A 57,671-nucleotide genomic window follows, 5' to 3' on the forward strand; every position below is an offset into this window, starting at 1 on the left:
AAGATTCGGATGATGACAATTGCAGCCTTGATTTTGGAACGATTGCCGCAGAGGCGATTCATCTTCATGAAAAGCGGGAATGCCCCACTCCTTCCTTTGTATGTGCAAATCAGGGCAGCGCCGACAAATAGCTGAGCCCATACATATTTGGGACGATTGGTACGTTTGGCGTGATCGTGATGCAAACCGACAGACGGGGCCTTTTTGGAGCTGCGAAAACAGAACGTATCGTCTATACCGATTGTAATTTCGTCGGGTGTAAGTACCTCGCAAAGAAGTAATGTCCATTGTTTGATAATGGCCAGCCACGAAAACACACCTTTCTCTATCGCTTTGTAGTAGGTGGTCCAAGTTTTTTCGGGAACGATGGAAAGGAAAGCATCTGTAATATGCCCCGTTCGAGCAATGATGCATCCGAAGATGAGTTCGAGAAAGGTGGGGCGTAATTTGGCCGGAACGGCCAGAAGAATCCTGGTCACCCAGCTGGCGAAAACAGTAAGTACATGACGGCGATCCATTGACTAACCTCCTGAAAAAGTTTTTCTTTTTCAGAAAAGGGCCGCCGAAGGCGGCCGCGCGAATCGCGCGAAATGTCAAGTACTTTTTTGATATTTTTTGCATTTTTTTTTCGCCTTTATGGGGCGCAAACTCTAAACTCTAGACCATCAAGAAAACAGGTCAAAAATTAGGTTTTTTCGACAAGTTGGTATAAAATAATTCTAAAAACCATGAAATAGTGTAGAGGAATATATTTTATGCCAAAGCCAACATCTAATCCAGGCACCAAGGCTCAATCCCTCAACCCTGCGATAATTGCTTCAATTTTGAAACTTAAAGAGAGTTGGCCGAGTGCAATTGTCGCAAGAGATGAGGTTGACAAGTTTTCAGGTGGACTACTGACACCTCGAAACATGTCTAATCTTGACAGTCGGGGGGAAGGTCCTCCGCTTAAGATTAAGTTTAGAGGACGAAAGGTGGCGTATCCAATCGACAGTTTAATTGACTGGATAATTGATCAAGTGGCGTGAACGAATTGAATGCCGTTGAATGTCGTTAAATGCAGATTTGTCGATTTTAGGGGGGAAGGACCAAAAAAACTTGGTACAGTGTTGGTACAGAATGGGTTGGTATAAAAAAAGGACTTACGCTGTTATGACGTAAGTCCTTGTTTTTATTGGTGGGCCACCAAGGAATCGAACCTTGAACCTCCTGATTAAGAGTCAGCTGCTCTGCCAATTGAGCTAGTGGCCCGGAGGGTGTTGAGGGGGGTTCCCTGCAACGAGATCGCTTCTCTAGGTAGTTTGGTCGTGGGTGTCAAGAAAATTATATAAAATTGCATGAGTAAAAAAGATCGAACCGGGGTATCCGTCTGCTGATTCAGGAAATGGGGCAGGAAGTTGATATCCCTGTGTGGTTTTTGAGCCAGCGATTCGGAGGTTATTTGCTCCACAAGGCACGACCGGCCAGGACGATGAAAAAGGTCACTGTGGCAACGGCGATGATGGTCGCTCCGGTGGTCAGATCGAATTGGTAGGAGAGGATCAGACCTGCTGTACAAAAGATCATGCTCCACAGGGATGCCATGAGCATCATGGAAAAAAGGGATCTGGCCCGTTGTCCGGCCAGGTAGGGGGGGATGCTCAAAAGGGCGATGACCAGGATGAGTCCGACCACCTGGATGATCATGACCACGGAGACCGCGACCATGGCCAATTGTATGAAATGGAGCAGCGGGACGGGCACTCCCTGGGTGCGGGCGAATTCCGGTTCAAAGGAGAGGAGCAGGAATTGGCGGTAGAACAGGGTGATGATCAGCGCAATGACCGCGATCAGCACGAGCATGATCCAGAGATCATGACGGGGAACCGTTAAAATGCTCCCAAAGAGATAGCTCATCAGATCGACATTATACCCGGGGGTAATGTCCATGAGAATGATCCCCGTGGCCATGCCCGCGGCCCAAAGGACCCCGATGACGGTATCGCTTTGCTGGGGTTTTTTCAGGGTGATCGCGGCCATGATGCCTGCCGCGACCAGCGTGAATCCAAGGGTGGTCGGGAGTACCGGAAGGCCGAGAAAAAAGGCCAGTCCGATTCCCCCATAGGCCGAATGAGCAATGCCTCCGGCAAGAAAGACCTGGCGGTTGACCACGACCAGGGAGCCGATCATGCCGCAGGCAATGGATGCCAGGATGCCTGCGAACAAGGCATTCTGCATGAATTCAAGGGAAAAGGCTTCAATCATCGGTGAGTTCCGTGGTCGGAATGTTGAGTACGGTGGAGACATCGTGGATGTAATCGGCCATGGGGCAGGTGTGTTCGTGGGCTCCGTACAATAACGAAAGCATTTCCTTGGTGAAGATGCCCTTGTTGCTGTGGATGAGCCGTCTGTTCACGCAGGCGATGTCAGTGACCCGGGATGCGACAATGCTCAGGTCGTGGCTGACAACAATGATTGTCAGTGATTTTTTGAGTGTGTCCATGAGCTCGAAAAAGCAGAACCGCCCTTCGGGATCGATGTTGGATGTGGGTTCGTCAAAGACCAGCAGGTCCGGATTGCCCACAAGGGCTCTGGCAATGAGTACCCGTTGTCGTTGACCACCGGACAGTCGGTCCATGCGACGTGTGAACAGGGCTTCCTCGATTCCTGCCTTGTGCAGGGCTGCTGCGGCCCGGTCACGTTCCTTTTTCGTATATACAAAACCGCGCAGGCCCGGTCGAAGCCCCATGAGCACGACCTCCATGACCGTGACCGGAAAATCCGGTCGGGATACCGTGTATTGGGGAACATAGCCGATGGGGAGTGTGCCGTGTCCGGCCCGTTTTCCAAAGACTTCCACGATACCCGTATCCGGGGTGAGCAGGCCGAGGATGAGGCGAAGCAGGGTGGTCTTGCCGCTGCCGTTGGGGCCGACAATGGCGGTAAACGATCCCTTTGTCAGGGTCAGGTGCACGTTGGTCAGAATGGGACGGACCCCGTCATAGGAAAAGTTGAGGTCGCGGATGGTCACGGCCGGGAATGTTTCAAGGGAATGTACCGCGTTCACCGTAATGCCTCCTTGATCCTTTTGGCCGCCTGGAGGAGATTTTCCGGCCAATGTTCGGCCAGGGGATCGAGGCGGACAACCTGGCCGTTGATGGCCCCTGCGATGACCAGGGCGCTTTTTTGAGAGAATTGGGGCTGTACAAAGACGGTGTCGATGTCATGGATGCGGGCCATACTGATCAGCTTGCCCAATTCGCGCGGGCTGGGTGATTTGCCTTCAATTTCCACCGGAATCTGAAACAGACCGTACTCCCTGGCAAAATAGCCCCAGGCCGGATGAAAGACCAGAAAATGGTTTTTAGTCGTGGTATCTCCCAGAATGGTCCGGATGGATGCGTCCAATTGCGTCAATTCCGTCTCAAAAGCAGCCAGGTTGGTTTCGTACGTGTCTCTGTTTGCTGGATCGACAGCGACAAGTCCCTTGCAGATGTTTCTGGCCTGAATGGTGACCAGGGCAGGGGAGAGCCAGATATGCGGGTCCAGGATGGTTGTGGACTCGGTTTTGTGATTCTGTCCCTGATCATGGTCTGCTTGGGGTATTTCCGGATGATCGTGAAGATGTCGGGCCATGGGGATTTTGCTCACCCCTTTTTGGGTGGCCACAATGACCATGTCCGGATTGGCCGCATGGATTTTTTCCAGCCAGACGCTCTCAAAGGGTGCCCCAACGGCAAAATAGATGGCCGATGCCGAGAGGGTTTTCATCTGGTTGGGTTTGGGCTCGTAGGTTGCCGGGCTCGCCCCGGGCAGAACCATGACCGAGACATCGGCCAGATCACCGGCGATCTGTTGGACAAAGTAGGCCTGGGGAACAACCGAGACGGTCACCATCAAGGGGGCGGCAGAGAGTGCGGTGGCTGAAAGCAGGATGCAGGCAAGCACAAGGGAGAGCTGGTTCAAAAAACGCATGGGGGTTCTCCGGGGGTGATGATCAATGCGGAGGCAGGAAGCAGGGGCGTGAAGCTCATAGATTCTTCACGCCCCTGCTGGCATGCTCGGAAAAGAATCCGTATTATTGTTTCAGATCGCTGCTTATAAAGCCGATTTTGCGGATGGCCGCATGGATCGTTTCCTCATCAACAGGTGATTTGGAGGCGAATTCGGCCTGTTTCTTCTCCAGACTGACATGGACGTTAGTAATGCCCGGAATCGCTTCCAGGGCCTTGGTCACGGCGTTTACGCAATGCTGGCAGCTCATACCTTCAATGGTGATCGTGGGCATGATTTCCTCCCGGTTCGTTGTGATCGCAAAAAAATAAAATAGGACCGGAAGGTCCTCAAGTCAACGATTGCGGGGATTTTGTCGAGGGCCTTGATTTCAGGCACTGCAGAAGATCGGTGCAGGAGGGCGAGAGATTCAGGAAATGTCCGCTGGTGGTGCGGGCGGGACGCCCACGCTCCCAGGAGGAGTGTCATTGTCTTTCATGCGGGTGAAGTATTTTTTGCGCTTGACCAGGGCCACTCGGATGCTTTTCGGCACAAGCCGGCTTTGACGGGATTTTCGTGAATGTAGGCAATGGTTTGAACAAAATGACGTTCATCGCGAATGAACCGGTCAAAATATTCATTTTGCCATGTCTTGGAACCTTTCCCGGGAGCGCGGGCGTCTCGCCCGCTATTTTTCAGGTAGCTCTCAATTTTGTGCCCGGTAAACGATTTCCATGAATGAATTACTCCGGATAATGGAAATCCCACGTATGTTTTGATGAGTACATGCACGTGATTGGGCATCACGACATAGGCCACCAGGTCGTAACGCTTTCCGTCAAAATGTTTCCACGCATTCACAACGATCGTTGCAATGTTGGGGTTTCGAAGGACGCATGAACCATACCCCTTATCGAGTTCCTGTTGGATGTGTTTGCGGCGATCTATTTTTTCTTTCTCGTTTTGATGAAGAAGCGGGCGGGACGCCCGCGCTCCCGGGAGAGAATCTGCCAAGCGATAGGTAATGGCCTGGTAGACTCCGTTTATGTCGAAATGTGGCAAGTATCCTCGGGAATGCCATCCTTCGAGCGAAGGGTGTGTTTGTGGGCTTGGAAAGGTGTCTTGGACTTTGAATCTGATGGCTTTCATGGAACACTCACCGGTGGGGGGAGATAAAGGACCATAGGGTGACAGACTGGTAACCTTCTGATCCATATCCTGCAAGCGATTGGGAAAAAAAGGCTGGGAGCACGGGCGGGACGCCCACGCTCCCGGGAGGGTGGTAATGGAGAGGCGGGTGGGACGCCCGCCTCTCGGTGATTGGCTTATCTTCCTATCTTTTCGCATTTCTTTAAAAATGCGGCAACACCCTTTTTCCCTTCCTTTTCATACACATTGATCACATGACTGCCAATCACGGCCACGTCGGTTTTGCCGATGAGTTTTTCTACATGTTCCGGCGAACTGATGCCGAAACCTGCTGCTATGGGCAGGTCGCTCAGGGAGCGGATGCGGTTCAAAAAACCGATGCCCTGGTCGTCGACATCTGCGCCCGCCCCGGTGATGCCCACCTTGAGGGTGGCATAGATGAATCCCTCGGCAAGGGCGCAGACCCTGGCCAGGCGTTGTTCACCCGTTGAGGGCGAGGTCACCTGGATGACCTTGAGCCCTGCATCGTGGGCCAGATCCAGATGATCATCGGTTTCCTCGTCAAAGGGGAGATCCGGGATGATCAAACCCTGGATGCCCGCGTCCGCGCTGCGACGCATGAACCGTTCCATGCCCATGGCAAAGGGGATGTTGCCGTAGGTCATGAACAAAAGGGGAATGTCCACGGTTTTGGCCACTTCCTCGGCCAGGCGGAAACAGTCTTTTGTGGTGATTCCGTTATCCAGAGCGTGCTGCGATGCACGCATGATGGTCGGACCGTCGGCCAGGGGGTCGGAAAAGGGGATCTGGATCTCCACGAGATCCACACCCGAATCCGCCATGAGCCGGATAAGCTCGGCCGTGGCCGTGAGATCCGGGTACCCGGCCACCACATGGGTCATCAGCCCGATTTTTTTATTTGTTGAAAATACTTGATCAATTGTCTTCAATGTCCCTGACCTCCGATTTGAGAAATTCGACCCACCGTGTTTCGTCGAGATATTTGGCCGTGATGAAGATGTCCTTGTCCCCCCGTCCCGAGATATTGACCACCATGATGTGATCTTTGGGCAGACCGGGTGCGAGCTGCATGGCCCGGGCAACGGCATGGGCCGATTCCAGGGCCGGGATGATTCCTTCCTCTTTGCAGAGGATCTGAAAGGCCTCCAGCACCTCGGAGTCCAGGACGCTGGAAAAGTGGATCCGTCCCTGATCATGCAGTTCGGCCAGTTCCGGGCCGATGCCCGCGTAATCAAGGCCCGCGCTGATGGAATGGGTCTGCTGGACCTGGCCGTCACTGTTTTGCAGAAAATAACTCTTGTATCCCTGAACAATGCCTATTTGAGGATTCTTCCCGAACCGGGCCGCGTTTTCTCCGGGTTCGGGCCCGGTTCCGCCGGCCTCGGTGCCGAAGCACTGCACAAAGGGTTCGTCAACAAACGGGGCAAAGAGGCCCAGGGAATTGGACCCCCCGCCCACGCAGGCCACCAGGGAGTCGGGAAGCCTGCCCTCGGCCTCCATGAGCTGGGATCTGACCTCTCTTCCGATGACCGACTGGAAATCCCGGACCATGACCGGATAGGGAGCGGGTCCCAGGGCCGAGCCGATGAGGTAGTGGGTGTCGTCCAGGTGCTCGATCCAATGCTTCAGGGCCGCGTTGACCGCATCCTTGAGCGTTTTGGTACCAAAGGTCACCGGGACGACCTCGGCCCCCAGAAGACGCATGGCATAGACGTTGGGGTACTGGCGTTTGATATCCACCTCGCCCATGAACACGGTGCATTCCATGCCCAGCTTGGCGGCCACTGTGGCCGTGGCCACGCCGTGCTGGCCCGCGCCGGTCTCGGCGATGAGTCGGGTTTTGCCCATTTTTCTGGCCACCAGCCCCTGACCCAGGGCGTTGGTGATCTTGTGGGCACCGGTGTGGTTCAATCCTTCCATTTTCAAGTAGATCTTGCAGCCGCCAAGGCGTCTGGTCAGGTTGGCCGCATAGGTCAGAGGGGTTGGACGGCCTGAATAGGTCGTGAACAGATCGGAAAGTTCCTGCTGGAAACCGGGGTCATCCCGGAGTTGTTCATAGGCCTCGGTCAATTCGTCCAGGGCCGGAATGAGCATCTCGGGCACATACCGGCCGCCGTAGGGACCGAAGCGGTGTTTGATGGAATTGGTTGTCATGGGAAGTCCTTTATTCAAGATGTAAGATGGATGAAAGAAGGAGACCGGTTAGAGTACGCAGTACGCAGTACGCAGTGCGCAGATCGAAACATGCCGTTATTCCGGACTTGATCCGGGATCTCGGGAAAACGGGCGGGCACACGGGTCCGCCCGTTGGATGTCGGATTGTTTGCCAATGATGTGCATGACCTGTTTGATTTTTTCTGGGTCCTTGATGCCCGGGGCGGATTCCACGCCGGAATTGAGGTCGAATCCATCCGGGTTGCAACCACGGGCTTGAGCAATGTTTGCCGGGCCGAGTCCTCCTGCCAGGAGCCAGGGGCGGGGCGGGTTCAGGTCTATGAGGTTGGTGAAATCGAGGCTTGTGCCATGCCCTCCGGATTTCATGCCCGCATCGAGCAGAAAGGCCGCGCACACCGGGGCGAAGCGGTCCATGTCCTTGTGCAGATCATCCATTCGTTCATAGCGCATGGGCCAGAAGACCTTGATGACCCGGGAAGGACCGAGGGTTCGGCATGTCTCCACCGAATGGTCCCCATGCAGCTGGGCGAGATCCAGTCCGGCCGCTTCCATGATCTGGGCGATCTCGTCGGGTCCCTGGTTCACGAATACCCCGACCTTGTTCACGGGAAAAGTGGAAAGGTCGGGCACGTCACGGGCAAGGATGTTTCGCGGGCTTCTGGGATGGAAGATGAATCCCAGAAGATCCACGCCCAGATCGATGCAGGTCCTGATGTCCTGTGTTCGGGTCATGCCGCAGACCTTGACCACGGGTTTGCGCGAAAAAAGCGGGAGCAGGTTCGAGTCGGGTGTGTTCATGGTCGTTATCAGATGTTCGGGGTGGACGGATTATCGCAGGGGCGTCTGGTGAATGTTTCAATCATGGCTCCCGGGTCATCCTCCTGCATCAATGCCGTGCCGATGAGCAGGGCATCGAATCCCGCCCGGAAGAGTTCCTGACCCGTTTTCGGGGTGGTGATACCGCTGGCGCTGATCCAGATCTCCTGGTCCTGTTTTTTTTCGATCAGGTCATGGGACCGGTTCAGGTCGATGTCCAGGGTAGCCAGATCGCGGTTGTTGATCTGGATGATCGGGGCACCCAGATCCTGCGCCCGGTAAAGATCCTGGGCGTCAAAGGCCTCTACCACCGGTTCCAGGCCGAAGTTGCTGCATGCCTCGAGCACTCTTTTGAGTTCCCGGTCCGTTTGAAAGAGCCGGACAATGACCAGGATGGCCGAGGCCGGGGTGGTTGCGGTCATGGCCACCTGCAGGGGATCGGTGATGAAATCCTTGCGCAGCAGGGGCAGACCGGTTCGGGCCATGGGCTCGAGAAAGGCGAGATCGCCCTTGAAATAGGTCGCTTCCGTAAGCACGGAGATGGCCGAGGCCCCGGACCGGGCGTACATCCTTCCCGCCTCTCCAGGAGAGCGGGTCAGATTGATCTTCCCTCTGGACGGGGAGGCACGCTTGTATTCAGCGATGATCGCGGTGTTCTCGTGATCGCGGATGGCCCGGGCGAATCCGGGACGGGGCCCCTGATACGGCCTGGGGAGATCCTTCATTGACCGGAGCATTTGCAGCTCTTCCTGCTTGGCCCGGACGAATCGGCTAAGAGGCATGGGAGAGTACCTCCCTGACCCCTTCCTGGACCTTGATCCGGGCCTGCTGCATGGCCTCGGCCAGGGTGACCCCCTCTTCCAGGATGTGGATGGCCATGCCCAGGTTCAGGGCGACCATGTCCTGGATGGCCCTGGGACCTGTTCCGGCGAGGATGAATTTCTGTTTTTCCACGGCGTCCTCGAGGCCGCTGCATTGCAGGGCTTCCGGGTCGCATCGTTCAAATCCCAGAGGCTGGGGATCGAATGCCGATGTGGTTGTCTTGCCGTCCTCAACCATAATGACCTGGCAGACCCCGCAGGGGGTAAGTTCATCAAATCCTCCGGCCCCGTGAACAACCGCGGCCTTGATCCCGCGTTTGGCCAGGACGGTGGCCATGAGCGGGGCGAACTCTGCGGAAGGAACCCCCATGAGCTGGTGCGTGGGCAGGGCCGGATTGATGAGCGGACCCACGAGGTTGAACAGGGTCCTGATGCCCAGGGCCTGGCGGATGGGGGCCACATGTTTGAACGCGGGGTGGAATTGGGGGGCGAACAAAAACACGAAGTTGCATCTGGCCAGTTCCGTGTGCGCCTCTTCCGGAGAACCCACAAAGGGAAAGCCCAGGGCCTTGACGATATCCGCGCTCCCGCATGTACTCGAGACGCCCTTGTTGCCGTGCTTGAACACCTTGTAGCCCATGTCGGCCAGAAACAGGGAGACTGCGGTGGAACAATTGAAGCTGTTTCGGCCGTCCCCGCCCGTGCCGCAGGTGTCGATCCGTTTTTCCGTCAGCCCGGGAATGATGCGCGCCTGTTCCAGGGCCATGTTCACGGCCTCTCCAAGTTCCTCGGCGGTTTCTCCCTTCATGCTCAGTCCCAGAAGCAGCGCCCCTGCCTGGGCCGGTTCGAGTTCACCCGTGAGCAGTGAGCCAAAAGCCTGTTTGCCCATTTCCGAGGTAAGGTCCCGACCCTTTTTCAGATGATTAAGTATGCTATTTATGGTATGCATGATTTTTTTCCTCTCTGTGAAAAATGTCCCTGTTGTATTTCTTCTATTCGGGTTTCCCGGGGGTGGTCACAAGGGCGCGGCGCGCCGTGCCCCTACGGTTTCCCGCCTCCCGTTCAGCTTTGCATAAGATCTGCTAAGGCTCGCAAGCTCGCCAAACATTCACTTTTCCCGTCTCCCTTCTTTTCACGCCACATTCTTTGCTTCGCCCATCTCCCCCTCACAGATTTTGATGAAATTGTGCAGCAGTTTCGGTCCCTCCGGGGTGAGAATGGATTCGGGGTGAAATTGAACCCCCATCCAGGGGCGGTCCGTATAGGCAAGGCCCATGATCGTTCCGTCTTTGCTCCGAGCGGTCACAGTGAATCCGTGGTCGCTGTCGTCCTCGAACACGGCCAGGGAGTGGTATCGGCCGATGACCATCTCCTTGGGCATGCCGGCGAAAATACCCGTGCCCGTGTGCTCGATGATCGAGGTCTTGCCGTGCATGATCTGTGCGGCCCTGCCTACGAGGGCCCCAGCAAAACGCCCCAGAATCTGATGGCCCAGGCAGACTCCTAGAACCGGGATGTGCGGGGGAAGTTGTTGTAAAAAATCCAGACACAGACCGGCATTTTCCGGATGGCTGGGACCAGGAGAGAGAATCACCCCTTGCAATTGCGGATGTACGGCCAGATCCAAAATCTTTGGCTCGTTGTTGCGCATCACTCTGGGATGACACCCCTTGGTCTGAAAGGTCTGGACCAGGTTGAAGGTAAAGGAATCAAAATTGTCTATGAGTAAAATCATCACCGCCTCCCTTGGTTTCTATGGCTGCGAACAGGGCCTTTGCCTTGTTCTGACACTCTTCCCACTCTTTGACCGGATCGGAATCGAACACGATCCCCGCTCCGGTCTGCCAGGCAAGTATCCCGTCTTTGATCCACATGGTTCTGATGGTCAGTCCCATGTCCAGATTGACCGGCCCCCTGCCCACCCCGATCCAGCCGATGGACCCGGCATAGGGACCGCGCTCAAGGGGTTCCATCTCTGAGATGATCTGCATGGCCCGGATCTTTGGGGCTCCGCTGACCGTACCCGCCGGAAAAGTGGCTGCCAGGACATCGAAGCCGTCTTTTTCCGGAAGAAGATCCGCCGTTATGGTCGAAGTGAGATGCATGACGTGGGAGAACCGTTCCACATCCATGAACCGGGTCACGGTGACACTGCCGGTGGTGGCAATGCGCCCGAGGTCGTTTCTGCCCAGGTCCACGAGCATGACGTGTTCGGCCCGTTCCTTGGGGTCTTCGAGCATTTCCTTTGCCAGTTGGTTGTCTTCTTCTTCGTTCCTGCCCCGGTGGCGGGTGCCTGCGATGGGACGGAGCAAAAGATCATTGTTTGTACTTTTGACCAGAAGTTCCGGGGATGATCCGATCAGGGTGATCTCGGGAAAATGGATATAAAAGGTGTATGGGGAAGGATTGATCTGTCTGAGTCGGCGGTACAGGGTGAAGGAGGATCCGGAAAATGGACATTGCCGCTTGGAAGAGAGCACGATCTGGATGGCCTCTCCTTGGGTGATCAACTCCTTGGCTTTTTTCACGGAATTGATGAAGGTTTCCCGGTCCGGAGTGGCCGTGATTTTACCGCACACGGGTTTATTTTCTTCCGGGGGTGCAGCAAGTGGCCCTGGGTCGAGATCATCGGTAAGGGTCAGATAGCAGCACTTGGAATAAAGGTGATCAAAAAGAAGCAGTTTTCCGGGAAGGGCGCATTGTACCTCGCCTTGAGCCGGGGGCAGTTCTTTGGCCAGCGCGGGCTCGAGGATGCCGCCCATGGTGTACCCGAAGTATCCGCAAAGGGATCGGGTCATGGGGGGGAGTTCTCCGAGTTCTGCAGCAGGGACGATAGTCAGTTCCCGTGTCAAGGCCTTGATGCCCTCGAGAAACGGGGTGCCGTGAAATGCCTTCAAGGGAGCGAAACGATCGTCCTCACTTGTTACATTGAGATTGCCGTCATTGCAGGTGAGGATGAGTCTGAAATCCCACCCGATCAGGCTGTAGCGACCGAGCCGGCCGTCCACCTCGGTACTTTCCAAAAGGATGCCCGGGTTATTGCCTACCAGGCTGACATAAAGGGATACCGGGGTCTGGGTGTCCGCCTGCATCCATTTGCCGTGTTGGGTAAGATCGATCATTGGGTCTCCGGAAAAAAAAATTGAGAAATTGAAGAAATTTTAGAGAGTTAAGAAAGGTCGGTTTGGAATGATGGCCAAAAAAGAAGCCGCCGGATTTTTCCTGGAAAAATCCGGCGGCTTGCATGGTAGTGGACTCATAGTCGTCACAATGCGGCAGGATCTCCCCTGATACAAAAAACAAGCCACCACCACAGCCAAAAGGTGCGTCCCGGCAGAGCCATTTCTTCAACCTGGTTTGCGGTCAGGGAGCCAAGGGGGTGCACAGGTGCAAGGGAGATGTAAGAAAGAGGCATGGTCATGATTTCGGTGTCTGCATGTTGATTCGTGAAGGATGAAGGATACAAAAAAGGGCCGCAGGATTGTCTCCTGCGGCCCTTTTGGGTGTGTGGTTGTATATCACAGCGATCAGGTCGCTGCGCTCACAGGAGATCCATATGATAGACCACACCACCACCAGATGCTGGAAGCTGTAAGCTTGGAAAGAGGGCGGATGGATGCGGTCATTGTGTAGGTTCCTGTGAAAAATGAATGTGTCGTGAAATTGTCCCTAGATAATCCAGCGGGTCCTGTCAAGACATCTCAAAAGATTTTTCAGCCATCCGGTTTCAGCGGCTCACAGGCCAGACATGAAATTCGGGTCCGGGTTTCCACCCTACGCCTACGGCACCCTTGTGCAGGTAGAGCACATGGGCCCAGTCGGGTTCGAAAAAACTCGAGGTCGAGGACCAGTAGGCCTGTTGGGGAGCGGTAAAGGGATGATTCTCGGGCAGGGCCGGACTGAAGGTCGAAGCATCCACCAGGGATTCCAGTTCGTTGATGGTCGGCAGTCGCCAGGATCGATCCGCCATGGTAAGATCAGTCACAGCCCCAAGTGCCTCTTCCCAGGTCATGGTCCGCTCGAAGGTATTGGCATGGCCGAGCCATCTCAGACCGGTCAGTTCGTCACGGACAACGGGGCCCTGGACCGTGAACCGGGGTTCGGGCCATGGTTCGCCCCTGCGCAATTCTCCATCCTGGCCCGTGTCGCTGCAGGCGATGGTCTGCCCCGTGAGACCGTGACAGGTTGTCTGTCCGGTTCTTGGAAGATGGATCGAGGTGCCGCGTACCGGCCAGACCAGGGCGAATTGATCCTTTTTGCCGTAGAACATGCGCCCACCCTCGAGGTGCACATACCAGGCATACCCCGGTGAGATGGCCGCGGTGGTCGAGGTCCAGTACCAGCCCAGAAAGGCCTCTTCAAACGGGTGAAAAGCGGGCAGGGCGGGTTTTTTGGACCCATAGCTGATCAGGCTGCGCAGCTCCCTGCGGTTGGGAAGCCGCCAGTCGTGGTGGCCACCGTACCCTTCCCGGTTCATCGCTCTGACGCGGGCGAGTGCGTCGGCCCAGGTCAGGGGGAACTCACCGAAATTGGTTGTTTTTGTCCACACAAGGCGGGTGAGCCGGTCACGCACGAGGTTCGATCCTTCCCGTTCGAAGCGGTCGTCAAAGCTGTGTCCGGTCCATATTTCACCATCCTGTCCCGAACCAGGGCAATCCATGGGATTACCCTGGGCATCGTAACAAAGATCTTGTCCGGTCCAAAGAATATTGCGCATAAAGGTAGCAGTGGCTTATCCGTGATGATCGGTCAAGGGACACAAATCGAATATGACGCGTCCACGAGCACAAAAAAAAGGCCGGGTTTCCTACGTGCAGGAAACCCGGCCTTTTTGAGCTGGTACCTGCAATCTATTGTGTGGCCGATCCGGTAAAGGTCACGGCGATGATTTCGTATTCAATCCTGCCCCGCGGTGCCTCCACAAGGATTTCATCGCCCTCTTCCTTGCCCAGAAGGGCCTGGCCTACGGGAGAGAGTACAGAGATAATACCCTTTTTGACATCGGATTCATCAGGACCCATGAGCGTGTATGTTTTCTCTTCGTCGGTATCCATGTCTTTGAGGGTGACCGTGGCCCCGAAGGTGATCACGTCTCCGCCGAGCGTACTCATGTCAATGACATTGTAAAGGGGAATGCGCGATTCAATGTAGTTGATCTTGGCCTCGAGCATTCCTTGGCGTTCCTTGGCTGCATCATACCCTGCATTTTCTCGCAGGTCGCCTTCTTCGCGAGCCTCCTTGATAGCCTGAACAACAAGGGGACGTTCTTTTTTGAGCTCTTCGAGCTCCTGGTGAACCTTTTCCAGTCCTTGAACAGAAATGGGGATGCTCTCCATGTTTTTTTCCTCGGTTTTCTGAACCTTACTGAATTTATGAAAATAGAGAGCCGCTCCTTGGCCGGTAGAGCCAGGGAGCGGCAGATTCTTGAAAATGCTGCGGTAATGTTAAGTAAGCTATAGGTGATTGGTTTGCATTGGTCAAGGGATGAATGAGCGATTTGTTTTCATGGCCGGCTCACCCCGTTCCGGTCGGTCTGAAACGTTCTTGCCGGCCTTGTACCATTGAATATTGCTCAATAAAAGCAAGACGTTTCAGTAAGAAGCCGGGCAATCACATAATGGGCGATGCCTGGCTCTGTGAGTCAGACAAACCCTCCGGAACAAGGCAGGCCGGCCATGATATTTCAGGAGGGGGGTTAGTACCTTACTCAGAATGTTCTGTTATAAAAAACAAGAAAATTTTATAACCGCTTGAACCTAAAACTTAAAACTGCGGCTTGGCCGCATTAGATCGTTTCTTTCCTGACCCGAAATTCGATCACCGAATCAGTGACGTTGCTTTTCCCGGTGTATAAGAAACTGAAGATCCATAGGATCTGCAGCCCTAAAATGATTCCCGGCGACCACAGGGAGGCGAGGCCCGCGACAATGTCCGGTGCCGGCAAGACAGTCTCGGAGAAAAGCAGCGGAAGAGCGAGAACATAGCCTGCTCCGACCAGAGCCATGATCTGATAGGCGGAGATAACCCCCTCTCCCCGGTAATCGTTGCGTAGAAATTCCGAGAGAAAGCGCCAGATTTGTGTGACAAGGATGTTCAGGATCAGGGCTGCAGAAAAATATCCTTCCAGAAACAGGTACATGCCGATGAGTGCACATCCGCAGGAGAGCACTGCCGTCATGCCCTGGATGGGAATCACGGGCTGACCGTCCAGGTGGTGGGCGTAGGAAATTTTTTTTGTTCTGCCCTGAAAGACAAAGGCATACCTGGTGAGCAGCTTTTTGAATCTATCCGGAAAATCCGTTACAGGCCGCCCGTAACAACAGCCAAAACTGATGCAGGCCATTCTGCCAAGCCCTTCTCCCATGGCATAGGCCAGTGCCACGACACTCAGAACGGGGATGACCGGCATGGGATTGAGCGTGAACAGGTTGATACCCTGAATGAGCCACGGACTGACTATGATTCCGACGAAAGTTGCCCCGCCTACGCTGAAGGTATGCGGCTTTTTTTCCACGACCGCGGCAATGATCTTGGAGGCCGGCATGCAGATACCAAGGACCCCGACGATCATGGTGAACAGGGGAATGAAAGCGATATCAACGGATTTGAAAAGGACAATGGCCAGCATGGTTGCCGTTACATAGGCGACTGCGTTGAATACTCCGTAAAAGGTGAGGTTGATACCCCGCCACGTGGAGTCATTCTCCTGAATCAGTGGTATGGCCCCGAGCATCTGCCACCTGGCCCTGGGAAGATGTTTGAATCCCCAGGCAAAAAGAACGATCAGGGGAAGGGCGAGGCAGAGAACGAAAAAAAGGTTCATGGATGACTCCTGAAATGATATATCGTTGGTTGGAGAACACAGAGGATCGCCTTGGAATGGATCAGCTCGCGGGCAAGGCGAATCCAATGGTTGATCGTACCTGGACGTCCGTTTCCACCAGAGGCTGGCCGAATCCTTGGCTCAGGCGACTTTTGACCCCGGGATGGAAACGGTTGGCCAGGATGTCCTCGCAAAAGTGCATCCGGCCGTGTTCAAAAAAGAGGACATCCAGTGAACTGCCGGGATGGTAGAGGCTTTTGGGCTGTCCCTTGCGAACGAACATCCCCGGTGTGACGGATCGGGGCGTGTCATAGTGCTCATGGCTGTAGCATTGCTCGATGCCGCCGATCATCAGGGCCACGACCTCGATCATGGCCACGAGACCGCACCCTGTTCCATCTGGTACATCCGTGTCGATAATCGTGACCACCCGTTTGTTCTTGGAATACGGGGTGACCATCTCGACCACTGCCTCGGGATTGCAGGAATGGTATCGACCCCGGATTTCGTAGATGTCCCTGACTTCTCCACTCACGGGAAAATGGTTGTAATGGTACTTGTCCGGGGTGAGTCTGAAGGTGGCGAAATGGCCTTTGGCAAAGGTGTCCAGCCACGTTTTTTTGTCCACACCGATGAGTTCCTCGAATTCGAAGAATTTTCCCTTGAGCAGCAGCATGGACCCCGGAAGAAGGGAACCCGGCAGCATCCTCGAATCCGCCGGGGCCACAATGGATTCGACTGCCTCGTCCATCTTTCGGCATTCCCAGAATCGTATCTGCCGCTCAAAGAGGCGGCGATGGGTTGTGTAGTATGCCTCGGGCTGCACGCATTCCGACAGGTCGATGCCCATGCGTTTCAAAAAGTTCCGGGCTCCGGTCAGGGTGTCCGCAAAGGGAAGGTCGTAGTTTAAAAATCCTAGAAGGGCGGAACTTCGGGAAGATGTGAGCAGATTGAACACAAAGGGAACCTGTTCCCGGATGTCCGAGTAGATGATTTGTATCAGCTTGTCGTTAAAGAGCTTTTCGTTTTTTATCTGCCCGGTACGTCGGCAGATATACTGGTGGTTTGATCCCGGCATCGCATGTAATCCTGTAATGGTTTGTCCGCATCGTATAGTCGGCAATGACATGTAAAAGTACGATGGTTGTGCTGATCAATTCATCGAGGGTGATAGTGTCCGTGCACAGTTTGTGTTCCATATCCACCATGAAGGCACTTGCATTGTAGAGGTTGTTGTTCTGCGTCGCATGAATCAGTAAAGGGGGAAGGGGGGTCTTTTTCAGATCTTCCTGGAGATCTTGGAAACCTTCTCTGATATAGGCGATGCGCAGATCGTCCCGGTAATAGGCCTCCGCGGCCGTGTTGAACGTATCGGCCTTGACTCCCAAAGGGGTTTTGGCACCGGCCCGATCGAGAATGGCGTCCGTCAGTCTGGCTGCAGCCGAGGTGGTGGTGCCTGGTTCGATCCGTGTTTGCAGATCCTTCATGTTGTGTTCAAGACCCATCAATTCAACCAGATCCTGTCCCTGTGTTGAGATCATCTCCAGGACGCTGCGACGATAGGCCGCGTTGTACACCCTGAAATATCCCTTGTATCTGCGGCTTGTTCTGAGTCCCCTGGTCGTTCGGATCAGATCCAGAAGAAAGCGGTTCTTGGTTTTTTTGCGTACGTAAAAAGTAGGGATGCCTATGGCCGAACCAAAGAAAATCTGCCTTCGTTCGCTTTCCGTCGAAGGGGTATCCGGAATATGTGCGTGGGTGATCTTTCCGGACAAAACGAGTTTGTACGCCAGGGCGGTGATCAGGGCCTGGATGGCCGTGGCCTCGGTCATGTCCTTGTTCAGGGAGGGGAAAAGGCTGTAGTACCGGCCCTCGAATCCTGAGAAGCCCATCTGGCTGTGATGACGGATCTTGTACAGAAGATAGGTCGAAAGGGCAGGGTGAAAAACGCCCAGTTCGGCCAGATCCTTCTTGAGCCGGACATCGTTGTCCACATTTCCGTCAAGACCCGGGCAGGTATGGGTGCTCATGAGACAGGCCAGATAGTCGATGAGTCTGAAATCCGGTACATGGTCTCCCTGAAGGCGAAGGATTGTGCTGATGCCATTGTCCAGAAGTTCAGGACCAAAGGGGGTGAGTCGGCGGCCGCAAAAGCGCAGACTCGCCTTTTTTTTCCATCGTCTCCAGATCATGCGCAGGTGGGTGAAGTCGAGTTCATGAGGGAGGAATCCAAGGGCTGTTTCCGGATGAAAATCCTTGAAATCCATTCGGTATGGGGCCGCGCTGTAGGTCCCGACAAAGAGCGGAAGCATGTGCTCGACGATTTTGATGACCAGATCACCAACGTATTTTTCGTCCGCCAGGGTGAGACCCCGGGAGCCATCTTTCATGAGAGATGTCAGAATGCTGCTCCCCAGGCTGATATGGGTGCCGTTATTGGCCAGACTGATATTCGACGTGTTTGGAAGCACGATCAGATTTCTGGTGATGATTCCGGACTCTTTGAGCTTGGGCAGGGCATTCATCTGGCTGAGGGAGAGAACCCTGTGGCAGAGGCCCATGTAGGCGTGTTTATCCTCGCCCTTGTCCCATCCTGAGAGGCAGGGGCTCATGAAAATCTGCCGGTAGAAAGAGTCTGAAATGCAGGTATTCAGACGTTTCTGTCTGATGGGTGGGTGCGGGGCCGCGTACACGACCACCCGTTGTCCCAAGGCTTCGAGATTGAATTTTTTGTTGGCATAGGCCACCAGACATTGGCATAAAAGAAATCTCTGTCCGGTTTCACGGGCAATGGCCTGTGCATTGCCAAACGGCTCGGACAAGAAGGGGACATAAAAGGAAAATGTTTCCGGCGAGGTATTGTCACTGAGAAAATGGTCGAGAAATCGTGTTGCGGTTTCATGCAGCTCGGCAGATAGGGTTCGCGACGTGATCACGTCAGCCAGGGCGAGTTTGAGCAGATAGCTCACCGGTATCCTGATCCAGATTTCTTTGTCCTGTTCAAAGACGAATCGGCCATAATCCAGACGCTTGGGACTTTCGGGTTCGGATTTGTCCCTGACCAAGTCGTTTTCCAGGATGGTGTCCGCCTCTTGGGAGAGATAACGACGCGGGAATCGAACCCAGCTGTTTTCCCAGACATTGCCGGGATTATCCCGTAAATACTCGTCCAGATCAGTGATGATTTTTCTGGAGGTATCTCCTCTGGCTGTTCTGCGACGGATGTTGCGATAATAACTCGATTGTTTGATGCTCAGAGGGAGATCCACGTCATGCCGGTTGCCGATGACCGCCACCTGAAGTTCATTTTCAGCTCCTGCAGTGGCATCACCGAATACAAAGGGAAGTCTTTCGGCATGTATTTCCCCCCTGGTGGGGGTGATACCGAGCAGGGAGCAGATTCTGGGCAGTGAAGGGATATTCTCGGTTTTGTCTTGATGGGGCATGTGTTCTCCGAAGGATCGTCATGAGAGCTTTCACTCCTCACGCCTGATCGTTACAAGAGAAACAAAAGGGGGGAGTGGGAATCGGCAGGGCCCTGTGCAAGATGAGCCAGACATGATGTACGGTGGTTCGGTGTACCTGTCATGAAGAGATGGTGACATTTGCGTGACATGTGGATGGGCATTGGTTTTCTGCACAAAGGCATTGTTCGCGAATTGTTGACGGGATGTCACCCGATTGTCGTTGTCCTTCTGATACGGAGAGCGTTCTGCTGTGCACGGCAACAAAGGATACGCATGTTCGATGTACAAACGCTCGGAATCTGGGGGCTGGCGGCTGTTTATTTAGGCACCGTCCTGGAAGGCGAAGCGGTTCTTCTCGTTGCAGTATTGCTTGTGGAGCAGGAGGTTTTCTCCCTTCAGGGGATAATCGTTGCCGGCTACCTGGGGGCCATCACCGGCGATCTGTTCTGTTTCTGGGTGGGGCGCAGACATGGTCGAAATCTGCTGGCAAGATGGCCCGAGTTCGGAGGGAGAGTCATGCAGGTTGCCGAGTTGCTCAAGAAACATCGAATTATCGTGATTCTCGGCTACAGGTTTGTCTATGGGGCTCGAAGTGCCGTGCCTGCGGCACTGGGGATGAGCGGGATCAGCAGGACTTTTTTCATCCTTCTCGATCTCTGCGCGGCATGTGTCTGGATCCTTGGTATCACAGTTTTGGGACGGGTCTGTATCCGGAGCATGCGGGTGGACAATCTGCTCGATAGCTATCAGTTCGCTGTTGCGGGCACAGTATTCCTGGTCGTGTCATTATGGATTGCGCGACGGTATATACACAAGAGGAGGCTTGTGTGTGACCGACGACACGAAACCAGATAGAGTGGCCGGCATGATCAACTGGTCGAAATGATTTGAAATTAAAAATTTATATAGAATCGGGAATATATTTTGGCCTGGCCGAAGAGATATCGATGGTTGATTCTTACTGGAATACGGGAGTCAGGATGGAGAAGAAGATGGAGAAGGAGATAAAGCGTGTCGCCTTACGGATCAGAGAATCAGCGCATTGCGTGGTATTTACCGGGGCGGGGGTTTCGGTTGAAAGCGGTATTCCACCCTTTCGGGGCGATCAGGGGCTTTGGTCCCGATACGACCCTGGGTGTCTGGATATCTCGTTTTTTCATAGCCATCCCCAAAAGGCCTGGACGGCTATCCGTGAAATTTTTTACGATTTCATGGGCAAGGCCGAGCCCAATACGGCGCATACCGGGATCGCCCGCTTGGAACACCTGGGCATGGTTAAATCGGTGATCACCCAGAACATCGACAATCTTCACCAGCGGGCCGGGAGCAAAACGGTCTGCGAGTATCATGGAACCACGAGAACGTTGAGCTGTACCGGGTGTTGTGAAACCACCATAGCGGATCGGGTGGATCTGAAAACCCTTCCCCCTTGTTGTCAAGGCTGCGGTGGCGTTTTAAAGCCGGATTTCGTGTTTTTCGGGGAACCCATCCCTGAAGCCACAGCCCGGTTTGCCATGGAACAGGCGAGCAAGGCGGATATCATGCTGGTCATCGGTACCACCGGCGAGGTCATGCCGGCGTCGCTTCTTCCCCGGTTTGCCCATGAAAACGGATGCCTGATCGTGGAAATCAATACGGAACCATCTGCCTATACCAGGGCTGTCACGGATGTGTTTCTTTGCGGCAGAGCGGGTGATGTGGTGACCTGGTTGCTCGAGGCGGTCACAGGGGAAGGAGAATAACAAAAAAACCCCATGTCCATGGACATGGGGTTTCTTCTTAAAAAAGTCGGTGCCGGATTATTCCAGTCCCTCTTTGTGGCGAATAAAATCGTTACCCAGGCTCACCAGGTTCGATCCCAGAGCATTGAAGGTTTTTGGGGATGTGGCCTGGTTGGCCACCCGTCTGTAGGCCCATTTGGCAATGTAGAGGATATCGCCTTCCCCTGTCATCGATGGGTGGGCCTTGGTGACGATGCTTGCCACTAGGGCCTTTTTGCTCTGATCAAAGGCAAGAATGGCCTTTTTGATCGTATTGGCGGCCTGATCGATGTTGTTTTGGTCGGCCTTGCTGTCCTTGAGACCCCAGAAGGTGTAATAGGCCTCGTTGAGCTCCTGGCGCAGGCCTAAATAGTTTTCAACATTGGAAGCGAAGTGATCATTCGAGCTGATGGCCTTGAATATTTCGCCGAGGTCCTGGAGTTTTTTGCCACAGAGCTGGAAGAACTCCCTTTGCTCTGAAGGTGTAAGACGTCTTGATTCATGGTTGTTTGATGTAGCAGGAAACTGCTTGATCGCTGCGCCAATCTGTTCTTCGGCCTTGAGGATGCATTCGTGACCATAGAGTTTGAAAAGAAAGTCCAGGGTCGAGGGACTCAGCACATAGGACAAGATGGTTTGACGGGCCGAAGGCATGTCTTCTTCTCCGTCGTTGATGCCTTCCAGGGAAAGCCCGTAGCGCATGTTCAGGGTCTTGGCGCTGAGATTCAACCGGCCACGGGGTGTTGGATTGGCAACGGATCGGGCAGGATGGTACTGCTCGACAGCCATGGCAATCAGGTCATCGAGAAAATCCAGGGTGACATGGGCGTCTTCCTGCCTGGTTGTGGGGGCGTCTTCCGCCTCGGTCTGGTTGGCTGCTGCGGGGATGCCTTCGGTGGCATTCTCCCATGGTTGAAACGTCAATTCCAGACGTTTTTTCTCGTTTGTTTCTGAGGCGGTATCCGGTGGAATCACGGCAATATGGGATGTCTGTTCTTGGTTTGTGCTGGTTGATTGCTGGGTAAAAAAGAACACTGCTGCGATGATCACCCCGACGACCAGAGTGGAGGCGATGATCAGAATCAATTTTTTCATGTCTACCCCGCTTGATACAATGAAAAGTTTACCCCGATTCAGACTCTGATGGGTTGTTACTCAGGTAGAGGGCATTGTTTCATATATTGTGGCTGTCCCGTGGATTCCAGAACAGAACGCCAGTACATGGATTGGGTGTTGAGCCTGCGCCGTTTCTGGGTGACCAGATTCAAGGGCAGATAGACATAGCGATCCTGCAGTCGCGTCACGACCATGTTCGTTTTGCCGGTTATGCCGGCGTGCACGGCATGCTGACCCAAAAATCCGCAATACACCCGGTCGTGGGCATTGGCCGGAATGGATCTGATGATATAACTGGGATCGATGTATTTCATGGTGATGGGCATTTCTTTTTTCTGGAAATATGTCTTGATCTCCGAACGGAGGATGTCACAGATATCACCAAGAATCGGATTGCCGGATGCGTCCTTTTTCTTGTTCGTGTTGCACAGATTCTGACCTGCGCCCTCTGCAACCACGACAACGGCATGTTTTCGCATGAGCAAGCGATGCTCCAGGGCCTTGAGAAATCCATTGTCTCCCTCGAGATCAAAGGGTTCTTCCGGGATGAGTACGAAATTGACATCCTTGAGGGCCAGGGTGGCCTCTGCTGCAATAAATCCCGATTCCCTACCCATGAGTTTGACCAGTCCGATGCCATAGGGGGCTCCCTGGGCCTCCACATGGGCACACCGGATGGCCTCGGTCGCCTTGGCCACTGCGGAATCGAAACCAAAGGATTTGGACACGAAGTGGATGTCGTTGTCGATTGTTTTGGGGATGCCGATAACAGATATCTTCAGGTTGCGCTCGCCAATGGTCTGATTGAGGATCTTGGCTGCCTGCATGGTTCCGTCGCCTCCGATCATGAACAGGATGTTGATGTTCATCCGTTCGAGGGCATCCACTATTTCGTCAGGGGATTGCGGACCTCTGGAAGAGGCCAGAATGGTTCCCCCGAACTCGTGAATCGAGGTCACGCTTTTGGGGGTCAACTCCATGATGTCGTGGCCGTATTTGGGAATGAATCCCTGCAGCCCGTACCTGATGCCAATGGTTGCAGCTACATTGTAGTGATGATGGGCCTCCATGACGATGGATCTGATGACATCGTTCAGGCCCGGGCAGAGTCCGCCACAGGTTACCAGAGCACATTTGGTCTTGGGAGGATCGAAATAGATTTTTTCCCGTGGCCCAGCCTCCTCAAAGGGAAGGAGCATCTGTTCGTCACCGGCTTCCGCGATCACATCGGGGCCGATATGAATGACGGTTTTCTCCTCGGGATCGACAAAAGGACCAAATGCAAGGGTACTGTCTATTTTGGGGGCTCCGAGGGTATCGATTGACGTGTCGATTTTTGTGGGCATCGCTTTACCACCTGTAACTGATCTCTCTGTTATGTTTGCTCAACCGATTCGGCCGCATTTGTTTGAGTGTACGCTGCCATTTTCTGGCTCACTCGAACATGTCTGCTAGCGGGAATTTTGCAAAAGGTCCATGAAATTGTGCTCAAGATACGTTTGTTTACCAGCTCGGGCCAAAAAAATCGTGCTGCTCTATCCGGCAAACTTTTTTTTGAACAGCATGTCGATCAATTTTCTATGGCTGGTCGGAAATGCAAATTGATCGAGTTCCTCCGGAAGGACCCATCTGCAGTCCTGGGCAGCATGCAGAACCGGTCTGATCGGGGGAGCGGCCGTGCAGAGATAGGCGTGGAGGGTGACTCGGTAGCGGGTGTAGCTGTGTCGTATCTCGGCCACCTTTTCCTGGGCAGAAACCAGAATCTCGGTCTCTTCCAGAAATTCCCTGACCACAGCGCTTCTGGGAGCTTCTCCCGGGATGACGCATCCTCCGGGAAATTCCCAGAGATTGGCCCAGACATCGTCATCCTGTCGTTTCTGAATGAAAATTCTTTCCCGGTGTATCAGAACTCCAGAGGCCATGGTAATGGGAATGATCGAGGGCGGCTTCCGGGTGACCGGGCGTTCGAGCATGTTTCCTTTTGCCAGGGACGCGCACAGCGATCTGAGGGGACATGCCAGACAGGCAGGGGATTTGGTGCAGATCAGACCGCCCAGTTCCATGATCGCCTGGTTGAAATCTCTGGGAGAGGAGCCTGAAAGTAGAGCTGCGGCCTTGTCCTCGAGGACTCTGCGGGTCGAAGATGCGGTAATCAATGTGTCGATATCAAAGATCCGGGAGAGGACCCGGGAAACATTGGCGTCGACCACGGGAACCGGTTGTTCAAAGGCGATGCTCGCAATGGCTGCGGCCGTATAGGGACCGATGCCCGGCAGGGCGGCGAGGTCCCGAGGGGTGTCAGGAAAGATACCCTGATTGTTTGCAACAATGATCCGGGCTGTTTTGTGCAGATTTCTGGCTCGGCGATAATAGCCAAGTCCCTCCCACAAACGCATGATCTCGTCTTCATGGGCCAAGGCCACGCTGTGCACATCCGGAAACCGGGCGATCCACCGGTTGAAATAGTCCACGCCCCGGTCCATCTGGGTCTGCTGGAGCATGATTTCGGAGATCCAGATTTTGTAGGGGGTATAATCCCTGCGCCAGGGAAGATCCCTGCGGTGTTTTGCAAACCAGTCAAGCAGTGCGTTCTGAAAGGCATGTACGAAATTCATGCCCGCCACATCCGGGAAAACCGGGAAAAAGGCAAGGGGAAACGCAGGAGGGGGGGTGGGAGTATCTTGAGCCTGCACTCAAAAGTAGCTGCAATTCTACCGTCACAGGAACCTGTTACCTTCAGCTGCCACCCCCGATCGTGTCGCGCCCCTGACGTCCCTTTTTGATGGTCGAGAATCCCACGATGATGTCCAGGAGTTCCTCGGTGATCTGACTCTGGCGTTCCCTGTGATACTGGCCGGTGAGTTCACCCAGAAGTTCCTCGATGTTTTTTTCCGCTGCCTGCATGGCGGCCAGGCGGACGCTGTTTTCCGCCACCATGGATTCGGCCAGAATTCGGTGCAGGGAGGCGAACAGGTATTGGCTGCTGAATCGGGACAACAGGGTGTCCAGATCGACCGTGGTCAGGGGAAGCTGTCTGGACGGCCATTTTTTGCGGGCAAGTTGATCATACCAGGTCTGGTCGATGGGCAGAAGCCGGGTTGTGGTGGTCTCAAATCCCGTGGGATGGACCGGTTTGTTGTGGACGATGCGAATGGTGGTGATCTGTTTTTCCTGCTGCCAGTTGTTCATGACAGCCAGAATCTCCTGGGTCCTGGCGGTGATCCTTCGTACCTGGGCCGGCAGGGAAAACCTGTGATAGATGGTATCGGTAAAATCGTTGTAGAGCCGTTCTCCTACAGTGAGAACGGTCATTTCCTGTCCTTCTTGTTTTTCCTGCTCCCAATGGGTGTACGCGGTCTCGACGGCCTGTTCGTTGAACGAACCGCACATGCCCTGGTCCGAACCGAAAATGATGTATCCGCAGCCGGTCCGTCCCTGTCTGCTGCCCCCGGCCTTTTTTTTGGGAATCCGGGCAAGAATGGCCTGTAGTCCGGTTTCCACGGTGGCAGCATACTCCCTAAGAGATGCCAGCGCGGTTTCGTACTGGCGCATATTCACCGCAGCCAGGGCCTTCATGGTTTTGACCAGGGAGAAGAGCTCGTCGGCGCTGTGAATTTTTTTCTTCAACGCTTCCATATCGGGTCCGTCATTGTGGCTGCCTGGGGGATTCGATTCCCAGATGCTCGGCCATACGGGTGAGCAAGGCGGTTTGATCTTCCTTTGAAAGAGGCGTGCCTTCCTGAATGGACTGCGTGATTTCGGGAAGTTCGACCAAAAACTCCCGGACTCGGTTTTCCATGGCGGCAATGTTTTCCAGAGGAACTGTGTCGAAAAGGTTGCCGGATACGGCCAGGAGCACGGCCAGCTGTTCCGCCGCGCTCAACGGGGAAAAAGGCGGCTGCTTGAGGATTTCCCGCACCCTGCGGCCATGTTCAAGGGTGGCCCTGGTGGCGTCGTCGAGCCGGGTCCCGAACCTGGAAAAGGCCTCCAATTCCTCGAATTGGGAATAGGAGAGCCTGAGCTGCCCGGCAACGGACCGAAACCCCGGATACTGGGTTTTTCCCCCGACCCGGGAAACGGATTTGCCCACGTCCACCGCTGGGAGCACACCCTTTTGGAAGAGATCCGGGGAGAGATAGATCTGGCCGTCGGTGATGGAGATGAGGTTGGTCGGTATGTACGCGGAAATGTTCTGGGCCTCGGTTTCGATGATCGGCAGACCGGTCAGGGACCCCCCGCCATGCTCCTTGCGCAGGTGAGTGGAACGTTCGAGAAGTCGGGAATGGACATAAAAGATGTCTCCGGGAAAGGCCTCCCGTCCCGGCGGACGCTCCAGGAGCAAAGAGAGCTCTCTGTAGGCCTGGGCGTGCCGGGTGAGATCATCATAGACGATCAGGACATCATGTCCCTGCTGCATGTAAAATTCGGCAATGGATGTGGCTGCATACGGGGCGATGAACTGAAGACCCGGCGGGTCATCTCCCTCGACCACGACCACGGTAGTGTACTCCATGGCCCCGTGGTCACGCAGATGCTGGATAACCATGGCGGTTCCTGCTGTGCGTTGTCCAATGGCGCAGTACACGCAGAGCACATTTTTGCCCTTTTGGTTGATGATCGTATCCACGGCAATGGAGGTTTTGCCGGTCTGGCGATCGCCAAGGATCAGTTCCCGTTGACCCCTTCCGATGGGGATGAGGGCGTCCACCCCCTTGAGTCCTGTCTCCAGAGGGGTGGTCACCGGATCCCTGTGCATGATGGGCGGGGCTTCCCGTTCGATGGGCAGCCGGGTTGTGGTTGTGACGGGGCCCTGATCGTCAAGGGGAAATCCCGTGGGGGTGACGACCCGGCCCAGGAGTTCATTGCCCACGGGCACGTCAACGACCCGCTGGGTTCGTCGGACTTCCTGCCCCGCCTTGAGATGGTCGTAGTCGCCCAAAATGACCACCCCTGTGATGTCCTGATCCACATTGAGTGCCATGCCGTAGAGTTCGCCTGCAAAGAGGAGCAGCTCTTCGGAACGGACACCCGAGAGCCCCTGGACCACGGCCACGCCGCGACCAACCGCGATCACACGACCGACTTCCCGGGGTTCGAGAGTGGGGTGGGCTGCATCGATGGCCCTGTCCACCGTGTTTCGTGTGCTTTCGATGCTTGCCTTGAAATGGTCGTCATGGTTGTCCGACATCATGAATCCTTCTCCAGAAGACCGGTTTTGAGATCTTCGAGATAGCGGTGGAGGGTCCAGTCCAAACGGTGGCCGTTTCCGCTCAGGGCAAGACCTGCCATGAGCTCGGGGTCTCTGCGAAAATCCAGATTTCCCCTGAATCCGAACCGCTTCCTGAGAACGGCATGAAGCCGTGTGCTCGTCTCTGCCTCAAGGTCAAAGGGGGTACTTACAATCAGGGTGTCGTGTCCGGAAAGCAGGTTGTGGAAACGTTTTTCCCAGGATCCGGGATCATTCTCCAGAATGTTCAAAAACCTGTCGACCATGGATGCATGCAGGGAATGTCCGGCCAGATCCTGCAAGGCCGTGTCAGCCATGGCGAAAAGATGTCCGGCCATTTCCCGCTGCAGCTCATCGGCCCTGCGGATTTTTGTCCGCTCAAAGGCCTCGATGAACGCGTGTTCCTTTTCCCTGGCCGAGGATTTGGCCGCGGCAACGAGTTCTTTTTCCAGGTTTGCGGCCCGATTGGTAACATCCTGGAAGAGCCGGTTTTCCTCTTCCTTGAGCTGGGCCTTGCGCTCCTGCATTTTTTTGAGCTCCTCGTCCGCCTCTTCCCGGTCCTTTCTGGCCGCTTCAATCTCCCTGGCAATTCGCTCTTCGCGTTGGTTCATGGCCCGGATAATGGGGCGGAAAAGAAACCGTTTCAAAACCAGGACCAGAATAATGAAATTGAGTACCTGGACGAAAACGGTAAAGGGATCGATGAGCACGGTTCATCCTTGGTTGCGATACAACGGGCGGATTTTGATCATACCCTGGTGCGGACAAAACGCCCGCGCTCCCGGGAATTCACAAAACAATTATGGGCTCTCGTCGGAAAGGTCTGCGCACTGCGTCCTGCGCACTGCGCACTTTTTCCTATTGCACCTGGGAGAGAAAATAATTCCAGAAGGGGTTGGCAAAAAGCAGGATCATGGAGACCACAAAACAATAGATGGCCGTGGATTCGACCATGGCCATGCCCACGAACAGAATGCGGGTGATGGTGTTGCTTTCGTCGGGCTGCTGGGCCAGGGACGCCAGGGCCTGGGCAAGGGCCCGGCCTTCGCCCAGTGCCGAACCAATGGAACCTAAGGCGATGCACAGGCCGGATGCCAGTGCCGAGGCCATGCCAATCAGGGCGAGATCACTCATGGGGACTCCGGGATTTTTAGGTTTTAAGTGTTTGACTTCGGGTGGACTGCTGGGTTTCCATGCCCGAGGCGATATAGACGATGGCCAGGACAGCGAAGATATAGGCCTGGATGACTCCTGTAAGCAGGCCGAGAAGCTGCATGAGGACCGGGAAGATCAGGGGGATGACCAGAAGGAGGATGGCCCCGATCATGGTCCCGCTCATCATGTTTCCGAAAAGACGCACCGCCAGGGCCAGGGTTCGGGAGAGTTCACCGATGATGTTGAAGGGGAGCATGATCCAGGTGGGGCGGAGATAGTTGGCCAGATAGGCCTTCAGCCCGACCTGGGAGATGCCGAACCAGGGCACGGCCACAAAGACGCACAGGGCCAGGGCCGTGGTCGTGGAGAGGGATCCCGTGGGTGTGGTGAACCCCGGAACAACCGAAAGAATGTTCGCCGTGGCCACAAAGACAAAGAGTGAACCCGTGAATATCAGGATGGCCTCCACCCGGTGGCTTGTGGTGTCCTCGATGATTTCCCGGACAAAGACAACGATCACCTCCAGCGCGTTTTGCCAGAAAGAGGCCGGTTTTTCCCTGGAGATATGTTTTCCTGTCCACCAGGCGAGTAATCCCAGCAGGGCCATGATCAGCCAGGTGGAAACAATGGTCTCATTGAGTTTGAACGGCCCGTACTGCCAGAAGATGATTATGTCCGGAGTAATGGTCATGATCTGGTTTCCCTGCTCGGGGAGAAAGGCGTCTTTGTTGTTTTCAGTAGATGCTTGTCCCGGTGGATCAATAGGGTTCGGACAATCAGAAAACCGACCATGGCGAATACCCATCTGATCCATTCATCTCTGCAGACAAGAATGAGCACCGCAAACGTAACGATCTGGCGGACAAGAAAACTCGTCCAGACCAGGGTGTTGGGGCGGGTGTTTCCTGGAATACGCCTGACCGTCCACAACAGCCCTCCGAAAAAGAACAGGCCGAGTCCAAGGCCGGCTAATAGAGGCATGATGATTTCAAGAATGCTTGTCATCTGATTCCTGTTGCTGTCTTTTTCGTTCGTGGTCGTGGATTTCCCGTCGCTGTCTGGAGATCCAGGCCCAGGCCGTGAAGCATCCGGCCATGATCCCCAGGGTCAAGAGAATCAGTGTCCACGAATATCTGCTGGGAAAGTTCTTGTCGATCCATATCCCCAGTCCAATCCCGGCAATCGTCGGGATGGCCACGCTCCAGCCCACGACCCCGAAGGTTCCGAGTCCGAACCATACCGGAGGATCGGGATGTTTCAGGGAAACAAGCCGCTTTCTTTCCTTGCGGGCGATTTCCTTGCGGAACTTGGAGTGAATGTTCATGGTTGTATCGTGTTTTGTTGCCCAGAGGCGCAGAGAGCGGCTTGCTTTTATTTTTCCATGTTCAGGAACTGGCGGATGAATCCGGCCTCGAGCCGGGCCACTGCGGAACGGGCCGTGCGTTCCTTGTCGTCCAGAACGCTGAACTGTTCCTCGACGGTTCGTTCAAGGGTTCCCAGGTCCGGGCCGATGATGGCGTTGCGTACGGCCATGGTGACCTTGTCCATGCATTTGACGAGCACGCCCTGGTCCACCCCCATGTGGACGGTTTTGCCTTCCGAGTCCAAGACGCTGACAATCCCCGGAACCAGGGATGTGACAAAATCCTGATGCCTCGGGAGAAGGCAGAACATGCCATTGTCCCCTTCGGCCGTGATCTTGACGGCTTCCTGGTCGAAAAAGATCTCTGTGGGCAGAAAAATTTGCAGGTGCATGGGGGAAAGGCGGTTTTAGGTTTTAAGTTTTAGGTTTTAGGTTTCATTCCTTGCCCCCTGTGTCAGGGAAGTTGTTGCCTTTGAACCGAATGTCTAACCACTTCAAACTGTCTTTTCTGCGCACTGCGCACTGCGTACTGCGTACTTGACATATCGAGTCTTTTTCAAACTTCATCAATGGTTCCGATCATATAGAGATCCTTTTCCGGACGCTCGGAAAAGTCACCGTTCAGGATGCGTTCGCAGCCGTCCAGGGCTTTTTCCGTGGACACCAGTTTGCCCGAGCGGCCGGTGAAATGTTCGGTGGTGAAAAAGGGCTGGGTCAAAAATCGTTCCAGCCGTCTGGCCTGAAATACGGTTTCCCGATCCTTCCTGGAGAGCTCTTCAAGGCCGAGCATGGCGATGATGTCCTTGAGCTCTTCATAGGTGGCCAGGGTCTTGCGGATCTTCTGGGCAATGTCATAATGACGCTGTCCGACAATCCCTGGAGCAAGCATCTTGGAGTTGGATTGCAGGGGATCGATGGCCGGAAAGAGCCCCTGGCTGGCCCGTTTGCGGGAGAGGACAATGGATGCGGAAAGATGTCCGAAAATGTGCACGGCAGAGGGATCGGTAAAATCATCGGCCGGCACGTAGACCGCCTGAATGGAGGTGATGGCCGCGTCTTTTGTGCTGCTGATGCGTTCCTCGAGCCCTGCCAGCTCCGTGCCCATGGTCGGCTGGTAGCCGAGCCGGGAAGGAATCTGGCCCATGAGCCCGGAGATTTCCGAACCTGCCTGGATGAACCGGAAGATGTTGTCCATGAGCAAAAGGACGTCCTGTTTTTCCTTGTCCCGAAAATACTCGGCCATGGTCATGGCGGTGTGCCCGACCCGAAACCGGGCCCCGGGCGGTTCGTTCATCTGTCCGAAGACCATGACTGTATTTTCCAGAACCCCGGCCTCCTTCATTTCCCGGTATAGTTCCTCGCCTTCGCGGCATCGTTCCCCAATGCCGCAGAAAATGCTGATCCCCTCATGCTGGCCGACCATATTATGGATCAGCTCGGTGATGACCACTGTCTTGCCCACCCCGGCCCCTCCAAAAAGTCCGGCCTTGCCACCCCGTTCCAGGGGAACCAGGATGTCGATTCCCTTGATCCCGGTCTCGAAAACCTCGCTGCCGGTTGTCCGGCTGCCCAGGGCAATGGGCTTGTTGTGAATGCTCGCCCGCTTTTTGGTGGTCATCTCGGGAAGCCCGTCAATGCACTGCCCAAAGACGTTGAGCATCCGGGACCGTGTTTGTTTGCCCACGGGAACGTGCAGAGGTTCTCCCGTGGTCACGACCTCCTGGCCGATGGCCAGCCCCTGGGTCGGTGTCAGGGAAACGGTCCGGGCGATGTGCTCGGTCAGATGCGTGCTCACCTCGAGCACGACATCCGGTTTTTCCCGTGTGGAGGCAATGGACCACAGCGGCGGCAGGGACCCGGAGAACGCGAGGTCCACGATGCTCCCCCGAATGGAGATGACAGTGCCGATCGTTTCAGAGGTCATGATAATATATCGATAAAAAATTAACGTTCCACATGTCTTTTCTGCCCACTGCCCACTGCGTACTGCATACTCTCTATTCTTTCTTATCTACTCACGATCAGGGAAACCTTTTTCAGCGATTTGAAAATGCTCATGCATACCGAACCCATGAAGATGCTCTGCAGATATTTTTGGCCGGCTCCGGTGGTGCCCATGGCAATGGCCGCGTAGTTGTTGGTCAGGGCGTAGTCGAGGATGGTCCTGGCCACATCGCCGCACCTGTCCATCTTTTCGTGGATCTTTTCCTGGGGGAATCCTGCGGCAATCAGGGCTGTCCTGGCTGCATCAAAGGAGATATCGACCTTTTTCTTGTCCTTGTCGCAGACATGAAAAAGGGTCACTTCATGCTGGCTGGACTCGGCGAGCATGAATCCCACATGATCGGCAACGCGCAGGCTTTCTTCGGAGCCGTCAGCGCATAAAAGGACATTCTTTCGACCCGCTTCGGGTTCCTTGCAGATCCAGATGGGAAAATCGATCTCTTTGCGCAGAATATTCTTACTAATGCTGTCATCCACCAGCTCTTCAAACATGGACAACCCTCTGCGGCCCAGGAGCACTGCATCATAATATCCCTTTTCCGCCTCCTGGATGATGTCCATGACCGTGCCGAAATTTTTGAGCTGGAGTTTGGTCTCGATCATTTTTTCGGGAAACCCGCTGTCGATCAGGAGCTTTTTGGCCCGGTCAAGAGCCTGATTGCCCTTGCGTTTGTAGGTTGCCGCCAGGGTATCGGCTTCGTTGATATTGCTCGTGACATCTCGGGTGAGATCCACATTCATGTGCGGATTGGGGGCAACGTAGAAAAGGGTCAGTTTGGTATTGGTGTCACCCTTGAGAAAATAGCTGGCAAAACGGGAGGCGTGTTGATGGCTGTGATAGGCATTGACCGTGAGCAAGAGGTGTCGTTCCATTTACTATCTCCTTGAATCAAAGTCTCTGTTGTGAGTTTGCAGTTTTGATACTAGCCAAAATGGCTTTGTAAAGTAAAGGAAAATCAGGGTTTGAGAAACGAAGACGGGAGAAACGGGGACGGGAGAAACGGAGACGGGAGAAGGGAGACGGGAGAAGGGAGGAGGGAGAAGGGAGGAGGGAGAAGGGAAAAGACAAGTGCGCAGTACGCAGTGCGCAGCGCACAGGGAAAAACCAAAAAATGTGGCTCATCCGGCAAAAGGGTACTTTTCATCTTGAACCCAGCTGCCTGTAGGCATTATGCACATCTTCGGGCGGCACCCAAAGAGAACGAGTACATGGACGCTGTAGCCCCCCTCCCGTAGTTCAGGGAGGGGCTGGGGGAGGGTTTCAAAGAACTGGAGGAACGGACCGATAACACGACCTGTTCAACGCCCCTCGATGGTGTTGCTTCCCAAAAGGGACTGACAATAGATAAGCTGCAAGTACGCTATTCCCGGATGAACCAAAAAAGGTGACAACTTGTTTTCAGGACTGGATATCAGCGCGGTTGGCAGAGGCGCGGAGACAGGATTTGTATGAGATGACCTGTTGTTACGCGGATACCGTCTTCTCGGGGAAATCTCTGTAAAGGTCTTGCAAAGAGGTCAGCATGTCTGTTAGCCGATCCGGACCAGATTTTGCAGATCTAGCACCGGTCCACAATCTCAAGAAGGAGTCAGATCGGTGCTGCAAGCTGCTACACTATCACGACCTCATCGTTATCAAGGAGCAAATTTCACCATGAATATCTGTATCGTGGGTACGGGTTATGTCGGCCTTGTATCCGCTGCCTGTTTTGCGGAAATGGGAAACAATGTCTGCTGCGTGGATGTCAATCCCCGGGTGGTGGAGAAGCTGCGGGCCGGCCAGGTGCATATTTTCGAACCCGGACTCGAGGAGCTGGTCGCCAGGAACTCAGCCGAGGGGCGTCTGCGGTTCACCACGGAGATCGAAGAGGGGCTCGGGGATGCCCTGTTCGTGTTTATCTGCGTAGGAACCCCGCCCAAAGAGGATGGTTCGGCTGATCTCTCCTATGTTTACCAGGTTGCCGCCGCTGTGGGACAGAAGATGACGGGATACAGGATCGTTGTCGATAAATCCACGGTTCCCGTGGGTACCGCAGACAGGGTGCGGGAGATCATTGAAGGGGAATTGGAAAATCGCGGGCAATCCTTTGAGTTCGACGTGGTCTCCAATCCCGAATTTTTGAAGGAAGGGGATGCGATCAACGATTTCATGAAACCCGACCGGGTCATTGTGGGTACAGATAACGTCCGGACCGCCGAGCTGCTCAGAACCCTGTACGGTCCTTTTGCCCGCAGCAGGGACAAGCTCATCATCATGGGTGTTCGCAGCGCGGAGATGACCAAATACGCAGCCAACTGCATGCTGGCCACCAAGATTTCCTTTATCAATGAAGTGGCCAATATCTGCGAACGGGTCGGGGCCGATGTGCGGGATGTACGCATGGGGATCGGCTCTGACCACCGCATCGGATACCAGTTCATCTATCCCGGTGTGGGCTACGGCGGGTCGTGTTTTCCCAAGGATGTCAAGGCCCTTATCAATACTGCCGGAGAATGCGCCTACGAACCCCGGCTGCTCAAGGCCGTGGATGATGTCAACAACAGGCAGAAAACCGTGCTGGTCCGAAAGATCCGGGCATATTTCGCCGATCAGGGCGGGGTGTCAGGCAAGACATTGGCCCTGTGGGGGCTGGCCTTCAAGGCCAACACCGATGACACCCGGGAGGCCTCTTCTTTGGAAATGATCCGGGAATTGACAGCAGAGGGAATGCGCATCAGGACCTTTGATCCGGTGGCCGCAACCAGGGCTGCCGATGAGCTCGGGGACAACGATCTCGTGGAGATCGTTGGTGATGAATATGAGGCGGTCAAGGGCGCCGACGCCCTGGCCGTTGTCACCGAGTGGAACCAGTTCCGCAATCCCGATTTCGACCGGATCAAACGCTCTCTGACCGCCCCCCTCATCTTTGACGGCAGGAACCTGTATTCGCCTTCCCTGATGGCCGGACTGGGATTTGCCTATTTCTGCATTGGTCGACCTGATCCGGAGAAATTGTAGAAAATTGAAGAAATTTGAGAGAGTAGGACATAAAAAAATCCCGGTAGATCCGGGATTTTTTTTATGTCCAGGGAAAACCAGAGACGATCAGAAGGGGCCTCGGTGTTGCTGATACCGGCGCAGTTGGAGCTCCTGAAGGATGACCTGTTCATAGACGGTGGTGGGGACCTGATCCATGGGTGCACCCTCCATGAACGCGTCCACGAACTGGGTCTGTTCCCAGCAATCGAGGAGTTCGTCGTTGGCAAGGGTTTTAACTTCTTCCTGGAAATCGGGTTCCGGACCAAAGGGAAAGGACTGTGCCATGAATCGGGATGCCTCCGCAAAATATAGGTGTGATAACGTGAAAAAAAAGTATGACCCAAGACGATTCCTTTGGCAACAGATTTTCATCCCGTCTTTTATGGCCGGTTTGCCCCGTTCAGGGCGATTTGAAACTCCCTCGCGGGCCACGTACCATCAAGCCGTTGCTCTTTACAACCAAAATACTTTAGTACCTTACTCAGGATGTTCTGTTATAAAAAATAAGAAAATTTCATAACCGCTTGAACTTAAAACTTAAAACATAAAACTTAAAACTGCGGCTTGGCCGCATTGGTAAGGTGTCCGGCAACGGCTTGATGAACGATGCCTCGCTCGGTCAGACAGTCGAACCGCCTAAAACGGGGCAAACCAGCCATGATGTTCCACTCGTTTGGATGAGGACAGGTTTGTCGTAACCTCGTTGGTTGATACGGGTTGCCGGAGTGAGCCACTTTTTTGCGTGTTGCCTAAAACGTGTTTTACTTTTATAGCCCATGATTGTTTGCCGTTATCAATGTGCTAAAAGGAGGAATACTCCATGGCAGAACATGAAGTTCGCAAGGACGAGGAACTGCTCCAGCTGGTCACCTTCAGCATTGGAGAGGAAGAGTTTGGCGTCGAGATTCTCAAGGTCCAGGAAATTATCCGGATGCTCGAGATAACCAGGGTTCCCAAGGCCCCTGATTTCGTCGAAGGGGTCATCAATCTGCGTGGTAAGGTCATACCGGTCATTGACCTGCGGCTCCGTTTCGGCCTCACGGCAAAGGAGCATGACAAGAAAACCAGGATCATTGTCATTGAGATCAATCAGATGATCGTTGGATTTGTGGTTGATTCCGTTTCCGAGGTTCTCCGGATTCCAGCCGGTACCATCGAGCCGCCGCCACCAGTGATTTCAGGCCTTGATTCCGAGTACATCAGCGGGGTCGGCAAGCTCGACGACCGGCTTCTGATCATGCTCGATCTGAACAGGCTGCTTTCCAAGGAAGAGAAGTCGGCCCTGGGAGAAGTTTAAGTCGCAGGGACAGACCTGTATGTCCGCCCGGAGTTCGAACGAGCCGTGACAGGATCATTCGGGACAGGAAGGCGGGAGAGGTTGAGTGCGCAGTACGCAGTACGCAGGAAAAACTCACGAAGTCACAAGTTTTTTCAAGACTCGACATCCGGAATTCTTTTATTTTATCTGCTGGTTATGATGCTTCCTGACTAGCTCCAGTCAGGCCTGACGTACGTTTCAAAAGGCCTGATCCCAGTTTTGGATTTTTCAGGCGTTTTTGAATAAATCCTTCAACTCACTGCATCCAAAGGCCGTCCTTGAATACTTCAAGGCGGCCTTTGCCTGTTTCCTTTTTACAAAAGACTATCGTGTCCACACTACCCATACTCTCCCAGCTTCTCGATCCCACAGGCATTCACAGAGTTTACAAAAGCGGCCCTGCCAGCCAGATTTTCATGGCCCAGGAACTGATCGCCCGGGGCAAGACCGTGGTCATCCTTCTCGGCTCTGTGGCGGAAATGTCCGTGTACAAGGCCCTTATCCAACTCTTTGCGCCTTCAAAGGAGGGTCAGGAGTTCTGGGAAAGGTCATGGGTTGCGTTTCCGCCGGTGACACCCGGCAAGGAAGAACGTCGCTTGTGGGGGGAACGGTGGGCCGGATTTTTTTCCCTGGCCCAGGGTGGACGCGGCAGGGGGATTCTCCTGCCGATGGGAAATCTCCTTCCCAAGTGGCCTGACAAAAATGTGGTCAACGAGCAGCATCTTCATCTTGTTCCCGGAGAAGACCATTCGCCCGAACGACTTCTGGAAAAATTTGCTGACTGGGGATACTCGCGTGTGTCCATGGTTTCCAAGACCGGAGAGATGGCCTTGCGCGGCGATATTTTCGACATTGCCTGCCCGGGGTATGAATTTCCGGTGCGCATGGAATTTTTCGGGGATACCCTGGAAAGTCTGCGTCAGTTCGAACCCCTTTCCCAGCGATCCAAAAAAGAACTTGAACAGCTGGTGATCCTTCCCTGCACCCCGGCGGTGCAGGATTTCACCTATCGGCAGGATGCCCTGGAAAAATGGGAGGATCTCAAGAATTCAGGAGAACTTCCCGGCCCTGTTTTCAAGGGACTGATGAGCGCCCTGGAGACCAATGATCTGCACATTCCACCCGGTCTGTACTACAAGAATCCCGTGGGCATGGATCACTGGCTGGGTGAGGAGACCATCTTTTTTGTCACAGGCGCCACAGATGCCAGATCACGGCTTGAAGAGCAGAAGTGGGCCTGGAAGGAGTATCTGGCGCAGCCTGACCGTGCCTGGCCGTTGCCTTCCATTCTCCAAACCATGGGCCAGGCCAGAGGGACCTGGTTGGAACGTCATCATGTCCTGTTCGAGTCATTGGTCATGGGACAGCGGGAACAAGGGCTCGAGCTTGTCGAGAATCCCATCCTCTCCTTTGACGATATCTTCTGGGAACCTGAAAAAAGGAAGCGTCCTCTTAAAAGTCTCATAGCCGGTCTGGGGGAGTGGAAGCGGACCTACAGACAGGTTCTCGTCTGTTTTCATTCCGAGCATTCCCGCAAACGGTTTCTTTCTTTTGCCGATCAGGAAGGACTCTCCTTTTATCTTGACTACGCACCGGACACAAAGGGGCTGTTCGCCCTGGTTTCTCCGTTGACCAAGGGGATGAAACTGGTCTGGTGCGACATGCTCATCCTGGCCGAGGATGTGCTTCAACCCAGGGAAACCACGAGGATTATTCCGGGCAAGGGCAAAGAGTTCAAAGGCCTGACCAGTTTTGATGAAATCGCGCCCGAGGATTTTCTGGTCCACCGGGATTACGGACTGGCCCGGTTTGGCGGGCTCATCCATATCCAGGCAGGAGCCGTTGCCAACGATTACCTGATCCTGCACTACGCCAACGATGATAAGCTCTATCTTCCTGTGGACCGGATGGGCATGGTCCAGAAGTACAAGGGCCCCGAAGGTAAGAGTGTTGTTTTAGATCATCTTGGCGGCACGGGATGGATGAAGAGTAAGGCCCGGGTGCGCAAGGCCATTGAGAAAATTGCCCGGGATCTTGTGGAAATGTATGCCCTGCGCAAGGTGAACAAAGGGTATTCCTATGGCCCGCGTCCTGAAATTTATTGGGAGTTCGAGGCGAGTTTCGGATTCGAGGAAACCCGGGACCAGGAGCAGGCCATCTACGATGTCATCAGGGATATGGAAGGCTCCATGCCCATGGATCGTCTTGTCTGCGGGGATGTGGGGTTCGGCAAGACCGAAGTGGCCCTGCGCGCAGCTTTTCGGGCCGTGGTCGACGGCAAGCAGGTGGCATTGCTTTGTCCGACAACCGTACTGGCCGAGCAGCATTACCAGAATTTTCGTCAGCGCATGGAGGATTTTTCCGTGCGGGTGGCCATGCTCTCCAGATTCGTACCCAAACTGACCCAGAAACTCATTGTCCAGGCTGCTGCCCGCGGCGAGGTGGATATCCTCATCGGTACCCATCGCATCCTGTCCAAGGATGTTTCTCTGCCCCATCTTTCCCTGCTCATCCTGGACGAAGAACAACGCTTCGGGGTCAAGCACAAGGAGCGACTCAAGAGTCTGAAGCGGGATATCGATGTCCTGACACTCACGGCCACGCCCATTCCCAGAACCCTGCAGCTGTCTTTGTCCGGAATACGAGGGCTGAGCGTCATCGAGACCCCGCCTCTGGAACGTAAAGCCGTTAAAACGGCTCTCATGGAACGGGAAACCCCGGAACTGCAGGCCATTCTCGAGCGGGAGCTCGGACGTCTGGGCCAGGTGTTCTGGGTCTATAACCGGGTTCAGGGGCTTGACCGGGTAAGGGATTATGTCCAGTCTCTGGTTCCCGATGCCCGGGTTGCCTCGGCTCATGGGCAGATGCCGGCCAGGGAGCTTGAAGAGACCATGCACAAATTCTGGCATCAGGAGCTCGATGTCCTGGTCTGCACCTCCATCATCGAATCCGGTCTTGATTTTCCCAAGGCCAATACCCTGATCGTAGATCAGGCCCAGTTGTTCGGACTCGGACAGCTCTATCAATTGCGGGGCCGGGTAGGCCGTTCCCGGGAACAGGCCTATGCCTATTTCGTGATCCCGTCGCTGGAAAATCTTCAGGAAGAGGCCCGCAAGCGGCTCAAGGTCATTTTGGATCTGGATTATCTGGGGGCCGGGTTTCAGGTGGCCATGGAGGATCTCAGACTGCGGGGAGCCGGGAACATTCTTGGCGAGGTCCAGTCCGGAACCATCGGCAAGGTCGGTCTGGATATGTTTCTTGAGATCCTGGAAGAGGAAGTCCAGCGTCTCAAGGGCGAACCGGTTGCCGAGGTCAGGGAACCCGAGCTGCACATTGGTGTTCCGGCACACATCCCGGAGAACTATATCCTCGAGGCCTCGGAACGGCTGCACTATTACCGGGTGCTTTCCATGTGTTCGCGGCCTGCGGATCTCGACGAAATCATTCAGGAGATCCGGGACCGCTTCGGACCGATTCCTGATCCTCTCCAAACCTTTGTGGAAATTTTAAAGCTCAAGTTCGTGATCAAAACGTTGGGCGGGATTCAGGCCGATATCTACGCCAACAAGGTTGTTGTCAGCTGGGATGAGGAGGATGCCCGGATCGATCCCCTGTCGCTGGTTGCCTGGGTGGAGGCCAACGAAGACCGGTCCCGGCTCATTCCTCCCGGAAAATTGGAGTTGCGCTGTGCGGACAATCCATCTATCTCCCTGTCCATGCGTATTTTCAAGGAGAGTCTGGAGGATTTATCCGATACATTCGTCAAGACAAAAGAGGGGTTGTGATCATGCATCCCGGTACATCAGTTTTTTCACGCCCCCTGCCCTTTCCCGGGCTTTTGTTCTGCACGGGTGGTGTCATACTTGCCCTGTTGGTATTCGTCGGATGTGTTTCGGATCCGCCTCCCAGGGGTGTGGTTGCCCGGATAAACGGGGAGCCCATCTATCTTTCCGAGGTTCGTGCCGACCATGATCTGCATTATATGAACTGGTCTTCGGTCAACGATTTTGACGTTCAATCTCTTGGCGCGGAGTACGGTACGGTCCTCGCCAATATCATTCTTCAACGGTTGATCGAGCAGACACTTGCAGCCGAACAGTTTGCAGTGAGCGATGAGGATGTGGCCAGGGAGGAAGCCCTGATTCGGGCGGATTATCCGGACGACAAAGCGTTTGAGCAGACACTTATCGAAGAATATGTCGATCTTGACCAATGGCGTGAGCGGCTACGTTCCCGATTGAGTACGCAGCGGTTTCTTGAGGAGTATCTTCGGCCTCGGGTATCTGTGACCTATGAGGATGCCAAGAGTTATTATCGTGAACACAGAAGTGAGTTCCTGATTCCGGAACGTTTCGTGTTTACCGTGTTCCAGAGCAAGGATCGCGAAGCCCTGATCGCGGCCTTCAAGAAGTATCAGAAGGGTGATCAAGCAGCAGCCCCGCAGGAGGGTCCATCCACTGTGGACATCCATGAAATGGATCTGCCGGGACACAATCTGTCGGCCGCCTGGCATGAACATCTTGTCAATCTTGCCCCGGGTAGTGCAACCAATGTGATCGCCGGTACAAACATGATGACCATATTGTTCCTGCATGAGCGATTGCCCCAGTCTTTTTTGTCTCCTTCTGCCGCCTATTCATTGGTGGAGCAACGACTTGTGGAGGAGGGGATGCAGACGGCTTTTGATGGATGGCTGAACCAGGCCCTTTCCCATGTCACGATCGAGATTACCGGGCTTTTGAACGAGAATGCAATAGATTCGCAGGAAGATGCAGGCGAGCCGCCCGTGCAATGACCCCGGCTTTGTACGGTTCGTTTGCGGCGTGAGAGATCGTATCAACCAGTTGAGATCGCATATCATCAAGACGTAAAAGGATACCCCGTATGAGAGAATCTCTGAAAAGATGTCTCGGAACAAAATGGAGTTATATGCTTGGAATGATCCTGTTTCTTCTGAGCTGTGTCCCTGCGGCCCACGCAGAGGAAATCGTTGACCGCATTGTTGCCGTGGTCAATGGAGAGATCATCACCCTGTTTGATGTCAATCAGCAGATCAAGGGGTATACGCAGCAATTCGAGGGACGCGTCCTGACCCGGGATGAGGAAAAGGCCCTTCAGGACGTCAGAAAAAAGGTGCTCATGCAGATGGTCAACGATCTGCTTCTCGAGGCCGAGGCTGAACGGTTGGAAATGACTGTCTCGGACGTGGAGATCAAGAATCAGGTCGAAGCCCTCAAGCAGCAGAACAACCTGACAGAAGAACAATTCCTCGATCAGCTCAAGCTCCAGGAGATGACCCGCAAGGATTATGAAGAGAAGGTCAAAAAGGATATCATGCGTCAACGTCTCATAGGTGCCATGGTCCGGCGCAAGGTCGTGATTACCGAAGAGGAGATGAAGAGGTATTATGCGGAGCACCAGGATGATTTTTCCGGGGAGAAGAAGGTTGAACTCGCCATGATCCTCGTGGACCCGGGGTTTGACATTCAGGAATTGCGCAATCGTCTCCTGGCTGGAGAGATATCCTTTGGTCAGGCTGCGGCCCAGTATTCTCTTGGTCCCGGTAAAGACCAGGGCGGCGAGATAGGAGAGGTTCGCTGGGCCGATATGCGAGACTCCTGGAAAGAGGTCTTGCGAGGACTCGAGGAAGGGGATATCAGCGAACCTTTCGACTTAAACGGCAACCAGGCCTTTTTGCGTGTTCTGAATCTGACTCCTGGAGATGCCCCTCCTTTCGAGGAGGTCAAGGACAAGATTCGGGATATTTTGTATCGTCCACGAATCGAAGAGCGGTTCCAGGACTACATGGAAGGGCTCAAAACAAAGGCCGTACTCGATATTCGTATGTAACGAGTTGCAACCGGAATCATTGAATCGTTTTGAGGGGGATTGGAGCATGTCGATGCAGGAATTGGGCGAACTGTTCAAGACGGCTCGCCAGGATGCGGGGTTGAGTTTACAGGAGGTCTATGAACGAACCAAGATCAGCTTGTATGTTCTTGAATCCCTTGAAAAGGGGGATGTCGCCCGTTTACCCCACCCCGTTTACACAAAAGGTTTCATTCGTAATTACGCCAATCTGTTGGGGCTCGACCAGGACAAGGTTGTTCATGAGTATCTTGCTGTGGTTGAAGAGCCTGATGATCCTCTTGACATTGATCCCGGAGTCCCTGAGCTCAATGTCCGCAGAAAAACGAAGTCCAGAGCCGGCACATTCCGGCTGATCGTCTTTGGTCTGGCTATTCTCGCAGCAGTCGTCTGGCTGATCGGGTCATATGTTTCTCGCGAGATCAAACCTGTTTCCCCGGTTGTCATGGAGCAGGACGGAAGCAGCGATTTGGAGACGCCGGCTCCCCTGCCCGTCACGGAAGAAGAGGATGAACCGGCTGTTGCTGAAGATGCATCAGAAAAGGGTGCCGGGACGGATCAGATGGTGACTGATGAAGCTGCCGAAGCGGTCGATGACCGTGATGTGTCTTCCTCGCAGCAACCCGAGGCCGCCGGGGTGGATGAAAAAAACAATGATCAGGCGGGAACCGTTTCGGATCAAGCAGTTTCCAGGACCTCTGAGATTTCCCGGGGCAATTCCCTGGATGGCGATCAGAAAGACATGGCTACTCAAGCGGTTTCCCCGGTTACTTCTTCTGTCGGCGAGACCCGGCCCGATGTATCCGCTTCCAAGCCCGAGGTAGTCACCAAGGCGCATGTCATGCGCGTTGAAGCGACGCATGAATGTTGGTTGAGTGCGACTGCCGACAGAAAGACCGCTTTGGACAAGACCGTCCGTCTGCTTAAACCCGGTCAGAGCGTGAATATTCCCTTTAACGAGAATGTGGAACTTCGTCTTGGCAATGCCGGTGGAGTCCGCCTTTTTGTGGATGCTGAACCCTACTTGTTCGAGGGTGATCTTGGTGTCGTCAAGTCGTTGGTAGTCTCGGCTCCTGCCGAGTAGTGCCGCATCTTATGCCATCCGGGAGTTATGCCATGCCCGGCAACTTCGGGATGTTCGTTTATCCGGTGATCTGGCATGGAGTTTACGGAAAAGGTCGTCATTTTGCGGGTGGGAACGTTCCGCGAGAACGATTGCTGGGTCCGCTTCCTTTCGCCTTCCCGGGGTATTGTCACCGGATTCGCCTTTGGCGGTCGCAAGAGCAGGCGGCGGTTCTGCGGCTGTCTCGACCACCTCAACCAGGTGCTGTTCCGGGTCAGTGCGGGTAAGCGCAACCAGTATCTGAGCCTTGAGGAAGGAACCCTTCTTCAGGGCTTTGTGAATTTGAAAAAGGACTTTCAGAAGGTCGGGATGGTGGGGAATTGCCTGCGGTTTTTCGAGGCCGTGCACACGGGTGAGGCCCGGTCGGCCGATGCCTATGCCCTGGTTATGTCCATGCTCGGCGGGTTTGATACCCTTGCCGGACCACCTTCATTGTTTTTCCCGGTTCTTTTCAGGATCGCCCTGGCCTTTGAGCAGGGCTATACCCTCGATGTCGCGCATTGTGCATCGTGCGGTGCGGTTTTGCAGGAACATGGCTGGGCAGGATCTTCTGTTGAGGACGGATATTTTCTGTGTCCCTCGTGCTCGGAGGGGAGGACGATTGCTCGGATCTCCTGGCAGGGGGTGTCTCTTCTGCACCACCTCAAGGAAACCGAGATCGGCAAGTGGGTGAATTGGACACCCGGCAGTCATCTGCGGACAGAGATCTATACCTTTGTGGATCGGTTCATCCGTTATCATCTGGGGATTGCGGACGAAGACAACCGTTTCGTACGCTGTTAGCCGTTTGCTCTACAGGACACACCATACATGCAGGATCGGCGGTATAAGGGGTTCATCCGATATGCCGGACCCTGGTTGCAATCATTTGATTTTCAATGGAGACAAGGATGAATTTTCAGGATGTCATTTTCAAGCTGCAGCAATTCTGGGCTGATTATGGATGTGTGATCCAGCAGCCCTACGATATCGAGACAGGCGCCGGGACCTTCAATCCGGCCACATTTTTCAGGGTTCTTGGTCCGGAACCGTGGAAGGCGGCCTATGTGGAGCCCTCCAGGCGGCCCACGGATGGACGCTACGGGGAAAATCCCAACCGGATGCAGCATTTCTATCAGTATCAGGTGGTCCTGAAGCCCGCGCCCGCGGATGTTCAGGATCTCTATCTCAAAAGTCTCGGTGTTCTGGGGATCGATGCGGCCAGGCACGACATCCGGTTTGTGGAAGACGACTGGGAATCCCCCACCCTCGGGGCCTGGGGCCTTGGCTGGGAGGTCTGGCTCAACGGTATGGAAATCAGTCAGTTTACCTATTTCCAGCAGGTCGGCGGATTGGAACTCGAGCCCATCACCGTGGAGTTGACCTACGGGATGGAACGATTGTGCATGTATCTCCAGGAAAAGGAATCCGTGTACGACATGATGTGGAACGACACCGTGACCTATGGGGATGTCTACCATCAAAACGAGGTCGAACAGTCCAGGTACAATTTTGATGTCAGCGATCAGGACATGCTTTTTGCCACGTTCGAGGCCAGTGAAAAGGAATGCCGACGGGTCTGCGAACTGGGTCTGGCTCTGCCCGCGTATGATCATTGTCTGAAATGCTCGCATGCCTTCAATCTTCTGGACGCCCGGGGAGCCATTTCCATCACCGAGCGCGCCAACTACATCGCCCGGGTCAGAAAGCTGGCTGCCGGGATCGCCCGGGTCTATGTCCAGACCCGTGAGGACATGGCACATCCCCTGCTCCGGCATGACGCATAATTTTTGAACGAACGAGGTTGAAGAGATATGGCCCATTTTGTTTTGGAAATCGGTGTCGAGGAGATGCCGGCCCGGTTTTTACCGATATTGGACAAGGCCTTGAAAGAGGGATTTGAGGAACGTCTTGGTGAGGCCGCATTGGCCCACGGGGAGATAACCACCTTTTCCACGCCCCGCCGACTGGTAGTTGATTGCAGGGATATGGCCGAGGTTCAAAAGCGGGAGGAGGTCGTGGTCACGGGCCCGCCTGCGAAGATTGCCTTTGACGAACAAGGGGCCCCGACCAAGGCCGGACTTGGGTTTGCCCGTTCCCAGCAGGTGGCGATGGAGGAGGTCTTTGTCACTGACACGGGCAAGGGCGAATATCTGGCGGTCAAAAAAATTGTTGGCGGTGAACCGGCCGCCAGGATACTCGGAGAGATCTGCAGAGAGATAATCGCTCATCTTCCCTTTCCCAAAAAGATGCACTGGGAAACATCCCGATTTACCTTTGGCCGTCCTTTACGCTGGTTTCTGGCTCTGCTGGACAAGGAGGTCGTTCCCTTTTCCGTTGCCGGGCTCGATGCCGGAAATACGACACGCGGCCATCGCGTTCTGGGGCCCGGACCCTTTGTGGTGGAGCATGCCGATGCGTATGTTTCCGTGGTTCATGAGCAGGGAAAGGTTGTTTTGTCCCATGAGGACCGTGTTGCCATGATCATTGCCGGGGGAGATGAGCTGGCCCGCAAGGCAGGGGGAACCATCGCCTGGAACGAGGGGCTCATCCATCACGTGGCCAATCTGGTGGAATATCCTGTGCCCGTACTCGGTAATTTCGACGCGGCCTATCTCGAGCTTCCGGCCGAAGTCCTGCTCACAAGCATGGAAGTCCATCAAAAGAGTTTTGGAGTTCATGGTCCAAACGGCCGGCTGCTGCCCTGTTTCCTGACCGTGATCAATCTCGAGCCCCAATCCGTGGATGTGGTCAGAAAAGGGTGGGAGCGGGTGCTCAAGGCCCGGCTCGAAGATGCCATGTTCTTCTGGAAGGCCGATCTTACCAGGGAATTTACTACCTGGCTGGACAAGCTTGAAAACGTCACCTTTCTGGGACCTCTTGGTTCCATGGGAGACAAATCCCGCAGACTCTCCCGACTGGCCGGAGCCATGGCCCGTGATTTCGCCCCTGACCTTGTCCAGGACCTGACCCGGGCCGGTACCTTGGCCAAGGCGGATCTGGTTTCGGAAATGGTCTATGAATTCGATGACCTTCAGGGAATCATGGGGGGCATTTATGCCGCCAAAAAAGGGGAGAGCCCCGTGGTGGCACAGGCCCTTGCCGAGCAGTATCTCCCGAGCGGTCAGGAGAGTTCCTGTCCCTCGACTCTGGCAGGGGGAATCCTGGCCATGGCCGACAAACTCGATACCCTGGCCGGATGTTTCGGCATCGGCAAGATTCCCACAGGGGCTGCCGATCACTTTGCTCTGCGGCGATGTACCCTTGGGATATGCCGGATCATCCTCGAACACGGGATCAGGACCGATGTCGAGGAACTTTTGCGGCTGGCCCTGGAAGGGTATGAAAATGTCACCTGGAAGACAGAGCCCGCAGAGACTCTGGACAACCTCATGGCGTTTTTTGCCCAGCGCCTACGCAATTATTGGGCCGGAAAGGGATTTGGAACCAAGGTCCTGGATGCGGCCATCAACGCCGGAATAAATGATGTCGTGGCCCTGGAAAAACGGGTCCGGGCCCTGTCGGATTTTGCCGAGGCAAAAGATTTTGATCAGGCCGTGCTGACCTTCAAGCGGGCCGACAACATCATTCGCAAGCAGGGTGAAGAGTCCGGGGTGAACCTGACCGGAATTGTCGACCCGAATCTTTTGCAGGAAGAGGCTGAAAAAAGTCTCCACGCCCATCTTGCGGCAAGCCGCGAAAAATGGGACCAGCTCTGGGATGAGGACGATTTTGCCGGGCTGCTGGCTGAATTGTGGACCCTGCGCCCGGTTGTGGACGGGTTCTTCGATTCCGTCATGGTCATGAGCGATGATCTCGATCTGCGGTCCAACCGGTTGAACATGCTCTACGAATTGGTTCGTCGGTTGAGCCGGCTGGCCGATTTTTCGGCCCTTCAGATTTAAGAAGGGGGGGAAGTGCGCAGTGCACAGTGCGCAGTGCGCAGGAAAGGCGGGGAAGGGCCGTTTGAAGTGTTGGGGACCCATGTGCCCGTCCGAAACGAGAACGATTTGTGACAGAATTATTCGTAGTTAGGGGGCATAGAAATACAGAGTTCGCAGTGCGCAGGAAAGGCGGAAACCGATTCGTTGATTTTGTGCTGTTTTCTTGTCCGGGGATTAAAAAATCAGCTTGACAAGAATGGCCGCTCTTGCATAGATACCCTTTTTTTCAAGCAGGTGGTGTACATTCCGGGACCGGGTCAACCCGGTTACTTCAATATAGTTAGGAGGATTTACTTTTGGCTAACCATAAGTCCGCACTGAAAAGACATCGTCAGAGCATCCAGGCCCGCAATCGCAACAGAATGGTCAAGACCAGGATCAAGCACAGCGTCAAGGCTGTTCGTCTGGCCATCGAGAACAAGGACGCTGAAAAGGCTCAGCAGGCCCTGCAGAGTGCCACATCCGTCCTGGACAGCGCCGCTTCCAAGAAGGTTGTCCATTGGCGTACGGCCGCCCGGAAGATTTCCCGGTTGAGCAAGGCAGTCAGCGCCCTGGCCTAGTTCTGATCTCCATACGCAGCACATATAAAGCCCGGCACCTTGGTGCCGGGCTTTTTCATTGCCTTTTCAAGAGGCATTGACTACGCATAATGGGTTCATTTTCCGTGACTATTCAGTCACTGATTGCCGATTATGTTTTGCCACCCGGGAGTGCCGAGCGTCTGCTCGGCACTCCGTCTGCGAACCAACAGGAAACAGGGGCGGACGGCACGCCCGGCACGCCCGGAAATAGTATAACGATACGCCATCTCCATTGCCTGAAAGGCCGAGCAGACGCTCGGCGTTCCCGGGAAAAGACACATTCTTATGCCGAATTATCGTGCTGAATAGTTAGCAATTGCCTTTCTTTTCCTCTAAACAAGCACATTGTACATCTGTCGCAGGCTGATCAACCATGAAACAGCGCCTGATAACCCCGTTTGGTCTTCCCATCTATTTCTTCGCGGTGACCATTGTGATCGGGACCTTTCTTTTACAACTCGAGATCAGCTGGTCCCAACCCGGGAGCATTTCCTGGCTCAACGCCCTGTTCACCGCCACGTCGGCAACCTGCGTGACCGGGTTGATTGTCGTGCCCACCAGTGGATTCTCAACCTTTGGTCAATCAGTGATCCTTTTTCTCATCCAGGTCGGGGGACTCGGGGTCATGACCTATACCAGCCTGGTCTTCTATCTGTGGCACAAACGGGTCAGTATCACGGATCGATTGGCCGTGGGGCAGTCCCTGCTCCATGATCCCTCTTTTCATCTGGGCCGGTTTCTGATTCAGATCGTGCTGCTTTGTTTCTGCATCGAGGCGGCTGGCGCATCCCTGCTTTTTTTGGGGGACCCGGGCGGCTTTCATCCCTTTTCCGCTATGTTTCATGCTGTGTCCGCGTTTTGCAATGCCGGGTTTTCCCTGTTCGATTCGAGTCTGATGCACTGGGATTCCCATGTGGGGGTCAACGGGGTGATCATGGTGCTGATCATTTTCGGAGGGCTCGGGTTTTCCGTACTCATCGATATTGTCAAAACCATACGCTCACGGGCCCGGTCCACGAATGGTGCATCCCAAAGGCTCGCATGGCAGACGAAAATCGTGCTTCGGACCTCCCTTTTTCTCATCCTTTTGGGATGGGTGGTCATCTTTGCGGCTGAATGGTATGATAAGGGTATGAGACTGGATCACATGGGAACCCATCTCTTGACCGCCCTGTTCCAGTCGGTGACCACGCGAACCGCAGGGTTCAATACCGTGGACATCGGGGCAATGACCAATATCGCCCTGGTGATCATGATTCCCCTGATGCTCATCGGCGGGTCGCCGGGGTCCTGCGCCGGCGGAATCAAGACGACCACCTTCAGGACGATCATCGCCTTTGCCAAGGCCCAGTTGCTGGGCCGCAGACAGGTGGTCATTGGCGGGTACGCCCTGGAGGAAAAATCCGTGAACAAGGCGCTCGTTCTGCTCATTCTGGCCTCTGTCGTGGTGGGGGCAGCCACGGTGATTCTGGTCATCAGCGAGGGGGGTGATCTCCCGCATCTGCACCTTCGGGCTCAGGTTGTGGACATCCTTTTCGAGGTGGTCTCGGCCTTTGGCACAGTCGGTCTGAGCACCGGACTCACGCCCAATCTCTCCCCGGTGGGCAAGGGGGTGATCATTGTGCTCATGTTTGTGGGCAGACTCGGTCCCATCGCCTTTCTGGCCTTTTTGCAGGGATGGCAGACCAGAGAGCATTTTTCCTGGCCCGAGCGGGATATGCTCATCGGGTAGGGGGGCGAGTGCGCAGTACACAGTATGCAGTACATAGTGCGCAGTTCGCAGTACGCAGTGCGCAGGAAGGGGCTCGCGAAGAGGGATTTTTTTCGTGCAGGGACGCAGGGACGCAGAGAAAGGCATTTTTGCCGTGAATTCTTTGAATTTAAGAAAGCAAGGTACGTACAGGCTTCAACATCGGAGCGCATGGGACGAAGTGAGGAACTCGAAGAGTTCCTCAAAAAAGTTTTTCTCTGCGTCCCTGCGCCTCTGCGCGAGAATGTCTTTTGTCGTTAATCTTTTGTATTTCAGGTGATCGTCATGGAAATCGGAATCATCGGTTTGGGTAAATTCGGCTTTTTTCTCGGCTCGGCCCTTGTCAGGATGGGGCACCGGGTCATTGGGATCGATTCGGATCAGACCATGGTCCAGGCGGCCCAGGAAACTCTGACCCAGGTGTATCAGGCCAATGCCACGGATGTTGTCGCCCTGACCCAGCTCGGACTCGCTGACCTGAAGCATGTCATCGTCAGCGTGGGCCAGTCCATGGAGGCAAGTATTCTGATCGCCCTGCATCTCAAAGAGCTTGGGGCCGAGGATGTCTGGGTCAAGGCGGTCAGTGAAGACCACGAAAAGATCTTAAAACATATCGGAATCAAACACGTCACGTTTCCCGAGCGCGTGGCAGCCGAGGAATTGGCCCGCAAGCTGGTCGATCCAGGGTTTCTGGACTCCCTTTCTCTTGGCCAGGGGGTGGTTTTGCGCGAACTTGAGGTGGATAAATGGGCGGGCAAGAATCTCGTGGAACTCAACCTGACCAATACGCTCAATATCCAGGTGGTCGCGATCAAGCAGGTGGGAAGAAAGGAGCCTGATTTCATCCCCGATCCTCAAAGACTTCTGGAAAAAGGGGAACATCTGGTGGTCATCGGCAAGGATGAGGATATCGCCGGGGCAGAGGCGTAGATAATAAGTGCGCAGGACACAGTGCGCATAAGTACGCAGTGCGGTGAGTGCGCAGGACGCAGTGCGCAGTGCGCAGAAAAAACCTATAGCTTTTGAAGAGCAAGAAAAAGATCGTTTTGGCCGGAATGACACAACTTTATCTATACATTAACGCGTATAGATGTCGTAAAAACTGCGTACTGCGCACTGTGCTCTGCGTACTTATGCGCACTTAATGCAGTTTTCCCTGAGTAAGACAAAATGCCTCCTGATGGAGGCATTTTTTTATTCGAACCAATTGAGCGCGGGGCAGCCATTGAGCAGACCGAGGCGGGTGCAGTGGTGGGCATAGAGAGTCAGGCTGGCCTGTTCCTGGTCGCCCAGTTCGTAGCTCATGACATGCCAGTACGCGCGGAGCACCTTTCGCGAAAATCCCTTGTCCATGGCCTGATCAAGGAGGGTCTCCAGGTTCTGGGGGACGCTTTCTTTGATCTCCAGCAATCGTTTGGCCAGTTGAAAGAGCTGGGCCTGCTGGTCGGGTGCAAGGTCTCTTCGCACGATCCACAGGGCAAAGACAAAGGGGAGTCCGGTCCAGGTCTTCCAGGCCTCGCCCAGGTCGATGATATGCCACCCTTCGGGACGCTCGCTGAATATGTGCAGGGCCCGGTCGCCGATTTCCAGGAAGGGGAGTCCCCTGCCCAGGCCCTCGCCCGGTTCGACTGTCTTCCATTCGGGTTCGGGAAGATTCCAGGCCAGGGACCAGAGGACCTTGAGCAGGTTGACCGAGGTGGCCGAGGCTGCGGTGACGTGGACCCGGTTGTCGTTTTCGGCCAGAAAGGCGGGCAGTTTGTCAAGTGTGACAGGGCTTACCAGTAGCACGCTCTGGACAGGACCGTTGGAGCTGATGCTCAGTCCGGGGAGGATCTGGTACTTTTCGGCATGGAGGAGGTATTCAAAGGCAGAGGAGGGGGAAACGTCGATGGAGCCCTGTGCCAGGCGGGAATTCAGATACGATGGATGTCCGGGGACGAGTTTGTGTTTCATTTTTTCTGACGGGTCTGCCTCAAGGAGATGGAAGATAGGCCAGACATTAAGATAATCGATTTTTCCAATTTGAAGCGTACACATGATGACCCCGGTTTGAAGGGAAAACCTGCTGGTTGGTTACAAATAAAAAAGGGCGGATACTCCGCCCTTTTTTATTTGTAAACCTGGTGTGGACCGGATCGGTCACAAAGGAATTAATCCAGCTGGGAAATCAGGGTTTCCTTGATGGAATCGATGGTCCCTTCACCGTCGAGTTCAATGTATTTGAAACCGGCCTTGGGAGCCAGATCCTTGTAGAAATAGGCGGCCGCCAGGGTGCCGTCCACGTCGTTATAGTAGATGTCGTGACGCTTGTTGATGGCTTCTTCGTCCTGATCATCGGCCCGGGACTTGAGATCACCGCCGCAGACACGGCACTTGTCACCGTCGGGCTTGATGGCGTCGATGAAGATGTTGTTGGGATGGTTGTTGTCGTTCACGCAGAGACGACGACCCATGATCCGATTCTTGGCGACCTCGCGGGGAAGAAGGATCTCGATGACGTAGTCAAGATTGGCATCGGCCTGCTGCAGGGCGTCCCAGAGCTTCTCGGCCTGAACCTTGTTGCGGGGAAAGCCGTCCAGGAGCCAGCCGTTGGCACCCTTTTCCTGCAGGGTTTCCAGAACCATGGGAATGGTGATCTCATCGGGAACAAGTTCGCCCTTGTCGATGTATTCCTTGGCCTTTTTACCGAGATCAGTGCCCTGGCCGATGTGCTGCCGGAAAATGGCCCCGGATTCGATGTGAGCCACGTTGTATTTGTCTTTTACCAGAGAACCCTGGGTCCCCTTGCCGCTGCCGTTGGGTCCGAAAATCAAGATATTCAATGCGATAACCTCCTTTAGAAAAATTTCACAAAGTCTTATCCCCCAAGGTGGTACCTGTCAATAACAGAGGCGGGGGATGATGGTGGATGGGGGGTGGATGGAGATAATCATTTTGTTCCAAATGTTCACATATCTTTGATTTCCTCCCGGCAAAGAATTTTGGTTTTTAGCTAGATGACATCATCGCATGATGATTCTTCTCAATTGTATGACAAAGTAATAATTAAGAATACACTCTTGTGCTTCATCGAGATCAGATGTATCAATGAGCCATTTGACAAAAAAACCAAGGAAAGTCGTTGTTGGGAGTATTATGAAATACTATGCACATTCGACCGACAATCCGGACAAATCTGATTGGCAGGAGCTTGAAGATCATCTTTGGAAAGTGGCCCGATTCGCTTCAGATTTTGCAGCACCATTCGGTGCAGAAAACTGGGGAATGGCAGCCGGATTGCTGCACGATGCAGGCAAGGCCACAGGTGAGTTTGTCAGACGTCTTGAAGGCTGTTCAAACCGTGTCAACCACTCCATTTTCGGGGCCAGAATCGCCCAGGAAAAAGGTGGGAAATTGGGTCTTCTTTTGTCGTATGTCGTCGCCGGGCATCATGGCGGTCTCTCGGATGGTGGGATTCAGGAGGGACAACTGCATTACCGCCTCAAACATGAACGGATCCCTGGCGATGTAATGTTTCTGCCCGATGTGGAATACTCCTTGGATTTGCGCCTGCCATTTACAAAGCGGCCCAAAAGACCAGGCTTTTCCTTGTCGTTTTTTACCCGGATGATTTTTTCCTGCCTTACGGATGCGGATTTTCTCGACACTGAAGCGTTTTGCGATCCGTGCAAGAGTTCTAGCCGTATCAAAAAGTCCACAAGCGATCTTGGGGCATTGCGAAACGCATTGAATGAGCGACTCGTCGAATTGGAAAAAAATTCCTTGCCGTCCAAAGTCAATACGATACGGCGATCTGTTCTGGCTGATTGTCGCGCTTCATCCGAGCAAGAACCGGGTTTTTTCTCCCTGACCGTGCCCACGGGTGGAGGCAAGACACTTTCTTCCATGGCCTTTTCCCTGGACCATGCAGAGGCGCATGGTCTGCGGAGGATTATCTATGCCATCCCTTTTACTTCCATCATCGAACAGAACGCACAGGTTTTCAGTTCCGTGTTTGGTCGTGAGAATGTGCTGGAGCACCATTGTAACTATAGGGATAAAGATACTCCCGAAGAGCAGGGCTATGACCGGTGGCGAGGATTAGCCGCAGAAAACTGGGACGCGCCAGTGGTCGTCACCACCAACGTGCAATTTTTTGAATCCCTGTTCAGCAACAAGCCGTCTCGGTGTCGCAAGCTGCACAATATTGCCAAAAGTGTCATCGTGCTCGATGAGGCCCAGGCCGTCCCCACGGAATATCTGGAGCCATGCCTTTGTGCTCTGCGCGAATTGGTTGAGCGTTACGGCTGTTCAGTGGTCTTGTGCACGGCAACCCAGCCGGCCTTGGATGACGAAAGCCTTTTTAGTCGTCTTGAGAAGGCGCGGGAAATTATTGCTGACCCGGGCCGTCTCTACGAGGAGCTTAAACGCATTGAGGTTACCTTTGCGGGAAGTCTCACTGATGCTCAACTTTCCGAGCATATTGCCGGTCCGGAGCAAGTATTGTGCATCGTCAGTACCAAAAAACAGGCGAGAAAAATCTTTGATCTACTTCCTGAACGAGACGGCGCATTTCATTTATCCACCAACATGTACTCTGTGCATCGGCGGCGAGTACTGGATACCATTTCCCAACGGTTAAAAGAGGGGCTGCCCTGTCGGGTTATTTCAACTTCGCTTATCGAGGCCGGAGTGGATGTGGATTTTCCCGTGGTCTATCGGGCCATGGCCGGGCTTGATTCCATTGCCCAGGCTGCTGGCCGGTGTAATCGGGAGGGCAGACTGAACGGCCCTGGGCGTGTTGTTGTTTTCGAATCGGAAAATCCACCCAGAATGCCTTGGTTGCAACGTTGTGCCAGTCGTGCCGGTGAAACATTGCGTACTCTAATTGAGGATGATCCCCTCGGGCTTGTGGCCATGCACCGTTATTTTGAGTTGCTTTACGACGTCCAGGACCTGGACAAGAAACAGATTGTCAAACGTTTGGATGCGCCGGTGGATAAATATTTATCTTTTCCTTTCAAGGAAATTGCCAAGGATTTTCGCTTTATCGAGGACGAAGGAACACCTGTGATCATCCCTCATGAACCCGAGGCTGAAACGCTTGTCCAACAACTGCGATTCTCAGAATACCCGCGTCCTATTTTGCGGAAATTACAGCAATTTGTGGTCACCATTAGGGCCAGGGAACTGTTCAAGCTTACGTCGGCTGGATCGATCGAAATGATTCAGGATACCTACCCCGTGTTGCGCAACATGTCTGCCTACAATGAACACGTTGGACTGTGCGTGGATGCAGGCGATGTGTGGCAAGCAGATGAGTTGATTGTTTAAAAAGGAGGAGCCTATGGCATTTGGAATCAAACTGCGGGTCTGGGGGGAGTATGCCTGCTTCACCCGACCGGAAATGAAGGTGGAGCGGGTCTCCTATGACGTCATGACCCCGTCTGCTGCCCGGGGAATTTTGGAGGCCATACATTGGAAACCGGCCATTTCCTGGGTGGTGGATAGAATTCATGTGATGCGGCCCATTGTTTTCGACAATGTGCGACGCAATGAGGTCAGCTCCAAAATTTCAAAACCCAATCCGACCACGGTGATGCGAAACAAAAAACCGCTTTTTTTCTTGGTCGACGAAGGGGGAAACCGGCAACAGCGGGCAGCAAGCCTGCTACGCAATGTCGAATACGTCATCGAGGCCCATTTTGAACTGACCGACAAGGCCGGTCCGGGAGACAATGAAGGCAAGCATCTGGATATTTTTAACCGTCGAGCCCGGGTCGGACAATTTTTCCATCAGCCTTGTCTAGGCTGCAGGGAGTTTCCGGCATTTTTTGAATTGCTGGAAGATGATATCCCTTCGTCCTGCTATTTGGGCGAGAACCGGGAATTGGGGTACATGCTGCTGGACATAGATTTCGAAAACGATATGACCCCGCTTTTCTTCAGAGCTGTCATGAAGGATGGAGTGATAGAACCTCCTTCGCGGTTTTCTTCGGAGGTGCGGGCATGATTCTCCAAGCATTGCACGGATATTATGAACGTATGTGCGAGAACCCGGATTCCGGCATGCCGCCTTATGGCACTAGTATGGAAAACATCTCTTTTGCCCTGGTGCTGGATGGGGATGGGAATTTGCGAAGCATTGAGGATTTGCGGGAACAGGAAGGTAAGAAGCTTCGTGCCCGTAAGATGGCCGTACCTGCATCAGTCACTAGAACCTCTGGTGTAAAGGCCAATTTCTGTTGGGATAAGTCAGCGTATGTTTTGGGTTGCGACAAGAATGGCGTAGCTGCAAATATGAAGCGGTTTGAAGCATTTAAAGAATTATTGGAGAATGAGTGCGGAGATTTCGAGGATGAGGGCTCTCAAGCTGTACTTCGTTTTTTGGATTCATGGGATCCAAGTCAGGCTGAACAGATAGCAGCAAGGTTTCAAGATTGGGATGATATTGCTGCAGCTAATCTGGTATTTCGACTTGAAGGAACCAAGGGGTTTATTCACAATCGATCAGTTATTCAAAAAGCATGGTTTGCGTATTGCGATAAATCTGACAACGCTACTAAAGTTCATTGCCTTATAAGTGGTGAACATAATACGCCTCAGGCACGGGTGCACACACCTATCAAGGGCGTTGTCGGCGGTCAGACTTCGGGTGGGTATATAGTTTCATACAATGCAACTGCATTTGTCTCCTATAACAGAGACAAGGCTGATGTTGGTAAGACATCAGCTTTTGCCTACACCACGGCACTCAATTCGTTATTAACACGCGGAAGCCGTCAGAAAGTCACTGTTGGCGACGCCACTATTGTTTTCTGGGCCGAGCGAATGAGTCCGGCCGAGGATTTTTTAGCCGACCTTTTCGATCCTTTGAGCGAAGCGAATGAAACGGTCACCTCGGCGGATCCTCAAACCACAACCAGGATTCACGATCTGCTTCAGGCTATTCGTTCTGGAAGGCAGGCCGTGGATATTGTGCCGGATCTCGATGAATCCGTTCGTTTTTACCTGCTTGCTCTGGCTCCCAATGCCGCTCGCCTGTCCATTCGTTTCTGGGAAGTCGATACCGTGGGTGGTCTTTTGCAAAAGATCGGCAGGCATTTTCGAGATCTCGAAATCATTCCTCAATATGATAGTGAGCCGAAATTTCCGCCCCTCTGGCTTCTCATGCGTCAGACAGCCGTTTTGAACAAAACGGAAAATGTTTCTCCCGTGATGGCCGGAGGGATGGCGAGAGCCATGCTTGCCGGCGTGAGGTACCCGCAGAGTCTGTTGCCTGTTGTGCTGGGTCGTATTCGTGCCGAGCATAAGGTGACCTATTGCCGTGCAGCGCTCATCAAAGCATTTCTTGTGCGAAACAAACAATTGGAGGTTCCCGTGTCACTCGATCCCACAAGGACTGACCGCCCATATTTACTCGGCAGACTTTTTGCCGTCCTGGAAAGAGCTCAGGAAGATGCAGTTCCCGGAACCAATGCGACCATCAAGGATCGGTATTTAGGCTCTGCGTCCGCTAATCCGGCCCAGGTCTTTCACATGCTGCTCAAGAATTCGGCCAATCATACGGCCAAGTTGCGCAAAGACCCTGAGAAGAAAAGCAGGGCATTCTATTATGACTTCATGATACAGGACATCATGAATGAGTTCAGTGACTTTCCGTCAACCATGTCGCCCGAGGAACAGGGACTCTTCATGATCGGCTATTACCACCAGCGTAAAGATTTTTTTACCAAAAAGAACAAGGAGAACTAATCATGACCGCCATTGCCAACCGATACGAATTTGTGCTGCTTTTTGACGTCGAGAATGGGAATCCCAACGGAGATCCCGATGCGGGTAATATGCCTCGCATCGATCCGGAAACAGGGCATGGTCTGGTCACGGATGTCTGCTTGAAACGCAAGATCCGCAATCATGTGGCGTTAACAAAAGAAGGCGCTGAGGGTTTCAAGATTTATATTCTGGAAAAGGCTGTGCTGAACAGGACGAATAAGGAAGCATATTCAGCGTACGAGTTGGAACCCCAGACCAAGAAACTTCCAAAAAAAGTTGAAGACGCGCTCAAGGTCACAGGTTGGATGTGTTCAAACTTTTACGACATTCGGACCTTTGGGGCAGTCATGACGACGGAAGTCAATTGTGGTCAGGTTCGTGGGCCGGTTCAGCTGGCCTTTGCCAAGAGCGTTGACCCCATTGTTCCCCAGGAAGTGAGTATCACCCGCATGGCAGTGACCAATG

At 54.1% G+C, this 57,671-nt stretch carries 52 protein-coding genes and 1 tRNA gene (1 of these 53 running past the window's edge); 18 read left to right on the forward strand and 35 right to left on the reverse strand.

All coding sequences use genetic code 11. From position 1 onward, the window contains the following. The 19 genes from ACTVJH_RS07425 to ACTVJH_RS07515 all read right to left on the reverse strand — a co-directional run. Positions 1-518, reverse strand: a 518-nt coding sequence (locus ACTVJH_RS07425) for a hypothetical protein (RefSeq protein ID WP_455989017.1), incomplete at its 3' end; no start/stop codon positions are given. A 657-nt stretch (positions 519-1,175) separates the two neighbouring features. After that, positions 1,176-1,251: transfer RNA gene (locus tag ACTVJH_RS07430), tRNA-Lys, on the reverse strand. Positions 1,252-1,437: 186 nt separating this feature from the next. Continuing rightward, positions 1,438-2,244, reverse strand: coding sequence for a metal ABC transporter permease (locus ACTVJH_RS07435; RefSeq protein ID WP_455989018.1), 807 nt, complete (start codon positions 2,242-2,244; stop codon positions 1,438-1,440). After that, positions 2,237-3,046 carry a metal ABC transporter ATP-binding protein gene (locus ACTVJH_RS07440; RefSeq protein WP_455989020.1) on the reverse strand — a complete coding sequence of 270 codons (810 nt, stop codon included), beginning with the start codon at positions 3,044-3,046 and terminating at the stop codon, positions 2,237-2,239. The genes ACTVJH_RS07435 and ACTVJH_RS07440 overlap by 8 nt, the downstream gene beginning before the upstream one ends. Beyond that, positions 3,043-3,954: a metal ABC transporter solute-binding protein, Zn/Mn family gene (locus ACTVJH_RS07445; RefSeq protein ID WP_455989022.1), complete on the reverse strand. Its 912-nt coding sequence runs from the start codon at positions 3,952-3,954 to the stop codon at positions 3,043-3,045. Before ACTVJH_RS07445 ends, ACTVJH_RS07440 begins: the two co-directional genes overlap by 4 nt. Before the next feature lie 103 nt (positions 3,955-4,057). After that, complete coding sequence (locus ACTVJH_RS07450) at positions 4,058-4,267, reverse strand: heavy-metal-associated domain-containing protein (protein WP_455989024.1); 210 nt, start codon at positions 4,265-4,267, stop codon at positions 4,058-4,060. Positions 4,268-4,467: 200 nt separating this feature from the next. Then, the gene (locus ACTVJH_RS07455; protein WP_455989026.1) at positions 4,468-5,121 is read right to left on the reverse strand and encodes an REP-associated tyrosine transposase; all 654 of its coding nucleotides are present in this window, start codon (positions 5,119-5,121) and stop codon (positions 4,468-4,470) included. A 176-nt stretch (positions 5,122-5,297) separates the two neighbouring features. After that, complete coding sequence (trpA, locus tag ACTVJH_RS07460; RefSeq protein WP_455989028.1) at positions 5,298-6,071, reverse strand: tryptophan synthase subunit alpha; 774 nt, start codon at positions 6,069-6,071, stop codon at positions 5,298-5,300. Further along, positions 6,058-7,296 (reverse strand): tryptophan synthase subunit beta, encoded by a 1,239-nt coding sequence (gene trpB / locus ACTVJH_RS07465; protein WP_455989030.1) that lies wholly within the window; start codon positions 7,294-7,296, stop codon positions 6,058-6,060. The genes trpA and trpB overlap by 14 nt, the downstream gene beginning before the upstream one ends. 96 nt (positions 7,297-7,392) lie before the next feature. Continuing rightward, positions 7,393-8,115: a phosphoribosylanthranilate isomerase gene (locus ACTVJH_RS07470; RefSeq protein WP_455989032.1), complete on the reverse strand. Its 723-nt coding sequence runs from the start codon at positions 8,113-8,115 to the stop codon at positions 7,393-7,395. A gap of 8 nt (positions 8,116-8,123) precedes the next feature. After that, on the reverse strand, positions 8,124-8,915 hold the full coding sequence (locus ACTVJH_RS07475; protein ID WP_455989034.1) for an indole-3-glycerol phosphate synthase TrpC: 792 nt from the start codon (positions 8,913-8,915) through the stop codon (positions 8,124-8,126). After that, positions 8,905-9,903, reverse strand: a complete 999-nt coding sequence (trpD, locus tag ACTVJH_RS07480) for an anthranilate phosphoribosyltransferase (RefSeq protein WP_455989036.1) — start codon at positions 9,901-9,903, stop codon at positions 8,905-8,907. The genes ACTVJH_RS07475 and trpD overlap by 11 nt, the downstream gene beginning before the upstream one ends. A gap of 183 nt (positions 9,904-10,086) precedes the next feature. Continuing rightward, positions 10,087-10,689, reverse strand: a complete 603-nt coding sequence (locus ACTVJH_RS07485; protein ID WP_455989038.1) for an anthranilate synthase component II — start codon at positions 10,687-10,689, stop codon at positions 10,087-10,089. Continuing rightward, positions 10,664-12,076 (reverse strand): anthranilate synthase component I family protein, encoded by a 1,413-nt coding sequence (locus ACTVJH_RS07490; RefSeq protein WP_455989040.1) that lies wholly within the window; start codon positions 12,074-12,076, stop codon positions 10,664-10,666. The genes ACTVJH_RS07485 and ACTVJH_RS07490 overlap by 26 nt, the downstream gene beginning before the upstream one ends. 605 nt (positions 12,077-12,681) lie before the next feature. Then, positions 12,682-13,614: an Lcl C-terminal domain-containing protein gene (locus tag ACTVJH_RS07495; RefSeq protein ID WP_455989042.1), complete on the reverse strand. Its 933-nt coding sequence runs from the start codon at positions 13,612-13,614 to the stop codon at positions 12,682-12,684. Between the two features lie 190 nt (positions 13,615-13,804). Then, the gene (greA, locus tag ACTVJH_RS07500) at positions 13,805-14,290 is read right to left on the reverse strand and encodes a transcription elongation factor GreA (protein ID WP_455989044.1); all 486 of its coding nucleotides are present in this window, start codon (positions 14,288-14,290) and stop codon (positions 13,805-13,807) included. Between the two features lie 449 nt (positions 14,291-14,739). Continuing rightward, on the reverse strand, positions 14,740-15,777 hold the full coding sequence (locus tag ACTVJH_RS07505; RefSeq protein WP_455989046.1) for a prolipoprotein diacylglyceryl transferase family protein: 1,038 nt from the start codon (positions 15,775-15,777) through the stop codon (positions 14,740-14,742). A gap of 61 nt (positions 15,778-15,838) precedes the next feature. Beyond that, complete coding sequence (locus ACTVJH_RS07510; protein ID WP_455989048.1) at positions 15,839-16,855, reverse strand: phosphatidylserine decarboxylase; 1,017 nt, start codon at positions 16,853-16,855, stop codon at positions 15,839-15,841. Beyond that, positions 16,788-19,223: a hypothetical protein gene (locus tag ACTVJH_RS07515; RefSeq protein ID WP_455989050.1), complete on the reverse strand. Its 2,436-nt coding sequence runs from the start codon at positions 19,221-19,223 to the stop codon at positions 16,788-16,790. Before ACTVJH_RS07515 ends, ACTVJH_RS07510 begins: the two co-directional genes overlap by 68 nt. 294 nt (positions 19,224-19,517) lie before the next feature. Here ACTVJH_RS07515 and ACTVJH_RS07520 point away from each other — a divergent pair, with 294 nt between their 5' ends. Both ACTVJH_RS07520 and ACTVJH_RS07525 read left to right on the forward strand, forming a co-directional pair. Further along, positions 19,518-20,099, forward strand: coding sequence for a DedA family protein (locus tag ACTVJH_RS07520; protein ID WP_455989052.1), 582 nt, complete (start codon positions 19,518-19,520; stop codon positions 20,097-20,099). A gap of 137 nt (positions 20,100-20,236) precedes the next feature. Next, positions 20,237-20,986 carry an NAD-dependent protein deacylase gene (locus ACTVJH_RS07525; protein WP_455989054.1) on the forward strand — a complete coding sequence of 250 codons (750 nt, stop codon included), beginning with the start codon at positions 20,237-20,239 and terminating at the stop codon, positions 20,984-20,986. 57 nt (positions 20,987-21,043) lie between these two features. Here the strand turns inward: ACTVJH_RS07525 and ACTVJH_RS07530 are convergent, their stop codons facing one another. The 13 genes from ACTVJH_RS07530 to ACTVJH_RS07590 all read right to left on the reverse strand — a co-directional run bounded on the left by ACTVJH_RS07530 (position 21,044) and on the right by ACTVJH_RS07590 (position 32,742). After that, a complete protein-coding gene (locus ACTVJH_RS07530) occupies positions 21,044-22,099 on the reverse strand; it encodes a hypothetical protein (RefSeq protein ID WP_455989056.1) in 1,056 nt (351 codons plus the stop codon). Between the two features lie 56 nt (positions 22,100-22,155). After that, positions 22,156-23,466, reverse strand: a complete 1,311-nt coding sequence (locus ACTVJH_RS07535; RefSeq protein ID WP_455989058.1) for an ATP-dependent 6-phosphofructokinase — start codon at positions 23,464-23,466, stop codon at positions 22,156-22,158. A 189-nt stretch (positions 23,467-23,655) separates the two neighbouring features. Then, the gene (gene mutY, locus ACTVJH_RS07540) at positions 23,656-24,735 is read right to left on the reverse strand and encodes an A/G-specific adenine glycosylase (protein WP_455989060.1); all 1,080 of its coding nucleotides are present in this window, start codon (positions 24,733-24,735) and stop codon (positions 23,656-23,658) included. Between the two features lie 121 nt (positions 24,736-24,856). Beyond that, positions 24,857-25,756, reverse strand: a complete 900-nt coding sequence (locus tag ACTVJH_RS07545) for a F0F1 ATP synthase subunit gamma (RefSeq protein ID WP_455989062.1) — start codon at positions 25,754-25,756, stop codon at positions 24,857-24,859. Positions 25,757-25,766: 10 nt separating this feature from the next. Beyond that, the gene (locus ACTVJH_RS07550) at positions 25,767-27,311 is read right to left on the reverse strand and encodes an alternate F1F0 ATPase, F1 subunit alpha (protein WP_455989064.1); all 1,545 of its coding nucleotides are present in this window, start codon (positions 27,309-27,311) and stop codon (positions 25,767-25,769) included. Next, positions 27,308-28,057: a F0F1 ATP synthase subunit B family protein gene (locus tag ACTVJH_RS07555; protein WP_455989066.1), complete on the reverse strand. Its 750-nt coding sequence runs from the start codon at positions 28,055-28,057 to the stop codon at positions 27,308-27,310. The genes ACTVJH_RS07550 and ACTVJH_RS07555 overlap by 4 nt, the downstream gene beginning before the upstream one ends. Before the next feature lie 148 nt (positions 28,058-28,205). Continuing rightward, entirely contained in the window at positions 28,206-28,481 is a 276-nt protein-coding gene (locus ACTVJH_RS07560) for a F0F1 ATP synthase subunit C (RefSeq protein ID WP_455989068.1), read from the reverse strand. A 16-nt stretch (positions 28,482-28,497) separates the two neighbouring features. Beyond that, positions 28,498-29,193, reverse strand: a complete 696-nt coding sequence (locus tag ACTVJH_RS07565; protein WP_455989070.1) for a F0F1 ATP synthase subunit A — start codon at positions 29,191-29,193, stop codon at positions 28,498-28,500. Beyond that, complete coding sequence (locus tag ACTVJH_RS07570) at positions 29,190-29,507, reverse strand: ATP synthase subunit I (RefSeq protein ID WP_455989072.1); 318 nt, start codon at positions 29,505-29,507, stop codon at positions 29,190-29,192. Before ACTVJH_RS07570 ends, ACTVJH_RS07565 begins: the two co-directional genes overlap by 4 nt. Then, a complete protein-coding gene (locus ACTVJH_RS07575; RefSeq protein WP_455989073.1) occupies positions 29,491-29,826 on the reverse strand; it encodes an AtpZ/AtpI family protein in 336 nt (111 codons plus the stop codon). Before ACTVJH_RS07575 ends, ACTVJH_RS07570 begins: the two co-directional genes overlap by 17 nt. A 47-nt stretch (positions 29,827-29,873) precedes the next feature. Continuing rightward, a complete protein-coding gene (locus tag ACTVJH_RS07580) occupies positions 29,874-30,257 on the reverse strand; it encodes a F0F1 ATP synthase subunit epsilon (protein ID WP_455989075.1) in 384 nt (127 codons plus the stop codon). Between the two features lie 164 nt (positions 30,258-30,421). Then, positions 30,422-31,789: a F0F1 ATP synthase subunit beta gene (gene atpD, locus ACTVJH_RS07585; RefSeq protein ID WP_455989077.1), complete on the reverse strand. Its 1,368-nt coding sequence runs from the start codon at positions 31,787-31,789 to the stop codon at positions 30,422-30,424. 83 nt (positions 31,790-31,872) lie between these two features. Then, positions 31,873-32,742, reverse strand: coding sequence for a universal stress protein (locus tag ACTVJH_RS07590; protein WP_455989079.1), 870 nt, complete (start codon positions 32,740-32,742; stop codon positions 31,873-31,875). Between the two features lie 781 nt (positions 32,743-33,523). Between ACTVJH_RS07590 and ACTVJH_RS07595 the strand changes: the two genes are divergently transcribed. Continuing rightward, the gene (locus ACTVJH_RS07595) at positions 33,524-34,867 is read left to right on the forward strand and encodes a UDP-glucose dehydrogenase family protein (RefSeq protein WP_455989081.1); all 1,344 of its coding nucleotides are present in this window, start codon (positions 33,524-33,526) and stop codon (positions 34,865-34,867) included. 87 nt (positions 34,868-34,954) lie between these two features. Here the strand turns inward: ACTVJH_RS07595 and ACTVJH_RS07600 are convergent, their stop codons facing one another. After that, entirely contained in the window at positions 34,955-35,173 is a 219-nt protein-coding gene (locus ACTVJH_RS07600) for a hypothetical protein (protein WP_455989083.1), read from the reverse strand. A 535-nt stretch (positions 35,174-35,708) separates the two neighbouring features. Between ACTVJH_RS07600 and ACTVJH_RS07605 the strand changes: the two genes are divergently transcribed. The 11 genes from ACTVJH_RS07605 (at position 35,709) to ACTVJH_RS07655 (ending at position 50,381) form a co-directional block, all read left to right on the forward strand. After that, on the forward strand, positions 35,709-36,185 hold the full coding sequence (locus ACTVJH_RS07605) for a chemotaxis protein CheW (protein ID WP_455989085.1): 477 nt from the start codon (positions 35,709-35,711) through the stop codon (positions 36,183-36,185). Between the two features lie 350 nt (positions 36,186-36,535). Continuing rightward, complete coding sequence (gene mfd, locus ACTVJH_RS07610) at positions 36,536-39,991, forward strand: transcription-repair coupling factor (RefSeq protein ID WP_455989087.1); 3,456 nt, start codon at positions 36,536-36,538, stop codon at positions 39,989-39,991. Between the two features lie 2 nt (positions 39,992-39,993). Continuing rightward, on the forward strand, positions 39,994-41,001 hold the full coding sequence (locus ACTVJH_RS07615) for a peptidylprolyl isomerase (RefSeq protein WP_455989089.1): 1,008 nt from the start codon (positions 39,994-39,996) through the stop codon (positions 40,999-41,001). Between the two features lie 134 nt (positions 41,002-41,135). Beyond that, positions 41,136-42,056, forward strand: a complete 921-nt coding sequence (locus ACTVJH_RS07620; protein ID WP_455989091.1) for a SurA N-terminal domain-containing protein — start codon at positions 41,136-41,138, stop codon at positions 42,054-42,056. Positions 42,057-42,102: 46 nt separating this feature from the next. Then, positions 42,103-43,158, forward strand: coding sequence for a helix-turn-helix domain-containing protein (locus tag ACTVJH_RS07625; protein WP_455989093.1), 1,056 nt, complete (start codon positions 42,103-42,105; stop codon positions 43,156-43,158). A gap of 75 nt (positions 43,159-43,233) precedes the next feature. After that, complete coding sequence (recO, locus tag ACTVJH_RS07630) at positions 43,234-43,980, forward strand: DNA repair protein RecO (protein WP_455989095.1); 747 nt, start codon at positions 43,234-43,236, stop codon at positions 43,978-43,980. A 107-nt stretch (positions 43,981-44,087) separates the two neighbouring features. Beyond that, a complete protein-coding gene (locus ACTVJH_RS07635) occupies positions 44,088-44,963 on the forward strand; it encodes a glycine--tRNA ligase subunit alpha (protein ID WP_455989097.1) in 876 nt (291 codons plus the stop codon). A 27-nt stretch (positions 44,964-44,990) separates the two neighbouring features. After that, on the forward strand, positions 44,991-47,081 hold the full coding sequence (gene glyS, locus ACTVJH_RS07640) for a glycine--tRNA ligase subunit beta (RefSeq protein ID WP_455989099.1): 2,091 nt from the start codon (positions 44,991-44,993) through the stop codon (positions 47,079-47,081). A gap of 335 nt (positions 47,082-47,416) precedes the next feature. Continuing rightward, on the forward strand, positions 47,417-47,680 hold the full coding sequence (gene rpsT / locus ACTVJH_RS07645; RefSeq protein ID WP_455989101.1) for a 30S ribosomal protein S20: 264 nt from the start codon (positions 47,417-47,419) through the stop codon (positions 47,678-47,680). A 394-nt stretch (positions 47,681-48,074) separates the two neighbouring features. Further along, complete coding sequence (locus ACTVJH_RS07650) at positions 48,075-49,433, forward strand: TrkH family potassium uptake protein (protein ID WP_455989103.1); 1,359 nt, start codon at positions 48,075-48,077, stop codon at positions 49,431-49,433. A 303-nt stretch (positions 49,434-49,736) separates the two neighbouring features. Then, positions 49,737-50,381, forward strand: a complete 645-nt coding sequence (locus tag ACTVJH_RS07655; RefSeq protein WP_455989105.1) for a potassium channel family protein — start codon at positions 49,737-49,739, stop codon at positions 50,379-50,381. A gap of 264 nt (positions 50,382-50,645) precedes the next feature. Here the strand turns inward: ACTVJH_RS07655 and ACTVJH_RS07660 are convergent, their stop codons facing one another. Together ACTVJH_RS07660 and ACTVJH_RS07665 are read right to left on the reverse strand one after the other, a co-directional pair. Further along, positions 50,646-51,488, reverse strand: coding sequence for a menaquinone biosynthetic enzyme MqnA/MqnD family protein (locus ACTVJH_RS07660; RefSeq protein ID WP_455989107.1), 843 nt, complete (start codon positions 51,486-51,488; stop codon positions 50,646-50,648). 113 nt (positions 51,489-51,601) lie between these two features. After that, entirely contained in the window at positions 51,602-52,273 is a 672-nt protein-coding gene (locus tag ACTVJH_RS07665; RefSeq protein ID WP_455989109.1) for an adenylate kinase, read from the reverse strand. A 265-nt stretch (positions 52,274-52,538) separates the two neighbouring features. Here ACTVJH_RS07665 and cas3 point away from each other — a divergent pair, with 265 nt between their 5' ends. The 4 genes in view from cas3 to cas7c are tightly spaced (at most 13 nt apart) and all read left to right on the forward strand, a layout consistent with a single transcriptional unit that may run on beyond the window. After that, entirely contained in the window at positions 52,539-54,764 is a 2,226-nt protein-coding gene (gene cas3 / locus ACTVJH_RS07670; protein ID WP_455989111.1) for a CRISPR-associated helicase Cas3', read from the forward strand. 13 nt (positions 54,765-54,777) lie between these two features. Beyond that, positions 54,778-55,443, forward strand: coding sequence for a type I-C CRISPR-associated protein Cas5c (cas5c, locus tag ACTVJH_RS07675; protein WP_455989113.1), 666 nt, complete (start codon positions 54,778-54,780; stop codon positions 55,441-55,443). Then, entirely contained in the window at positions 55,440-57,185 is a 1,746-nt protein-coding gene (gene cas8c, locus ACTVJH_RS07680; protein WP_455989115.1) for a type I-C CRISPR-associated protein Cas8c/Csd1, read from the forward strand. Before cas5c ends, cas8c begins: the two co-directional genes overlap by 4 nt. A 2-nt stretch (positions 57,186-57,187) precedes the next feature. After that, positions 57,188-57,671, forward strand: partial view of a type I-C CRISPR-associated protein Cas7/Csd2 gene (gene cas7c / locus ACTVJH_RS07685; RefSeq protein WP_455989117.1) — the 5' portion only. It continues 377 nt past the right edge of the window; only the first 484 of its 861 coding nucleotides appear in the window; its start codon is at positions 57,188-57,190; the stop codon falls past the right edge of the window.

The organism is Desulfoplanes sp. PS50 (assembly GCF_053851535.1).

Coding starts and splice junctions, on each gene's coding strand:
- ACTVJH_RS07435 (WP_455989018.1), bottom strand. CDS start 2,244: ATGATTGAAGCCTTTTCCCTTGAATTCATGCAGAATGCCTTGTTCGCA.
- ACTVJH_RS07445 (WP_455989022.1), bottom strand. CDS start 3,954: ATGCGTTTTTTGAACCAGCTCTCCCTTGTGCTTGCCTGCATCCTGCTT.
- ACTVJH_RS07450 (WP_455989024.1), bottom strand. CDS start 4,267: ATGCCCACGATCACCATTGAAGGTATGAGCTGCCAGCATTGCGTAAAC.
- ACTVJH_RS07455 (WP_455989026.1), bottom strand. CDS start 5,121: ATGAAAGCCATCAGATTCAAAGTCCAAGACACCTTTCCAAGCCCACAA.
- trpB (WP_455989030.1), bottom strand. CDS start 7,296: ATGACAACCAATTCCATCAAACACCGCTTCGGTCCCTACGGCGGCCGG.
- ACTVJH_RS07470 (WP_455989032.1), bottom strand. CDS start 8,115: ATGAACACACCCGACTCGAACCTGCTCCCGCTTTTTTCGCGCAAACCC.
- ACTVJH_RS07475 (WP_455989034.1), bottom strand. CDS start 8,915: ATGCCTCTTAGCCGATTCGTCCGGGCCAAGCAGGAAGAGCTGCAAATG.
- trpD (WP_455989036.1), bottom strand. CDS start 9,903: ATGCATACCATAAATAGCATACTTAATCATCTGAAAAAGGGTCGGGAC.
- ACTVJH_RS07485 (WP_455989038.1), bottom strand. CDS start 10,689: ATGATTTTACTCATAGACAATTTTGATTCCTTTACCTTCAACCTGGTC.
- ACTVJH_RS07490 (WP_455989040.1), bottom strand. CDS start 12,076: ATGATCGATCTTACCCAACACGGCAAATGGATGCAGGCGGACACCCAG.
- ACTVJH_RS07495 (WP_455989042.1), bottom strand. CDS start 13,614: ATGGATTGCCCTGGTTCGGGACAGGATGGTGAAATATGGACCGGACAC.
- greA (WP_455989044.1), bottom strand. CDS start 14,290: ATGGAGAGCATCCCCATTTCTGTTCAAGGACTGGAAAAGGTTCACCAG.
- ACTVJH_RS07505 (WP_455989046.1), bottom strand. CDS start 15,777: ATGAACCTTTTTTTCGTTCTCTGCCTCGCCCTTCCCCTGATCGTTCTT.
- ACTVJH_RS07510 (WP_455989048.1), bottom strand. CDS start 16,855: ATGCCGGGATCAAACCACCAGTATATCTGCCGACGTACCGGGCAGATA.
- ACTVJH_RS07515 (WP_455989050.1), bottom strand. CDS start 19,223: ATGCCCCATCAAGACAAAACCGAGAATATCCCTTCACTGCCCAGAATC.
- ACTVJH_RS07520 (WP_455989052.1), top strand. CDS start 19,518: ATGTTCGATGTACAAACGCTCGGAATCTGGGGGCTGGCGGCTGTTTAT.
- ACTVJH_RS07525 (WP_455989054.1), top strand. CDS start 20,237: ATGGAGAAGGAGATAAAGCGTGTCGCCTTACGGATCAGAGAATCAGCG.
- ACTVJH_RS07530 (WP_455989056.1), bottom strand. CDS start 22,099: ATGAAAAAATTGATTCTGATCATCGCCTCCACTCTGGTCGTCGGGGTG.
- ACTVJH_RS07535 (WP_455989058.1), bottom strand. CDS start 23,466: ATGCCCACAAAAATCGACACGTCAATCGATACCCTCGGAGCCCCCAAA.
- mutY (WP_455989060.1), bottom strand. CDS start 24,735: ATGAATTTCGTACATGCCTTTCAGAACGCACTGCTTGACTGGTTTGCA.
- ACTVJH_RS07545 (WP_455989062.1), bottom strand. CDS start 25,756: ATGGAAGCGTTGAAGAAAAAAATTCACAGCGCCGACGAGCTCTTCTCC.
- ACTVJH_RS07550 (WP_455989064.1), bottom strand. CDS start 27,311: ATGATGTCGGACAACCATGACGACCATTTCAAGGCAAGCATCGAAAGC.
- ACTVJH_RS07560 (WP_455989068.1), bottom strand. CDS start 28,481: ATGAGTGATCTCGCCCTGATTGGCATGGCCTCGGCACTGGCATCCGGC.
- ACTVJH_RS07565 (WP_455989070.1), bottom strand. CDS start 29,193: ATGACCATTACTCCGGACATAATCATCTTCTGGCAGTACGGGCCGTTC.
- ACTVJH_RS07570 (WP_455989072.1), bottom strand. CDS start 29,507: ATGACAAGCATTCTTGAAATCATCATGCCTCTATTAGCCGGCCTTGGA.
- ACTVJH_RS07575 (WP_455989073.1), bottom strand. CDS start 29,826: ATGAACATTCACTCCAAGTTCCGCAAGGAAATCGCCCGCAAGGAAAGA.
- ACTVJH_RS07580 (WP_455989075.1), bottom strand. CDS start 30,257: ATGCACCTGCAAATTTTTCTGCCCACAGAGATCTTTTTCGACCAGGAA.
- atpD (WP_455989077.1), bottom strand. CDS start 31,789: ATGACCTCTGAAACGATCGGCACTGTCATCTCCATTCGGGGGAGCATC.
- ACTVJH_RS07590 (WP_455989079.1), bottom strand. CDS start 32,742: ATGGAACGACACCTCTTGCTCACGGTCAATGCCTATCACAGCCATCAA.
- ACTVJH_RS07595 (WP_455989081.1), top strand. CDS start 33,524: ATGAATATCTGTATCGTGGGTACGGGTTATGTCGGCCTTGTATCCGCT.
- ACTVJH_RS07600 (WP_455989083.1), bottom strand. CDS start 35,173: ATGGCACAGTCCTTTCCCTTTGGTCCGGAACCCGATTTCCAGGAAGAA.
- ACTVJH_RS07605 (WP_455989085.1), top strand. CDS start 35,709: ATGGCAGAACATGAAGTTCGCAAGGACGAGGAACTGCTCCAGCTGGTC.
- ACTVJH_RS07615 (WP_455989089.1), top strand. CDS start 39,994: ATGCATCCCGGTACATCAGTTTTTTCACGCCCCCTGCCCTTTCCCGGG.
- ACTVJH_RS07620 (WP_455989091.1), top strand. CDS start 41,136: ATGCTTGGAATGATCCTGTTTCTTCTGAGCTGTGTCCCTGCGGCCCAC.
- ACTVJH_RS07625 (WP_455989093.1), top strand. CDS start 42,103: ATGTCGATGCAGGAATTGGGCGAACTGTTCAAGACGGCTCGCCAGGAT.
- recO (WP_455989095.1), top strand. CDS start 43,234: ATGGAGTTTACGGAAAAGGTCGTCATTTTGCGGGTGGGAACGTTCCGC.
- ACTVJH_RS07635 (WP_455989097.1), top strand. CDS start 44,088: ATGAATTTTCAGGATGTCATTTTCAAGCTGCAGCAATTCTGGGCTGAT.
- glyS (WP_455989099.1), top strand. CDS start 44,991: ATGGCCCATTTTGTTTTGGAAATCGGTGTCGAGGAGATGCCGGCCCGG.
- ACTVJH_RS07650 (WP_455989103.1), top strand. CDS start 48,075: ATGAAACAGCGCCTGATAACCCCGTTTGGTCTTCCCATCTATTTCTTC.
- ACTVJH_RS07655 (WP_455989105.1), top strand. CDS start 49,737: ATGGAAATCGGAATCATCGGTTTGGGTAAATTCGGCTTTTTTCTCGGC.
- ACTVJH_RS07660 (WP_455989107.1), bottom strand. CDS start 51,488: ATGTGTACGCTTCAAATTGGAAAAATCGATTATCTTAATGTCTGGCCT.
- cas3 (WP_455989111.1), top strand. CDS start 52,539: ATGAGCCATTTGACAAAAAAACCAAGGAAAGTCGTTGTTGGGAGTATT.
- cas5c (WP_455989113.1), top strand. CDS start 54,778: ATGGCATTTGGAATCAAACTGCGGGTCTGGGGGGAGTATGCCTGCTTC.
- cas8c (WP_455989115.1), top strand. CDS start 55,440: ATGATTCTCCAAGCATTGCACGGATATTATGAACGTATGTGCGAGAAC.